Raw genomic sequence first — 56545 nt, forward strand, 5'->3', positions numbered from 1 at the left:
CTGCGCGATGTGCAAGCGAACCCCCGCGCTGCGCGCGGGGGTTGCGCTCCCGCTCCGCGTGAGCGCTCCTGCCGGGCTGCGCCCGGCAGCCCACCGGCCTTACTGCGCAAGGCCGGTGACGCTCTGTCCGCTGCGCTCCCGGAGCGCAGGGCCCGCGGTTCCTCAAGGGCGGCTTACGCCGCGCTCCAGCCACCCCGGGGCGCTCCGCACCCCGCAGGCCGGCCCCGCTGCGCGGTGCGGCCAACGGGCCTGCGGCCCGGGCAGCGAGGAGAGGGGGTGGCTGCGGGGGGAGGGTCGCTCATTCATGCGGGTTTCAACATGCGGTATGCATCAGACTGATGCATCATGTACAATTGAAAGAAAGCGGTGAGGCCCGGAGGGGGACTCACCGTCCGTGACACTACTTACGGTTCCTTTTATTGCGCACAATTTCATGCATGACTTCCGCAATAGTAATTACAACGGTAAGAGTCCCTTGGTAGATGAATGGAACCCCCAAGTATAGCAGAACTAGCTCTGCGGTGAGGCGAACTGCAATAAACAAAATCCTAGACTTTGACATTTAATTATTCTCTTTCTTTGAGTTATCATGATTAGGGCCCTCCTGTTTGAGATCCCGAGCTTCGATGGGGCGAACTTCACCCCTCCCTTGCTTCTTACTCCAGTATAAGGGCAGGTCAGAGCATATGTCAATACTCTCTGTAAGCGTTTGTGGCTAAATGCAATTACCTCCCTGGCCTGTTGGTCCATCGGTTATTTACGCAAAGGGCAGAAATTTCCTGAGAGCCCCGGGGGGGCCTCTGTGCCTGATGCAGCATGTACGTTTGGGTGATTCGTCCCACCCCTCGGATACTTGTGTCAGCTACGGTCGCATTACGTGCAGATGGGTAGATTGTGGACATGGCTTTGGCTAGTTCGGTCGACCAGGAGCCGGCGTCAGTCGTGCTTCGCCCGCATCAGTCGCGACAGAAGATGCATTTCCATCGGTGGGTAGCAATTTCTGCAAGATCTCCCCTGCCCGCACAAGGGGCGCGGGGCACGATCGTGTCTGCAACCGGGTCTGGGAAGACGATCACAGCTGCCTCGTGCGCGCTGGACTGCTTTGCGAGCGGGCGGATCCTCGTCACCGTGCCGACCCTGGACCTGCTCGTTCAGACCGCCCAGGCGTGGCGCCTAGTGGGCCACCGGGCGCCGATGGTCGCGGTGTGCTCGCTGGAGAACGACTCCGTGCTGAACTCGTTGGGGGTACGGACCACAACCAACCCCATCCAGCTCGCCCTGTGGGCCGGGACGGGGCCGGTCGTCGTGTTCGCTACGTACGCCTCTCTCGTGGACCGTGAAGACATCGACGCACCAGAGGGCCAGCGAAAGGTTCGCGGGCCGCTGGAGGCCGCTCTGGCGGGCGGGGAGCGGCTCTACGGACAGCGCATGGCGGGCTTCGACCTCGCCATCGTGGACGAGGCCCACGGAACCGCCGGTGATCTTGGGCGTCCGTGGGCGGCGATCCACGACAACACCCGTATCCCTGCGGACTTCCGGCTCTACCTGACCGCCACCCCGCGCATCCTCGCCGCGCCCCGGCCGCAGAAGGACGCGGAGGGCCAGGAGGCGGAGATCGCGACCATGGCCGACGACCCGAACGGGACCTACGGCGCGTGGCTCGCGGAGCTCGGGCTCTCGGAGGCGATCGAGCGCGAGATCCTCGCCGGGTTCGAGATCGACGTCCTGGAGATCCGTGACCCCTCCCCCGTCGTCGGGGAGTCCGAAGAGGCGCGGCGCGGCCGGCGCCTGGCGCTGCTGCAGACCGCGCTCCTGGAGCACGCGGCGAAGTGGAACCTCAAGACCGTCATGACGTTCCACCAGAAGGTGGAGGAGGCCGCCGCTTTCGCGGAGAAGCTGCCGGAGACGGCTGCCGAGCTGTACAGGAACGACGCCACCGATGAGGACCTGGCCGCCGCGGACAGGCTGCCGGAGTCCTTCATCGACGCGGAGTTCTACGAGCTGGAGGCCGGCCGCCACGTCCCGCCGGACCGGGTGTGGTCGGCGTGGCTGTGCGGGGACCACCTCGTGACCGAGCGGCGCGAGGTCATCAGGCAGTTCGCCAACGGCATCGACGCGGCCGGGCGCCGGGTCCACCGCGCCTTCCTCGCCAGCGTTCGCGTGCTCGGAGAGGGCGTGGACATCACCGGCGAGCGCGGAGTCGAGGCCGTCTGCTTCGCCGACACCCGCGGCTCACAGGTGGAGATCGTGCAGAACATCGGCCGCGCGCTGCGGCTCAACAAGGACGGCTCCACGAAGGTGGCCAGGATCATCGTGCCGGTGTTCCTGGAACCCGGCGAAGATCCCACCGACATGGTCGCCAGCGCCTCTTTCCGCCCTCTCGTAGCCGTCTTGCAAGGCCTGCGCAGTCATGATGAACGACTCGTCGAGCAGCTCGCCTCCCGCGCCCTCACCAGCGGCAAGCGCAAGGTCCACGTGCAGCGGGACGAAGACGGGCGGATCGTCGGGGCCGGCGGCGAGGGCGACGGCGAGGACCAGGACCAGGACGACACCGACGCCGCTGCCGAGTCGGCCTTGCTCCATTTCTCCTCTCCCCGGGACGCGGCGACCATCGCGACCTTCCTGCGCACCCGGGTCTACCGGCCAGAGTCGCTGGTGTGGCTGGAGGGCTACCAGGCCCTGCTCCGGTGGCGGAAGGAGCACGGAATCACCGGCCTGTACGCCGTCCCCTACGACACCGAGGTCGAAGTCGGCGTCACCAAGGACTTCCCCCTCGGGCGGTGGGTGCGCCAGCAGCGCAAGGCGCTGCGGGCCGGGGAGCTGGAGGAGCGGCGCAAGCTACTGCTTGACGCGCCGGAAGCCGGGATGCTCTGGGAACCCGGCGAGGAAGCGTGGGAGGCCAAGCTCGCCGCGCTCCGGTCCTACCGGCGGGCCACCGGACACCTCGCACCACGCCAGGACGCGGTATGGGCCGACCCGACCGGCGATCGCCCTGTGCCCATCGGGCAGCACATGGCCAACCTGCGCCGCAAAGGCGCCAAGAACGGGCTGGGCAAGAACCCGGAGCGGGCCGCCGTACGCGCAGCACAGCTCACAGAGATCGACCCGGACTGGAACTGCCCCTGGCCGCTGAACTGGCAACGCCACTACCGCGTCCTCGCTGACCTCGTCGACGCCGACGGCCACCTCCCCGACATCGCACCCGGCGTCACCTACGACGGCGACGACATCGGACGATGGCTCCAGCAACAAAAGCAGCCGACTACCTGGGCGCAGCTGTCCGCCGAGCAGCAGGAGCGGCTGTCCACGTTGGGCGTGCAGCCGCTTGAAGCGCCATCTGCTGCCCCGGCGGTCACCGGTGGGACGAAGGACCTGGGCAAGGCGCAGCAGGCGTTCCAGCGAGGCCTGGCGGCCCTCGCCCAGTGGGTCGAGCGGGAAGGCGCCGGCCGTCCTGTACCCCGCAAGGCGGTAGAGACCTTGCCCGACGGGACCGACGTCAAGCTCGGCGTCTGGTACAGCAACACCAAAGCCAGACGGGACAAGCTGACGTCGGAGCAGCTGGTCGCGCTGCGGGAGCTGGGCGTGCAGTGGGCAGCGCCGGTCACGATCCCTCGCGTGGCATCGGAGAGCGAGACGAGGACAGCGCGCACGGGGCATCTGTCTTAGAAGGGCCCGTTTGTGCGGCAGTCGTCAGCCAGTGCGCGGTGGCTGGTGAGGCGGTGGGGTGCGGGTTGGCGTTATGGGGGAGCGGCCCCGCGTCACGTGCGAAGGGGACACGGGGCCGCCAGCCGGGACCGTCCTGTCAGAAGCCCGGCCTGTCACTAGGACCGTACGTGACATGCGGGTTCGGCGCCCCTGGGAGCCGACTGTGCTGCTGCGGCGGCCGATGGCATCGCAGGCCGCCCAGCGGACCATGAACCCCTGAGTCCGGGCGGCAGCTGCTGGCGAGGGAGGGGATGCGCTGGCCGCGTCCCCTCCCTCGTTCATCCGGATGCTGGTGGTCAGACGCGCATGTAGAGCGCCAGCACGGCGTGGCCGACGGTGGCCGTCTCCTTGGCGTCCGTCCAGCTAGCGGCCTGGTCGCGCACGCTGCTCCGCACCAGATACGACGACCACGCATGCCCAGGCGCTCTCGGGGCACCAGCACATCAACAGCACGGCTCCCCCTGCCGAGCGAACCGGCCCCGCCGCCCATCCCCCCGGGCGCGGGGCCGCCCCCGTTTCACCGGACCATTACCTACCCGGTGACATGAACTGACCGCCGGTTCCTCAAGGAACCGGCAGCAGAAGCCGGTGCCAGGTTTCCTCCCTGACCGTCTGGCTCTCCGAAGCTGCCCCTGTCCGCTTGCTCGCGGTCATTGGAGCGCCGACCGGCATTGCTCATGCAGCTCACGGGATACTTCCCACATGCTGCTCATCCGTGACATCACCCGGTCCGACTACTCGACGGTTGAAGAGCTGCTGCATGCGAACGATCTGGGAAGCGGCAGGCCCTACGAGCGGGACGGCCTCGACGTCGTCGTGGCTGAGCTCCACGGATCCGTCATCGGAGTCGCCGAGTTCAAGCTGCGCTGTAACTTCGGACACGACGAAGGCCGGGAAGCGCATCCTGGCGAGCAGACCTTCATCCTGACCCTGGCCGTCAAGGACACTGCTCGCCGCAGCGGAGTCGGCCGGGCGCTGCTCGTTGAGATCGCTCGCCGCAGTCAGGAAACCGGCAGCAGCTTCTTGGCCCTGGTCCCCCAGGAAGGCGAGAATGCAACCCGCCGACAGGCGTTCTTCCGGGCATGCGGGCTCACGCTCTATGGACCCGACACACCGGGGGCAGCATGGGGCTGCCCGCTGTCAAAGTTGCTCAACGCCGACGCCACCAGCCTCGGCACTTAACGATCCTGCTTCCTTCCTCAGGGTCAGGTCAGGCGGAGTTCACGACGGTGCCGTTGAAGCGTGCGGCGCACTCGCCTGCGCGAACGCTGACTTCATCGAGTCACGGCTGGAGCTTCTGGAGTCCGGTGAGGGCATCGCTCGATGCGCAGGGCGACGGCAGCATGGCACAGGTCACGGAGTCCGCTGGCTCCAGTGCCTACTGCATGAGTGACGCGCGCACGAACGTTGGAGCGACATTCATGGTGTCCTGTTTCCGCAGTTCAGTTCTGCTTGTCAGACCCTCCCCGTAGCGTTGTACGTCCTACTCGTGTCGGCTGCGGGGAGCACCAGTGGATGACGACCTTCAGATCGACAGCGACGAATACCTTTTCCGTAATCCCGTCTACTACGAACCGGCCGGCCGCAACCTCGACCTGGACCGCCCCGACCTCGGCGTCCCGCAAGGCCAGGACCTCTTGGTCGTGCTCCTGCGCATGCGAGGACGTGTCCCCGTCGAACGGCGTGGACTCATCTGCCCCGACTGCAGGTCCCTCCGCGGTCGGCGCGTCCCCATGTATCTCGTCCAGCGTGACGGCGTATGGCTTGCCTCCCACTACAGGAAACCTGGGGAGAAGCCCATCAGCCACGAGTCCGACGAGCACCTCGCTCGCAAGGAACGCGTCGCGAAGGACTCCGAAGATCATGGCTTCCACGCCGACATCGAGTCGCAGACCGCCGACGGGCACGCGCGCCTCGATGTACGGATCAACGGCGCCAACGGCATTGTCCTGGGCTACGAGCCTCAGCTGAGCGCTCAGACAGCCCGCGGAATGCGTGCACGGGAGGGGTTCCGGCGCCGCGGCGGTATTCAGTCGGTCTGGGACTTCGCCGACCCCGACCACGCTGGCATCGGCACCGTTCCTTACGTCCGCACGCCCAACCTGCCGGCCTCCGTCATCCGCGTGCAGAAGAACCCCATCGCGGTCCAGGACGGCAACTTCGTCCTGGAGGAGGGCCAGTGCAGCCAGACCGGCACACTCACCCGATGCCCGGAGAAGCCCTACGACCCGGAGAACCCCACCGACGCCGGATACTGCGGGGGCTGGCACCGCGTCCTCATGCCCGCCCATCAGTCGAGCACCTTCACAGGGGAAGGCGGCCTGACCCTCACCCGGTTCATCGTGGAAGCTGCGGCCGGTGAGCGGATCCCGTTCCAGCGGGGCGGCCACCACGGTTGGCTCCCGGCACAGCAATGGCAGCAGTACCTCGAGGCGAACGGGCCTGTCCTGGACGACAAGGAGCGCCAGCCATCCGTACGGCAGGGGGACCGGCGCGACAGGTGCACCGAGGACCGTCCGGCTTCAGAGGTGCGGGGTGAACCAAGGCAGAGGCGTGGCAGCCGCGCGATCGTCCTTGAGTCCCGCCCCCGGGAAACGGAGGCTGCCAGGGTTCCGGTCGACGCGTCGGGTCAAGTGATCCCGCTTTGCCGCTTCGGCTGCGGTCAGCCTGCGAGCCTTCCAGGACCGGAAGGGTTCCCTGAGCACTTCTCGTGCCGCAGGAAGCATGAGACGTGAATAGATCTCTGGCGCCCGGTTGGCCGGCGCCGGGAGACCAACTAGCCTCAGGCTGCGTTGTCGGTGGTTGGGGCGGTCTGCTGGAACAGTCCCTGCTTCGTTCCCCTGAGTGTCGAGTGGCGACGGCCGGGGGAGCCGTGCGGTCAAAGCACCGCAACGCCTTGACGACGAGTATGTCGGCGGCCGGAACGGATGGACAGCGGCGTCCGGACACATTGGGTTCTGCCTCGTGCCGCTGTGATGCCCTGTCCGGGCGTTTGTGGCTGCTGAGCTGCGTGTTTCATGACACAGCCTGGTGTTTCATCGACGCTATTTCGAGCGTTTTGCCCGGACAGAATGAAACGGCGGGCTGCGCCCGTTGGACTTACCCCGTACGCGCCCGGAACCATGACAGGAAGTCGCTCAACTTCACTGGGCTGGAAACCAGTTGAGGTACGTACAGGGCGGCTTGTCGAGTGGCGAACCGGTAGTGGAGTCCATCTGTGTCCAAAGCAAGAGAGGCCGCCAACAGCGCGGCACGTCCCTCTCGTTCCGAATCGAGTGCCGTACCCACGGCAGCAGCTCTTCTCGTGATGGCCGTGGTTCTGGTTGTTGCCGGCCTCGTATGGTCCGGCATGCCCTTGGAGAGCGTCGTTACCGTGGTCACGGTGGGCGCTGGCCTGGGCCTCTGGGTCGTCCGGGAGTTGATTGCCGCGTCTCGATCGGGCCGCCGCTGATGAGAACGGCGTCGTTCGGGGAAGGGCCCCAGATGCCGCCTTCCCTGGTGCAGCGAGCTCTTCGCACAAAGTCCTCTGGCACCGGACAGGCGGACGCCTATGCTGTGCTGGGAGCTCACCTGAAGCAGCAGCGGCAACTGGCCCGCCTGTCGCTGCGTGCAGTGGCGGCACGGCTCGAGGGCCGGCCAGGATGCTCGGCGGCCTCACTGTGCCGGGCAGAGCAAGGCCGCAGTTTGGTCCGGTGGGAGACCGTGGCGGGTTTCCTGACCGCGTGTGGTGCGGACGTGGGGGCCGCCAGGAAGTTGTGGTTCGAGGCCTCGCTGACCACGAAGAAGCAGTCCCGTCCTGTGAGGGGAGGCACCTGTGTCACGCGTCCGGGACTGGACCCGCGGCTCGTCGGGACCCCGGCGGCGCTGATCGAGGGCATGCGGCTGCTGCGCATCAACCGGGGCAGTCCCACCTTGCGGACGCTAGAGCGGCGGGCGCGGCGTGAGCTGGGTTGTCGGCTGGCGCGCAGCACGCTTTCGGATGTCCTGCGTGGCAGCCATCTGCCGTCGGAGGCGTTCTTCCGGACGTATCTCCTGGCGCTGGGACTCAGCCCGTTGGAGGCTCAGCCGTGGCTGTCCGCGTGGTCACGTGTGCACATGATGAGCGGAGGGGCTGACCGGCCAAGGCTTGCGCCCGGGGCCGCGGATCTGTTGCACCAGGCCCGTCAAGGGATACGGAAGGCTCGCACAGGGACACCTAATGAACGTTTCGCCACAGCGCATCTAGCGGCATTGCGTACGGCCGCAGCCATCTTGGCGACACGGAGCCGTCCCGAGCCGACGCGTATGCGGGCGCGCATTCGCAGCGCCTGGGAAGTCCTGCCAGACGTTGCTCCTGAACTCAGCTCTTGGGCTGAGCTGTTCGGCGCGCAGGCCGAGCGAAGAGCTCGCGCTGAGGCAGGCATCCCAGGAGCAGTGTCCTCACAGGATGCGCAGGACATGGTGAGAGATGCCGGCATGTTCCTCCGCCTGGTGGAACGCATGCTGGTGCTCCCCACCAGAGCCAACCTTGCCGACAGGACCGCCTGATCTGGCCGGCCCCGCGCGCGGTCCCGCCGTCGCGCGCGGGGCCCGCGCGGCGTTCCAATCCCTCGCAGGCTGCGCCGCCGATCTGCTCCCGGCGCGGGCAGTGGACGAGACGATCACGCCTACCTCATACAGCACGCCTGACAGGAAAACCGCGATGACCGAGCCCATAGATGCCATCCCCACGACCTATGCCGGCACCCGCTTCCGGTCCCGTCTCGAAGCCGACTGGGCCGTCACGCTCGACGGCCTCGGCATCGTGTGGGAGTACGAGCCGGAGTTAATCGCCCTTCCCTCCGGCACCCAGTACCTACCGGACTTCTGGCTTCCTGAGGTAGGGACCTGGCTGGAGGTGAAGGGACCGCACACACCCCGGCGGGAGAAGGCAACAGAACTCGGCAAGGCCCGCGCCTGCCAATGCACCGGCTCATGCAGCTGCCGGTGGCCCTGCGGAGAACTGGTCTTGCTGGGCTGGCCCTCACACCGCAGTCCCAATCAGCCCGGCTACCGGGCCCGCTACGGCCACGCATGGTGGGGCGCGGCATACGGTCCGAGCGCCTACCTCGTCGAGTGCCCGTCGTGCGCCCGTGCCCACTGGGTCACCCTGCGCAGGCCATGGCGGTGCCGTGGATGCCGCGCCAGCCTCGGCGCAGCGCCCCGCTTCTACAGCCCAGCAGAACAGCTGATCCGATTCGGCGAGGGCGACTCCCTCGCCTCGGCTCGCTTCGACGAGGGCATGCGCCGGCTCGTGCAGGAAGAGGAGGTCGCTGAAACCGGGGATGACGACGACTGGTAACACCCTCTCCTGTCCGCCGGAACGAGGCCGGTCGCGGGGTCAGGTGCACCGGGAGCATACAGGCCTCAGGTGGCGCCACCGGCAGGCGATCGAGGCGCTGCGCCAGCAGGTCCCGGCGTGCGTCCACGGCCGGCCAGACACTGCGCCCGGCATCCTGGGCTAAGGGAGCACGCTACGAGGGTCTGCGTCCTGGCCACGCTCCCGACACCCCCACCGCCCGCCCGAATCGCCAGCATCGCGACCCGCCCCCAGAACATCGTCAACTCCGGCCTTGTACACCCGCACGACCGCCGTCCCAGGAGCGGCTCGCCGGCCTTGAGCAGCTCGAGCACCTGACCACAGTCCAGTTCAAGCAGACGGCTCGTCCAAGCGCCGCCGCATACGCCCGACCACTGAAGCTGAACCCTGCGCAGCGCAGATGACACGACCTGATCACTCAACCACCTAACTGACAAAGCCGCAGGCCAGACCCCTTACCCAGCAGCGCTCACAATCACTGCAGCCACTGGCACTCCCCCACCCATTGCCGTACCACAAACTGATCAGTGCAGGCCAGACCACCAACTACTGATCAGAAAAACCGCTCCTGGACAGCTGCCCTGCGGGAGCTAGGCATGGAGTGGGTGTAGACAGCGGAGGTCGCCTCCTGGCACCTCTGACGAGGGCCCAATGTCAGAGGTGCCAGGGACACTGGTCGCAAGCCTCAGTGCCGCCTGAGGCGTCGGCTTCCTGGACCGAAGGATTGGCACATGCTCACTGAAGCTCTCATGGCCGTGGCCGGAGCCGGCGGTACCGCCGTCGTCCAAGCCGCTGGCACCGACGCATGGACCGGTCTGCGGCAACGCGTAGCCCGTCTCCTGGGGCGTGGCGACACTCAGCGCGAGCGGGCGGAGCTGGAGCGCCTGGACCGCACTGCGCAGGCTCTGGAGGAGGCCGGCACCACAGGCGAGACGGAGCGGGCGAGGCTGCGCCAAGAGGCATCGTGGCAGACACGTTTCGAGTCGCTCCTGGAGACCTTGAGGACCCCGAGCAGGAGCAGGTCGCAGCCGAACTTCAGGCGCTGGTGGCCGAGCAGCAGGAGTTCGCGGCTCGCCAGGGCGTGATCGGCAACGTCTTCCACGGCCCTGCCGCTCTGCAGGTCGGAAACCACAACCAGCAGGAGAACCGCTTCCACATCGCGAGCTACCTGCCCGCTCCCGTGGGCCCCCGGGTCCTCGTCAAGGTCTCCTACTCCATCCCGGTCTATGACTTGCCCGACGGCAGTCAGGACCTGGGGGACGATTTCGTCAGCGTGGAGGCGGTCAACACCGGAGACCAGCCGATTGCCATCACTAGTTGGGGGTATCGAGCTTCCCGGTGACCGGCGCATGTTCGTCACGCGAGGCGAGAGCTGGGCCACCCAGTTGCCCCACGTACTTGCCCTCGGCGCCCCTCCTGCACAGTTCTTGGTCCGAGTCGATGAGTTGCGGCGGGTAGAGCGGGAGCAGCGCATTCCGTACGCGCAGATGCGGCCTTACGTGAAGCTAGCCGACGGGACCGTCGTCCACGCCGACCGCAGCGTGCCGTTGGCCTGACGGGCGAAAGTCGATGAGGGGTGGGCAGCCGGTCCATACTCCGTGCAACGACCGGCCCACCGCAGGTCAGCCGACTGCGACCACAGCCTTGCCCCGCCGGACGTCCGGCCGTCCGGCCGTCCCAGCGAAGACGAGACGGCTCACGGACGGTGGAAATTCGAGATCTTCCCGCTTCCTTCACCCTACGGTTCTGGGATGGACAAGGAAGAGATCCGTGACGACCTAGTGAGTTCGGCTCAGCGTTGGGCCCGGACATCCATCGACGCGTACCTGCAAGAGCCTCCGGACCAGGACTTCGCCGTCCATCACATGGCAGTAGCCGTCGAACATCTGGCCAAGGCGTGCCTAGCCTCCATCACCCTCACGTTGCTGGCCGACATCAAGCCCTCTCTAGAGGATCTGCTGCTACTCGGCGGCCAGGAAGACAAAGTGGAGGCAGGTCGGGCCGGTCTCCGAACCGTCAGTGGCGCGGGGGTCGTAATGAGGCTCACGAAACTGGGAAAGGGCGAGGTGCCACAGCAACTTGCGGCCCTGAGGGACGCACGCAACGGCGTCACTCACATGGGGTGGGGAAGGCCGTCCAGCGAATGCCGGGAACTGCTGGCAGCCGGTGCGAAGTACATCGATTCCCTGTTGCCCGAACTGTCGAAGGAACCGGCCTGGTTCTGGGACAAGCACTACGAGACGTGCAAGAGCCTCGTGGTGGAGACGACGTCCGAGCTGACAGTGCGCTACACCGCCAAGATTCAGCAGGCTAAGGAAACCTTCGCGACCAAGACCGACGGCTTGTCTGCAAGCGAGAAGACGGCGCTGGTTGCCAGTCAATCGGCAGCACCACTGCCCAGCCGATGGCTCCTGCACGTACCCACGACGTGCCCGGCCTGCGAAAATCCTGCGTTCATCAGCGGGCGAGACAAGAGCGGGGACTATGGGGACATCTGGTTCTTCCCGCGCTACTTCGGGTGTCGGAACTGTGACCTCACACTGACCGGACCCGAACTGGACCTCGCGGACATGAGAGCACATTCACTGCGCACCGAAGAAGAGGTGGATGACGACTGGGAACCCGACTTCGACTGATCCAGCGACGCTGATCACGTCGTCTACGGCCTGGTGTCCCCTGCCCCGGTGCTGAGGCACGGGACACCCGGAGCAGCTACGGGCTGCTGTCCGGTGTGCGGCCCAGAAGCGTTCGGAAGAAGTCGGTGAGCACGTGTCGGGCGCGCTCACGGTCGCGCAGTTCGTCGTGGCCGAACCGGAACACCTCGTATCCGCGGAACTTCAGGTCGCGGTCACCGGCCATGGTGGCGGCGTACTTTGCGCTGTCGGGTACGGCTCCTCCGTCGCGCGTGTAGTGCTGCATGCCGTCGACTTCCAGCACCACGCGGCGGTTCCCGGGCAGCAGCATGAGGAAGTCCATGCGGAGGTTCTGCATGGCACGCTCCCCGCGCTCGCGGATGGTTTTGGGGTCCCAGTGCACCCAGATCTCCGGCAGGAGCGCGGGTACATCGGGCAGTTGGCCCTTGTACAGGTTGTGGTAAAGCCAGAACAGGTTCTTCTGGCCTGCGGATTCACGTGGCAGGGAAGCCTGCATGCGGTCATAGAGGGTGCGGCTGGCCGTCTCCGTGTCCGCGATGCTGCGACTTTCCTGCCACCAGCACAGCAGGTCGCTCCACAGGAGCCCGTTCTTGCCTACCGGGTGGTTGTAGACCAGGATCTTGTCGGCTTGTTCGGCGATCTCGATGTCGTTGTCGAGGGCGCTGGTGAAGCGGATGTCCGGCTTCCCCTGGGTGGCAAATATGAGGTTGCGCGGCCGGCGGGCAGTGCCGCGACCGAGCTTGCGCAGGTGGAACTGGGGGTATCCGTCCGTCTCCCCTTCTTGACGAAGCTGTGCGCCGACAGGCTGCAGATGACGGTCGGCCAGATCAACGAAGCGACGCTGTGCCTGCTCGTCAGGAAGAACTTCCGAGGAGGCCAGGCCCTCGAGGAAGCGACCGAATCGAGGATGCGGGGCTTCGAAGGCTCTGAGCTGCTCGAAGAGGTCCTCGGTCGACCAGTCGTCTGGAAACCTGATCACGTGGCGCTGGATGTCGGAGCGCAGGGTGCCACGGTGGGGCCCCCACACGTTGAACTCGTCCTCTCCGAGATCCCACAGGCTGCCCAGTAGGGTCAGAAATCGGTCCGGGTACTTGAGGTGATCGGAGAGGTCGAGCTCCTTGGCCAACTCTCGCCGCGTACGGCCGGGTATTTCTACGTAGTCGCCACCGAGCCACACAACGTCCTGCAGTTCCATCTGCTGGGGAGCTATGAGCGGCTCGCTGTCGAGAACTGCCTGAGCCACATGAGGCAGTCGGTCGTCCGGGCAGGCCCCAAGGCTCGCGGTCAAGCGCTCATGCTTGGTCGCTTGGTCTTTGGGCGGAGGCGAGGGCAAGCCGAGCCGCTCGCACAGCGCTGGCAGATCCTCATGCCCATATCGCTGGTACAGCGTGATGCACACGCCTTCGATCAGGCTCCGCAACCGCTGAAGGTCCATCTGCTCAGCCATCCCACGATGATGAGCCAGGTCACGCTTCGGATTCCAGACGTGGCCACACTGCACCGTGCACGAGTTGCCCTTCGAGGCGGCGACGGGCGTGGTCTACCACTCGCAGCGGTGGCGCAACTGCCGAGCGGCCTGGATGAGGTCTTCCGTACGCGGGTGGTGCGGGACCTCGAACCAGTCCGGGGCGAGGACGACGGCCGGGGTGTTGCCGTAGTAGTGGGCACCCCAGCCCGTGTGCAGGGTCAGTCCCAGCCCGTGGCGGGCGACTCGTGCGTCTGCTTCACCAAGCTCGCGCAGCGGGACGTCGTAGGGGTACCAGACGTAGGCCACCATGCGGTCGCCCATCCACCACGAGTCCTCGTGGTCCACCTTCAGCTTCCCGCCGAACGACGGCATGTCCGGGGTGAGGGAGCATTCGGCCCACCGGTGGCCGTCGAAGTCGCGCTCGGACTTGCCGAAGTTCGGGTGGCACTTCGGGAGCTTCCCGCGCGGCTTGCGGCGCTCCAGGTTGTCCTGGTGGATCAGATGGCAGGCCTGGCGGAACGTGCGGCCGTGGTAGCGGCTGGTGGTGATGCCGTGCTCCTTCTCAAGGATCTCCACCAGCGCGTCGCGGATGTCGTGGTACGGGAACCGCTCCGGTTTCCGCCGTCTGCTCGATGCCATGTCCGCTCTCCTTCTCGCCGTCACCCGGTCAACGTCACAGGCGGGGACCTCGCATCGGAGGCAGCAGGAGGCATCACCCGGTCGGCCGCGCCGGGCAGGCATCGCGGCGAAGCGGACAGGCTGTTCCTCGAGCACATGTGGTCGACGTCCGCGTACCCAGCGGTCGCCTCAGCGCGCCGTCGGCAGTGGCGGTTCGGCCTGTGTGCGGCCGCAGTTGGCTGGTCAGACGCTGGGCGGGGAGATGGGGGGCTGCCACACTCAGCCGGTTCAACTGATCACTGCGCGGCCGTGGCGCCGTGCACAGAAGCCCAGGGGATCCCTTGCCGAGTTCAGTCACCTTCCGCGGCGGCCACTACCGTCAAACAGGCTCCCAGCCGTCTTTCATCCCGTTGCTGCTCCTCTTGGCTGTCGTGGTCGTGGGTATCGGCAACAGCGTTGGCGCGGCACCGCGATGGCTGTGGATTCTGATAGGCGTCGTGGTGACCGCAGTGGCGGGCGTAGCGATCTACCTGCTGATCAAGCAGATCCGTCGGGAGGATCTCCAGTCACAGGCGGCTGAAGAGGCGGCGGAGCGGCAGAAGGAGATCGACGCGCAGAAACTTGCTGACCTCAAGACCGTCACGCCCCTGGCCACGCTCCTGGAACTCAACCAGTCCCAGATCGACGAATACCACCGCATCGCCACCGACCAGGCCGACCGGTCCTTCCGGTCCTCACAACGGGCCATGGCGTTGGGCCTGCTGGTGATTGTGGGCTGCTTCGCTGCCGGCTTGTACTTCGGCAACGGCTAGACCAAGGTCTTCGTCGCCGCCATTGCGGGCGTGGCCGCGGCGCTCTCTGCCTTCCTCAACCGCACCTATCTGCAGATGTACGGACAGACGTTGAGCCAGCTCAACCGCTACTTCGAGCAGCCGGTCCTGACTGGCTACTACCTGACCGCGGAGCGCCTGGCCCAAAACCTGGGTGAGGATCCCGAGAGTGAGATGCGCCGCCGCATCATCGACCAGGTCCTGGAAGCGAGCGCCCGGATGAACAATGGCGCCTCCGGAGAAGAACCACCGCCCCCGGCCAAGCGGCAGGCGAAGAAGAAGCGGGCCGCGGCAACCGAGTAAGGCCACATCCGGCTCCGCTCGCCGGGCGATGCGCAGTCACTCGGGTGGCGGGCAGTGCCGGTGGAAGGGATGGGAGGTGACCTGGACGCTGCCGGAGCCGATGCTGACCACCCCCGTCTCCGTGCCCGATCTGCGGCCTGGCTGTGCTGCGGAGCCGAAGTGGGACGGATTTCGGGCTCTCGTCTCCGTCGACGCGGGCCGGGTGGCCTTGCGCTCGAGGCGCGGCACCGAGATGGGGCCGTCGTTTCCGGAGATTGTGGGCGAGACCGTGCAGCTGCCGGACGCGACCGCGCTGGACGGTGAGCTGGTCGTATGGGACGCCGCGGGCCGCCTCGCGTTCGAGCGGTTGCAGAACCGGCTTGCCCGACGTGGTGCCGGGGCGGCCCGGGCGGCGGAGGAGTGGCCGGCCCACTTCGTTGCGTTCGATCTGCTGCGGCTGGCCGGGACGGACACGACCTCCTGGCCGTACCGGCGGCGCAGGGCCGCACTGGAATCGGTGTTTGTCGCCCGTCGGCTGTCGGCGCCGTGGGCGCTGTGTCCGTCGACCACCGAGGCCGACGTCGTGCGTGAGTGGCTGACGTGGGCGTCGGTCGGGATGGAGGGCGTGGTCTTCAAAAGGCTCGACGGCGCCTACAAGCCGTCGGTGAGGGGGTGGGAGAAATACAAGGTCCGCGAGACCAGCGAGGCGATCGTCGGCGCGGTCACCGGCTCCCTGGCAGCTCCCCGCACGCTGCTGCTCGGCAGGTACGACACCGAAGGCCGCCTTCAGTACGTCGGCCGCACCACCACCCTCGCCCGGGTGGCAGGTGCTGCGGTCGCCGGCCTGCTCGCTCGAGGACGGCGCGGTCATCCGTGGACAGGATGGTCTTTCTCCGCCGGGTGGGGCAGCCAGGAAAAGCTGAACGTCACCCTGGTGGAACCCGAGCTGGTGGTGGAAGTCGGCGTCGACGTCGCCCGCGACGCATCCGGCCGGTGGCGGCATCCCGCACGCTGGCACCGCGCCCGCCCCGACCTCTCCCCCGCCGACGTCCCCCGCCTAACGCCGCCGCGTTGACGGCGGCACGGCGCGGCGGCCCCGGCGACGCGCAACGCCAGTGAGGGCGCCCGATCCACGGCTGCGTCCGCGCCGCCCATCCTGCCCCTCCCACTCCTCAACTCCAGCCAGGGCATGGGCGAAGGGGGTCGCAACGGGGATGTCAGCGGCCCGACCACGCCGTACGCCAGTGCTGACCTAGGCGAACTCCAAGGCGCTGTGGAGGCAGGCGCAACCCCTACCGCAACTCCTAGCGCACCACTGGGCGCAACCTCTACCGCAACTCCTAGCGCAACGCGGCGTCTTGCAAGGCGAAGCCGCAGCCCGGGCGGCGGGGGGGTGCGGTTGGTCAGCTCGTGCGCTCGGAGGGCGTGAACATGTGTGCCGCTGCCAGGGACGTACGGATCTTGGCGGCTTGCTTAAGGTCCGCGAGGACGTCGACCAGGGGCAGGGTCTCAGGGTCCGGTCCACCGACATGGCCGTTGGGATTCCACAGGATCCCGCCCCTCAGCCACCGGGCCGTCGACGCTCCCCTAGTACAGGATGCGAACCCGCTCGATGCCACGCCCTTGTCTCACCGATGGCGTTGTCAGATCGCGAAACCAAGCAGCGCCCCGGACCAGGAAGTCCGGGGCGCTGCTGCGGGATGCTCGGGAGGCCCTACGGCTCAACGTACGCGACGATCGTGATCGATCCCGGGGCCGTCACGTAGTAGATCACCCGCGCGCCGTCGATCTCGTCGACGTAAGCGCGCAGCAGGGTGCTGGGCACTTCGGTGCCGAGCGCGGGGTCGACGCTGATCGCGACGATGGCCCGGTCTGAGGGTGCGCGCCCTGTAAATCAGCGAGTTGGACGCGCTCCGGCTGCTCTCTGCTACGGGTCGTATCTCAGCGATGTATCCATGGCCACGATCGAGTGGGCAGCTTCCCGAGTCTCAGCAAAAGACCTGAACACGGTACGCACGCCAGTCGCTGGGCAGCGACGCCTCAGTCCATGCTGGTACATCGACAGTCTTGTAGCCTCCCGGCCCGTTCGTCAGGAAAATCCTGAAGGAGTTGCCGTGTGCCTTGGCGTAGTTGTAGTAGTCGTTGAGGCCGCTTACTCCGCACCCTTCGATGTTCCAGACGTTCCCATCGGTGTGGTAGACACAGGCCCTCCCGTCGTCGCACTTGTACGTCCAGTACTGAACCTGGGCTTCGGTTGCGGAAGCACTGCTCGGGACAACTGCGAGGACGGTGGCTCCCAGAGCGACCGCCATGGCCGTGCGGGTTGCAACCCTCTTGATCGACTGCATTCAGATTTCTCCTAGGGACATCGTGCGAGGAGTTTGCGGAGCATTTGATGGCTCTTGCCCGTGAGCAAGACGGCGGCTGAGTTAGTGCTCGGGTGACCGAGCAAGCCTTTACTAGGTGTTTTTCAACATCTGCCCGGGCCGTCACCGGTCGTGTCCGGGTACGGCGTGTGCGGGTGACCAGGGTGCAGGCAAGAACCAGTAGAGACCGAGTCAGTATGTGATCGCAGAATGTCGCAGTCCAACGTTTCGATATTCCTCGAAAAGGTGAGCGAGTTGGGCGCCCTCCTGCTATAAGCGGCGCGCCTGCCCGGAGCTGGCTCGCTGGCGCGTGTCGATGAGCTTGCCGGCCTGTCACCCGACGCTGACGTCAGCACTCTCCGTTGTGAGGGTCATGGGCTCTTGCTAGGGCCCACGTCGGGGGCCTGTGCTGGTAGCTGATAGCACTCGGGCCAACGCGGAGAAACGCCGACGCGGAACGGCGGCTTCTGCACCACTGGCAACACACCGCCTCTGACCTGCGGCATCGAGGTTGAAAAACACCTACTTAGTCAGCCGGTCGGCGACGTTCTGGGCGTGGCGGACGATGTCGTCGTCTGTGTCGTGGTCGCCGATCAGCGGGCCGTGTTCGCGGTCGGTGCCGAGCGTGTGGGCACCCCAGGCGTGGAAGAGGATGTCGTCCATGTCGCTCATCGCGCCGGCGACCGCTTCCAGGATCTCGCCTCGCTGGCGGTACCAGTCATCGGGGAGGTCCGTGAGCGGCCCGTACGCGGCGGCCAGGTCCTGCCAATGGCGCAGCTGCCCGACGACCGGGCACGGCGGGAGGTGATGGCGCTGGTGGAGGTCGCGCGGATGGACCCGCGGGCCTGGCCCGATGTCCGCGATCCGGGCTCGGTGGAGGAGATCCGGGAGGCGTTCGGGCGGCGGTGCTGGATCCAGTTCATGCCGCACGCCGGCGCGATCGAGGTCCGTGACATCGGGTGGGCGGGCTGAGCTCAGAGCTGGCCCAGCACCACCGCGAGCGCGCCGTACGGGAACTACGCGACGTCATGGTCGGCTGTCAACTACCGCTTCCACAGCGGGCGGGCGAGCCCGGTCCCGGCGCAGTGGGAGCAGCGGCCCGAGCGGGCAGTTCCCGGCGTGCCGATGGTGTCGGCGGCGTCCAGCAGGAGTCGGGTGAGGCCGGTCAGGTGGTCCTTGTGCAGGGCGAGGTCGTGGCGCCTGCCCACCATGATGTCCAGGGCCACGTCGGGGCTGAGGGTCCGGGCGTCCCAGCTGATGCCGCGCGTGGCGGTGGAGATCATGTCGTGCAGGTCGCTGGTGGTCTGCGTCCCCGTCAGCTGTATCCGCGACGCGAGGACGACGTCCGGTGCCTGGACGAAGGACAGGACACCCGCTGGCAGGGCGAACGGCTCGAGGCCGACGACAGGGTCGCTGTGCGTACTTCGCAGCCGGGCCAGCGCGTTCCACATGTAGGTGCCTGGGCCGTACGGCCAGGCAGCCGCGGCGGCGATGTCCTCGTGGTGCTTGTCCCGCTTGTTGCGCCTGATGCTCACGGGTCTCCTCAGCTGGTAATTGCGTCGACGTCTCTTGGTACGCCGTGGCCGGGGCGCAGTTCGCGCCATGGCCCTCGCCTTCCCGCCGGGTGGCGCGGGGACTTCGGGAACCGTCCCGTCGGGCGCCCCGCGGCCGCGCCAGCTGGGCTGGGCAGGTGAATGAGGGGACCCGTGGCGCACCTGGACTGCCGGGCAGCCGGTTGTGGGCTCAGCGGACCAACCGGCCCGTGTACGGGGCCACGTCTGCGAGGCACATCATGGGACGTCAAAAGCAGCACAAGCCGCGCCGCCCACGGGGCGAGAGCGGCCAGCCGACCACGGAGTGGTTCGGCACCGCATTTCACTCCACCAGGGGAATGCAGCACCTGGACGTTCGCCAGTCCGGCAACGGCGTCCTGATCACCTCATCCCCTGCCGAGATCGACGGCGTCGCGGCTTGTTGGCCGCTACGTCTGCGCAACGACGACGACGGCCAGGGGCTGAACGAGGTGGCCGCGGCCTTCGCTGCCGGGCGAGGCCACGTCTTCGGTGTGACCGAGGGGCCCAGCTACAGGACCGTCCTCGCGTTCCTGCCCGACCACCCCGAGGAAGGCGTCGGCACGCTGGCCCGGGTCCGCACCCCCGAGGACCCGGAAGGCGACGTCGTCTTCGAGCGGTCCGCGGAACGGCCGATGGGCCTGTGGGCGGAAGCCGGGGAGAATCTCCGCCGGATCGTCCCGCTGCTCAGCCCCGACGCGCCGCCGGCGGACGAAGAGGACTGCCAGCTGTGCCCCGGCTGCTACCGGCCTGTCTACGAGAGCTCCACCTCGCACACCCTCATCGGTGCCGGTCCGATGCCAGTGATCGGGCTGTGCAGGCTGTGCGCCGAAGGCTCCACGCTGCGTTCGCTGCGCCAGGCCGACGTACCCGTCGACCCGCAGCAGCGCGCCGTCCTGGAGACGGTGGCCGCTGCCCTGGTGTAGCCGAGTCGCCCCCGGGCGAGCCCCTCGCTCGCAGGGCCTCGCCGGGTGTCACGCGCGGCGTCAGCGGCTGACGGGCTCCGGGTAGCGCTCGCGGCGCCGGTCCGGGTCGTCGACGCCGATCTCGTACCAGGGCTCGCCCCGCTGGAGCCGGGGCAGGGTGTTCACCCACACCGCGATGGCGATGCCTTTCACGTCGTCGGCGAGCGCTTGGAGGCGGTTGTCGAGCAGGTGCTCCTCCTTGCCCGCCAGGACGACGTGCAGCCGCGGGAAGGTCTGGGAGCGGGTGTAGCGGTGACGCTGCCAGAAGGGGAAGGTGCGGCCGATCGTGCCGCGGGCGCCTTCCCAGACGGGGTGCCCGGCGTAGCGCTCATAGTCCCAGACCTCCTTGGCGAGGCGGGCCTGGGACATGGTGCCGTTGTCGAGCTCGAAGAGGCGCACCTCGCTGGTCTTGGTCGGCCATGCGAGGACGGCGTCGGTGTTGAAGCTCAGGCCGGTCTCCTTGATGGCGTGGTTGACCTCCACCTGCCAGTCAGTCAGATGCTTGCGGCCGCCGAAGGCCAGGATCATGTCCGTCACCGCGACGCCGTGCGGACCGAACCCGGCGAGAACGGCCTTCGCGCCGGTGCCGGCCTTTGGTCGGGGAGGCAGCTCGTTGCCGTCGGCCAGAGCCTTCTGCCCCGCCGGGGTCAGGTTCCAGATCGGGTGCTTGCCGTCCTTGCCGTTCGTCTCCGCCAGCCCGCGCTCCACCAGCTTGTTCATCGCCCTGCGCACGTACGACCGGCCGTCGGCGTCTTCCTTTGTGATCACCTGAGCCATCTGCCGGACCGTGGCTATCCGCACGCACCCCAGCATCCGCAGCGCATCGGCACGCACCTTGGCCGCAGGGGTGGACTTCTTCCCCTTCGCTGGCGTCTCAGGGGAAGGGAGAGAGGTGTCAGCGTGCCGGGCGGTCCCCTGGCGGGCGGTGTGAGCTGCGGTGATCGGCACGACGTTGGAATCGTTCGCGGCACCGTTCACGGCACTGGCTTCCAAGCCGGCCGAAGGCAGCTCAGCACCCCTTGTCCAGGTCAGGCGCGGCTCCGGCTCGGGCTGCCGGGCGCTGCTGGCGTAGGTCATGACGAAGCTCCTCACGCAATGGCGCGGGGGTCAGGATGGAAGTCCCCCGTCACTTGCTAGAGGTGTGGCGAAAGCCGACGGTGTGACGCTCCACTGAGCGCCGTTACCGAGCCGTGATCATCAGGCGGGCGCGGCTGTTCAGTGACATCGAACTTGGACACCTTGCCACCGAATTTGGACCGACGAGTGGGTGACCAGCCTCGGGCCGTCAGCGCGCCAGTCTGAGGCGTGCCGTCTCTGCGGCATGGGAGGCGGCTTCGATCAGCCCGAGTTCGCCGGCGAGCGTCGAGACGAACGCATCAACGGCCTCGATGGCGCGGCCCTCTATGGTATCGGGCTCGGCGAAGTATGCCGCGAACTCCCCGGCGCCGATGGCCGCCATGGCAGGCCGACGAGCCTGGTAATCGGCCCACGCCGGTCTGAAGGCGGCGCGCACCCGGTCGAGCTCGGCCTCGTCGACCTGCTCCTGCTTGAGGAGGCTGATCGCCTGCTGGCGGGCCTTCCACATAGCGATGTGGTGCTGGACGGAGACGGGCCCGTACGGGCCGGGACGGGCTCGCTCGATCCTCGGTATGCCGGGCTGGACTGGCCAGGGCGAGTACAGCTCCGTAAGGACCGCGGTCAGCCTGTTGATGTCGATCCGCCCGGTCCGCTCGCCTTCCTCAAGGACGAACTGGGCGGCGCGCCGTTGCTTGTGGGTGGCTGAGGGATGGGCAAGTTGCTCAACGATGGCGCGGACGTTCTCACGGCGCCGGACGGCGGTCGTCTGTCCGGTGGCGCGCGCGTGGGTACGCCAGGCCCGGCGCGCCTGCGGGGTGAGCACGATCGTGTCGTCGATCAGCCACAAGTACAGCACGACGCGGATCAGCGACCGTTGCGGGATACGCCCCAGCGAAGAACGCTCTCGAGCTTCGAGCAGCTTGGTGAACAACTCACGTTGCTCCGGGGGAAAGACCCTCGGATCGCTGCCATGCGCGCTGGTCTTGCGCGGCTCCGGATTGGCGAGCAACCCTTCCTCAACCCAAGAAGTCACCATCCTGGGACTGGCTTTCATCACGCCCAGAGCGTGCGCGTCGGCCACCAGGTCGGCCGAAGTCCCTTCGACCCACGTGGTGGCCCGATTCCCGTTCATGGCACGGAACTTACATCGAGATTCGAGCCTCGGGAGCTGCATTCAAGGGACGCCAGCCATAAGGCTGGGGCCAGCAGAAACTGCGCCCCGCACCGAATCCCTGCCAGGACGCCCGGTGCGGGGGCAGCCGACCTATCCCCTGATCGGAGACCGTCATGTCCCACCGTACGCACCGGCCCGTCCTGAAGCGGCGACATGCCCGCCGTCGTCTTGTCCAGGGCCTCGGGCAGACGGCGTTCTACGCCGCTTCCGCCACGTTGGCCGGCGGGCTGGTCCGCGAGCTGCTCCACCTGGTCCACACGTCCGTCTCTTCGTGCTGACCTGGGCGCCGGGGAGATGCCACACCCTTATGGCGCGGCGTCTCCCCGGCGCCAGCCACGAGTAGAAGTCTGCAGCCTCGAGTTGAAAAGACCGTGGTTCAGCGGAGGTGTAGGGAGCGACGCGCGGACCAGGCGGCCGTCGACCCGAGTGAGACGGCAAGCGAAGTCCGGAGCCCCGGCCGCGGGGGCATCACGCCACGTGGCGGGACCGAGATTCCTCCCCCGCCCAAGTGGGCCTGATGTCGCAGGTAGCGGAACTGGACAAGGGGCGACGCGAGCGCCGACCGGCCGAGTCCCCTCACCGCCGGTGCGCCTCTCTGTCGTGTAGTGCGCACCACCCGCAGCGCGCCGCACTGCCCGACACGGTGCGCTCCATCGGCATCGCCGCACCGCACCGGGCGGGCGCCGCCGCAAGGCAAACTCCTCTATCACATGCCCCCTTGACCGCGACCTGATCGCGAGGCGAAACCGGCGATGTCAAGGGAAAACGTCTCGGTAGCAGAGCTGGACAAGGGGGTGCAGCGGAGCCGGACAAGGGGGTCGCGCGCGTCCGGCCGCACCCGGACAAGGGTCGGCGGCAGACGCACCGGTACGGAGCACGGGTATGGCGCACCGGCGCGCGAGAGCGCCGGGCATCGTCGCACTGGTGCGGTGCCGGGTGCGCTGGCGAGTCATCGCGGTGCGCACCACGGTGGAGTTCACCGTCGTCCCGGCCACTCGGTGGAGTCCATCGGGTGGAGCCCGCTGAGTGGAGCCCACTCGATGTTCTGCATCCGGTGGCGATGCGCGATATCGGATGGACTCCGCTCAGTGGACGATGCCCGGCATCGTCACCACAGCCAGGCGTTGGAGTGCCGCACCCGGGACAGGGCGCGGGCATCCCGGCGCGCGGCCGCGCTCCCGATCCGGCTTTGCCGGGAGCGGGGCCGGCGCGAGTTCCCGGCGGCGAGGCGGCGCTTGGCGGCTTCCTGGAGTCGCTTGCGCTGCTTGCGCAGCTCCGCCTTCTTCACCGTCTTCGACTTCGGCTTCCGGGGCCGCTTCCAGATTGGGTGCCACCCCACGGGCTCATCGGAGTCCGGCTCCTGGTCCTCCTCGAGGGCGGCGGCCATCTGCTCGCGGGCGGCTCGGGCGCGGGCAAGTGCGTCGTCGGGGTCGGGGCGTTCGTTCGGGGTGTTCACGTGACTCCTCCGGTCCGGCCCGGCGTGTGCTGGGCGCCGGTCTGCTGGGTGTGCGACGGCGGGATGGCCGCCGGGGCGGGCTGTGGACGCGGGCCGTGGGCGGCTTCGCGTGCCCGTCGGCTGTCCTGGAGCGTGGCCGCCAGCTCCGCGGCGGCGGCTTCGAGGGTCTGGCGGCTCTGCTCCACCGCGTCGACGTCGACACCGGTCTCCGGCTCCAGGAGGCGGCCGCCCTTCCGGCCGGCATGGAGCGGCCGCGGGCGCGACCTCGAGGCGGCGGGCACCGCGATGGCGTACGGACGGGGGCGGCTGCCCAGGCGCTCCGCACGGCGCGCTGCATGGACCCGGGCGGCCAGGGCCCCGGCGGCGAGACGAGCTCGCTCGTACGGCGGAGCGGTCCGCTTGCGGGTCAGCGGGCGCAGCACGCCCTGATCCTCGGTATCGCCCGGGTACAGGGCGCGCAGGTCGGCCGTCATTCTTCGGCCGCGCCCTATTGGGCGGGTGTAGTCGTCGACGGCCGCCTGCACGATCCGTTCGTCCAGACCGGGTTTGTGGGGGCGGCCGCGCAAGGCGTAGGCGAGGTGGCGTCTGGCTTCGGCGAGCAGGTGGTGGCGGGCGAAAGCGCCACGCATGACGTAGACCACGGCGACGGTGTCCACGGCGGCCAGGACGACGTCGATCACCGGCCGCACCCGCGCCCACACCGCCGCGGCCGCCGCCAGCGCCCGCTCCGCCAGCCGGTAGACGGTGCAGGCGCCGAACGCCCGGATCGCCGAGGCCCGCCAACGCGTCCGCAGCACCGTCAGCGACAGCAGCTCGGTGCGCTTGGGCGGGCGGGTCTGGTCGGCGGCCTGGCAGGCCAGCGCGTAGCCGGCCCGCTCCCCCGGCTCGTGCCCGTGCTTCTCTTCGTACTTGGCCTCGAGGACGGGCAGCGCGTCCTCGATCTGCTGGCGGCGGGTCGACTGCCAGCCGATGAGCCGCTGGTCGATCCCTGCGATCTCCATGACGGGCCGACGGCCGGGCGTCACCTTGCGTGGCTCCCACGCCCATCCGAGCCGGGCGGACACCTCCTCCATGAAGTAGAGGACGTAGAGGGTGTCGGCCGCGACTATGTGGGTCATCAGCGAGTCCGCCGACAGGTTGCCCCACGTCCCCTTATCGTCCGGCCGCCGGGCACGGATCGACACCACCGCGTGATCGTGGAGCAGTGGCTTCGACTCTGCAGCTCTCGACTCGTAGTGCCGGAATACCGCGACGATCAGCCCATCCCTGATCGGCTTGCGAATCTTGCCGCCGCTCCTCCAGCGGATCTCCGCAATCGAATCCTCAAACCACGCCAGCGTCTTGTCCCTGGCGATGTCCTGGCACAGCTCCAGCACCACGCGGGTCTCGTCATCCCCGAGTGCCCACGCGATGTGCGCCGTCGACGGCGCCCGGAATACCAGGTCCATAGCCAGCCAAGGCGTCCGCTCCTTGGCCTTCTCGGTCTTCGGTGAGCGGTTGTGCTCGATGGGCCTGCCCAGCACTGTCGCCCGCCGGGCCTGCACCGGGCTCTTGCCCAGCGCCAGGAGCTCGCGCTCGATCTGGTCGGCGTCCGGGTGCCGGCCCTCCCCCAGGAGCAGTTCGGCCTGCCGCTCGGTCACCACGTCCCCGACCGTCAGGCCGAGCGCGGCCAGGCCCCGGCCCTTCCACACGCCGGGCGGGACACCAGCTTCATCCTGGGCTGCACGCAGCGGCGTACCCGCAGCACGGTGGCCGTCACCGACCATCACCCCACGGAAGAGGTAGCGCACCCCGGCCCCCGGGCGAACTGACGACATGCTGATCATCGACCCATAGGACCCCTGCGCTGACCTGCGCAGAAGCGTGATCCGGGGTCGGTCCCGCCGGGCGGGAGGGCATCGACAGATTTTTACCGGAGCGCCCGCCAGGCGGGCCGTCGGGCCAGCCCGAGACGGTAAGCCGCCGGTGTGTGCACTCTCCCGCCCATGAAGATCACCAGGTACGGAGAACCCTGGCCCCCCATGCCGCACGCCGCTGCTCCTGGACATGCTCCAGGTGCGCTCCGCACAGTCCGACATACCCACCGCCGAGCGCGTCATCGGGCGGCGATGCCCCGGCTGCCAGACAACCCGGCACAAGGAGTGGATGGAGGCGATGCAAAGCCGCTACGGCAACGTATGACGGCGTCGTGCGAATGCTGCGGCCCACGACCAGGGAGGTCGTGGGCCGCAGATACGCTCAGCCCTTCAGAGCAAGCATCGGGTTTGGTCGTAGCGGTGGGAGTAGACGGCGGTGCCAGGAGCCGGTCAATCTCCTTAGCCGCGTTCACGGGCGTGGGCACCCCGTGACTGATATCGCCGGCAACCATCGGCGAGGTTCACGATTCCCACATGGTGTGACGCTGCGCACAGTAAGCGGCGAATTTTCGCAACAAGGTCACGGGGGGCGGCCTGTCCTGCACTACATCTCGTCAGAACACTTCAGCTTCCCACCAGTTGGGGGGCCCGAGCGAAAGAGCCAGTCTTGGACGCGATAGTGGTGTCGCCCCTGGTCGCAGGAGTGATCGCTTGTGGTGGGCGCGCGCTGTATCTGTGGCTCCGGGGGCGGACTGAACTCCAGATCGCCCAGTTGAATGATCGCGGCCTGACGCGTCGTGTGCAGGTGCTCCCGCCGGGCAGTCGGGTGATCGAGCAGCGCGCCGACCGCAGCGAAGTGGTTATCGAGGTGGGCCACCGTGGTGGGCGAGGCAAACATGAGTGATCCTGCCCAGCCACGGAAGCTACCGACAGCTCTGGCACAGCAGGGGCAGCTGGTAGACGCCCGGTACCGACCTCAGATACCGACGGATTCGTCGGCGCGCAGCGAGTTCGCCGGCTTCTACGAGAAGACGATGCCCCGCCTGGTGGTGTTCGTGATGCGACACGGAGCTGACCTCCATGAGGCCAGGGAGGCCGCGCAGGCCGCCTTCGTCCAGGCGTGGGAGCGTTGGGAGAGCATCGAGTACCCGAATGCCTGGCTGCGGACTGTGGCCTTTCGACAGTTGGTGCGCTTGCGTGAGCGGCGCGAGGACGCCTTGCAGGATACGGACGAGCCGCCTGGCGGGGTATGTCCCGTCGAGCGGGTCGAGCTCGGAGCGCAGGAGGAGTTCGTCCTGCGGGTGCTTGCAGGCCTTCCGCTGCAGCAGCGACGAGCCTTCGCCTGGATCTATGACGGCTTCACTCCGCAGGAGGCCGCTAAAGCATTGCAAACAAGCCCAGAGGCTGTCCGCCAGAACTTGGCACGCGCTCGCAAGAGTCTCAAACAAGCCTGGGAGAAACTGAGGGAGGACCACCAGTGAGCGAGGCGGCACCGCACCCGGAGACCACTACCGGCGACGAGGCTGCGTTCGATGCCTGGCTCGCCGCCGCCAACAGCGCCCTGCACGACACGGTTGAGGCCGCGATCGACCTCGACGCCGGCCGTGCCCAAATCTTCGCGACATCCGTCAGCGCAGAGACCGTGCCGCTGGTGGAAGAGGACACAGAGCAGTGGACTCACCTGGAGGCTGTGCTGCGGGAAGCAGCTGACAGCATCGCCCACTGGGTCGCACTCACGGGTCCACATACTCTGTACCAGCAGCTCACCAAAGCCCTCTCCACCACACGAACCATGACGGTCGTCGGCCGCGCTCTGCTGCCCAATGACCTGAGTGGGCCTTGGGGACTTGCAGCGGACTTCCTCACCCAAAGCCATCTGGCGCTCACCCAGCTAAGAGGCGGGCTCGCACACCGCACCATCGAGCGGCACGAGGCCTTGGCACTGCACGCCCATGCCTACGGCAGCGTGGCCACCTTCCAGGCAGCGCTCCAGCACACCCTCGCCACCACACCTCCACGGTCCAAAGCCCACATGGTCATGTCCCGTCTGCTGGCTACAACGGAGATGCTGCTCCTGCTTCTCCAGTGGAATCGCAACAGCATCGAGCACTTCTTCAATGACAGCGGCTCCACTGCCAACGTCCCATCTGCCACCCATCGGTGATCCATCCGTGTCGGAAACCGCTGTCTCCGGCTCGGGCGTGCGGCTTCCACGTCGTGTGTGCTCTGGTATCAGCCGTGCAGCGTCATCCGATCGGGTTGTGCGAGCTATGAAGAGGGGGGTCTGGTGATGTCTGCTCTTATGATGTGGGCAAGCCGGTGTGCGAAGCCCCGGTGGCTCCGCCCGTCGCTCCCGGCGTGACGGTGAGGAGCAGCAGAGGGTGTGGGGCGCCCGCTTCGCTACCGAACGATCATGTGCGCGAGTCCTTGCGACTGTCTGCTGGCCGGGCAGCGATGGGGGACGTCGGCATGTCACATTCAGTACGGCGCTCTGCGGGGCGCCGCCGAAGGCTGTACACGGGTGAAGCCTCCGGGGCTGCGGCACTCGGAGTGAGCCGGAACGGCCATGGCATCGGGTTGGACGACTGCACCACGGTGCAGCGCCGCCTTCGATTCCTGCTTGCGTTGGGGGTCTTCAACCAGGGTCTTTCCCAAGCGGGTGCCGGAGCTTGGGCGGTGGCTGGGATCACGTGCTACGACCTGATTCTGTCGCCGCGTTTCGATCACCTGGTGATCGTCTGCCGTACGCCCTATAACGCGGTCTGCTGGCTAGTCCCTGACGGAAGGCCAGTCAGTCGCATCCCTGGTCTCCGCGTCGGCGAACGGATCGGTGGGACGTACCTGCTGCGTCATCTTGCTTGCGGGGCCAGCATGTCGGTGACGGCGCAGGCTAGTACGCGTCCGGACTCCTCTGATCTGTCCGGCCACCGGCGCAGTCGCCTGTGGTCCACCCACACGCCAGTGACAGATTCGGAGTGGGATGTGCTCGAGTCGCTGCCGCCGGCAACACCCACTGCGGAGACGCTGCTGGCTGGACTGCTGGTGCGTCTGTGTCTGCGGGACCCAGCTGGAAGGTGGGCGGTCGGACAGTTCTTCGAAGACGCGTTGGAGCGACCGCAGCGTGGCGTCCCTCGTCATGGGTTTCGTCGGCTATGGGGAGCAGGAGACCGATGGGAGTTGGAGTGGTGTTCCTACCCAATCCCGGAGGACTTGGTCCAGGCCCTCGTGGATCGCGTCGCGGGGATCCCGGGGGCAAGCGCGACTTCTGTCCGCGGGGGGTGGGACATCCGACTTGAGGACTCTGTGCTCGCGTTGCGCCCAATCGCCGGATAGGACCGTCCAAGTCGGCGGTGTTGCTTGCCAACCAACAGGTGGTGAGTAAGGTAACCGCATGACCGCACCGTACAGCCCCGATGACCGGGAAAAGGTAGTAGCTAAGCTGCCTGCCGCGCTACGGCAGGAACTCAAGGTCCGCGCAGCCGAGTTGGGTGTGGACATCAAGGACGCCGTCACCGAGGGCGTCCAGGCCTGGCGGACGGATGGCTCATCCCACGCACAGGTCGACACCTCAGGCGGCGCGTCGTTCTCCACCTACCTGCCCACCGGGCTGTACGGCCAGTTCAAGGACGTCTGCAAGGACCGCGACATCGCGTTCAACCAGGGTCTTGCTCAGGCAATCCGTTTGTGGCTGAACAGCCACCCCTCACCTCGCCGCGTCCCCCGCACGACCGGCGCCCGCCGTCTGATCTTCGGCAACCAGAAAGGCGGTGTCGGTAAGACCGCGACGTCCGCCGGCGTCGCCGAAGCACTCGCCGAAGCCGGACAGCGTGTCCTGCTCATCGACTTCGATCCCCAGTGCCACCTGACGAAGCAGCTCGGCTACCCGATGCTCGACATCGATGACCCGAGCCTGGCCAAGCACATGCTGGGCGAGGGCAAGGGCAAGCTGCGGGACCTGCTCGTGCCGATAGAGGAAGGAAGCTTCGGCGGCCGCTTGTTCCTGCTGCCCGGATGCAAGGACGCCTTCCTCCTGGACGCCAAGCTGGCCACCACGCGGCACGTGCGGATCAAGGAGATCGCTCTGGAGAAGGCCTTGGAACCGCTGGAGAAGGAGTTCGACTACATCGTCATCGACTGCCCGCCCAGCTTGGGCTACTCCATGGACACGGCCCTGTACTACGGCCGTACCCGCGATGGCGAGGAGCCCGACACCTCAGGAGTCGTGATCCCCGTTCTGGCCGAGGACTCCTCCGCTGACGCCTACGACATGCTCTTCGATCAGATCGAAGACCTGACCTCCGACCTCGAGATCGAAATCAGCAAGCTCGGATTCATCGTCAACATGTACGACAGCCGCAAGGGCTACATCGCGACGTCTTCCCTCGACAGCTGGAAGGCGATCGGAGACCCACCCGTTCTCGGCGTCATCCCCGAACGCAAGGAACAACGGGAAGCAGCCCGCCTCAAGCAGCCCCTGCTGACCTCCGCGCCAGACTGCGAGCAGTCCGAAGTCATGCGCACGATCGCCCTGGCGGTGAACGCATGAAGGCCGCCGACCGTCTTGGCACCGGCTCCTCCTTCGGGAACGTGCCCCGTGGCCGCAGCCAACGAGGCCGGGCGAAAGCCATCACTCAGGGCGACATCCCGGCATACGAACTCGTGCGCCTGCAGCTCACCGATGTCTCCCCCACACCACTCAACCCTCGCCGCAACTTTGGCACTCCTGAGGAACTGACCCGATTCGGCGAAGAGCTCCGCGCTGCGCAGCTCGCCGCCTGCGTGGCCGTTTCCCGCGACGTCTACCTGAACCTGTGGCCTGACCACGCGCGCCATATCGGCGACTCCAAGCACGTCCTCGTCAACGGAGAGCGCCGCTACCGCGGTGCCTGCCAGGTCGGTCTGGACGCGCTGGATTTCGTCGTGCGTGACGAACTGGCAGCCTCACGCGAGACGTTCATAAACCACCTCCTCAAGGAGAACCTGGACCGCGCTGACTTCGACATCATCGAGCGGGCCCGCGGTATCAGCGAGCTCGTTGCGGTGTGTGCAGAGGAGTCGGAGCGCGGAGCCCGTGCCCGCGCTGCGGAGCACTTGGGCAAGGACCGGTCCTGGATCACGCATCAGCTGTCGCTGCTGGAACTGCCCGAGGCCATTCAGGCGATGCTCAGCTCGGGTGATCTCCCAGAACGGGATGGACGTCTCCTTGTCCGGCAGCTCAAGGAGAACCCCGAGCTCACAGAAGCGGACCTTCTGCAGTTCCTCAAGGACCAGAAGGCGGCACGCTCGGCCGAGAAGGAAGCCGAGCGCGCCTTGCTGGCTGCGGCCCGCAGCCAGACGCAGAATCCCGCTGAGCCTGGGGAAGCCGGTGCCGTTGATGCCTCCGGCGGCAGGCCAGCACCAGTAGACAGCAGCGACTCGACAGAACCGGCCTCCCCCGTGGCCGACAGGGCTAGCGGGACCGGCGACAGAACGCCTCGTACCACGACACGTGGCACGGCGGCCGTCGCCACACCTCAGTCGGCTAAGAGCACGGACCAGCAGTCGACCGTCCTGCCGGCACAGAACTCGGAAGGGGCGCCCACCCTCCAGTCCCGGCCCGCCGTGATCGAGGTCAGGGATATCGAGCAGGTCGCCGAAGCCCTGGCGGAGCATCTGTCCACGGAGGACCTGACGGCACTGACTGAACTCTTGTTGGAACGACTCTCCAGCACCAAGGTCCAGGCCTGAGCCAGCCCAGCCGTATGTGCCAGGGGGCGGATGTTGTACGCGTACAACATCCGCCCTCTGCCGTGTCACAGGCCCGGGCCGACAGCGAGGGAGGCACTGCCTTCCTATGGGCGTCTCGTACAGGGAGACGCCCAGGGCAGATGCGCTTCTCACTATGAGGCGGGCGTACCGCGGAATGAGTCGCTGCGGTGCTTGTGCCTTTGATCGGTCGCGACCTGTGCCGTACGCGTGCTGCGGCTGCTCCCTGCGCGAGATGCCCGAGACGCATCATCGTGTGCTGGGTCGTGTCGCCTGCGGCGCCACTCGCAGTGCCGGTGCCGGTGCCGGTGCCGGTGCCGAATGTTGTACGCGTACAACATGGCGGAAGTTGCCGTCGGCGGGCCGAACTACGACGGCATGGTTGAGGTGGATCGCTTCGAAGCGTCGTCGGAGCAGTGTTGTACGCGTACAACATCGCGGAACCCGCTCGCTGTGGCGCTGGATGTTGTACGCGTACAACATTCGGTGTCCGAAAAGCATGCCTATGAGCCGACAGCAGGTCGCCGTCAGGGCCTACAGAGCGCAAAAAAAGGGGCTGTGCCCGCCGCTGATCGCGGTGGGCACAGCCCCTCGTTTTCATGGTGGTGCGTGTCAGGCCGCCCAGCTCGCGGGTGCGCCTTCTCATCAGGGTTGGGGATGCCGACGGCGGCCACCAGGGCGGCCGGATGTCGCATGGCGGTGATCGGGACCGCGCCGGGTTCGGTGCTGGGTGCCCAGACCATCCGCCAGGTGTCGTCCCACTCGCATCCGCAGCCGTGATCCGGGTGCTTGTGGCGACGGTTTCGGGCTGACCATTGACCACTGAAACGGCAATCAGGCACGGCCGTGGTGTTGGTCGGGAGTGACCGCAGGCGCTGGAGAGAGAAGATTCAGGACTCTGCGTGCTGTAGGAGCCTCCGGGCGATGCCGGTGATCAGCACCATGCGGAAGCGTGCCTCATCAGCGCTGGATCTGCCAGGGTGAGCGCCTTCGGGGTGCGAGATGTCCCAAGCCCCTTGCAGGAGGCGGCCCCAACTCTCCGGCACGACCTTCTTCTGATCGACCATCCAGTTGACGGCGGCGCCGCCCTTTTGGGTTCCCAAGTAGCCATGCTGATGGGCGACCCGGAGGATCAACTCTTCAAGCATGGGCCGGAGCGCGCCATTGCTCGCCTCGTAGTTGTGGTGGTTGAAGTTGTCGATCGCCTGCTTGTAGTGGTTGAGGGCGACGTCGTAGCCGGCGGTGTCGAGCTGGGCCTCCAGTGCAGTGATCTCCTGGGCCATCTCCGCGCCTGGGGCTTCGGTCGGGCGGATGTGATAGACGATGGGCCCCTGGTCGATCTCGATCCTGCCGAACAGGCCGTCAGGCTTCCGGATTGTCGGGTCTTCCCACTGCAGGTCGTAGCCGTCCGCGAGGAGTGCGTCCCTGAGTTGGAACAAGAGGCCTTCCGGGCCGTGCGTGTCAGGGTGTCGGAAGTCGCCGGTCAGCTCCTTGGCGAACGCCAGTAGCCCCCGGTGTGCGTCCTTGTCACCCTTCTGGGCTGCCTTCCGAGCGTTCATCAAGGTCAGCTGGACCAGCCTCTCCTTGGAGGAGTCCTCCGTGATGAATCGGTCCAGATCAGCGGCGAGGAGGCCGGTGATGATGGCGCTCTTTAGCCGCATGACAGCGATCTTGGTGAGGACAGCCAGGGTTGGGCTCGACAGGGTCTGCATGAATGGACATCCTCGGTGAGTAAGGGGCTGTTCGTCGCGTCGTTTTGCGAGACGTCACCGCTGTGCGAATTGAGTTGCAAGGCCGTCGGCTCGAGGGAGCGGTGTCCAGCCTGGTGACGCCTCGGGCAGCCTCTAGGTCCGTCAGTAGCTTCGTGTTCTCAAGAGTGAGCCGCATGATCTCGGCGGCGGCGATGGCCAAGTGCTGGGTAAGCTCCCGGTTCCGCCGCTGTAGCTTCGCGTTTCGGGCGATGAGGGTGTCGCGCGGGTCGGCCGGCCCGGCTCCGTCGGGGTCGGCGCCGAGCGCTTGGTGTGGGCCCGTTGGACAAGGTCCGGAAAGTGGCGCCGGAAGGTGGTATTGCTCATTGAGAACCGGCGGGCGAGTGCGAGGACGCTGGGGCGGCGGCCGTTGTCGTCCGCTTGCCCCAGGGTTTGCAGTTGACCGTTGACCACTTCCTCAGCTGGTTGCCGGCCGCTTGGAGGGGATGGGGGTCAGGCGAGCGACGCCCGAGGCGGCTTCAAGTTCTTCTCTCAGCTTCTGGTTCTCCAGGGTGATGCGCTGGATGTGGCAGGCGGCGAGTGTGAGGGTCTCGGTGAGCTCGCGGTTGTGACGCTTGAGCTTGGCGTTTCGGGCGACGAGCCTGTCGTAGCGGGTCGGTTCGCTTGGGGCTCCTGGCGTCGGCGGTGCTGACCGGAGGGCGGCGATCTCCTGCGCGATGTCGGGGAAGTGGCGGCGAAAGGTCGTGTTGCTCATGCCGAACTTGCTGGCCAGAGCCAGGACACTCGGCTGGGTGCCGTTGTCGCCCGCTCGCTGGCGGAGTTCTTCCAGGGCTGCCCGGACTCGGGATTCGGAGGGGGAGTCGACGCGGCGGGTCATGCGGTCTCCGGGGTGGTGGTGTTGCGGCTGAGGAACGTCGTGATCTCGGTCCGTCGTGACTCGAGGCGGTGCTGCATGAGGGGCGGCAGCGGCGGCCGTGCCGCCAGGCGCTGGTCGATGCGGTCGAGTTCTGACCGCCAGGCTTGGGTGTTGCTGCTGGTCAGAGCGACGTTCCGGCAGGCGAGGGGCTGGCATTCGCCGTGATCGGGCAGACCTTCGGAGCGGCCTCTGCGGGCTCGTTCGCAGAGTGCCTTGCTGTGGTCGTGGACGCAGGTGATGTAGGTGCCTCACAACCAAACCCGGGCTCGAAGTTGTCCTGCGTAGCCCAGACCGAGCCCCTGTGGACCGTCGAAGGCGCCCATAACAGAACCGAGGCCCGCACGGATCTCGCCGTACGAGCCTCGGATAGAGCGGCTCCTACTTCGCGGCGGCCGGTACCACCGTCGCCTTCCTCGGCCGTCCGACGCTGCGCCGTGCGATCAGGCCAAGCTCGGTGAACGTGGCGTCGCTGTCGAGCGCGTGGAGGTCGGGGTGCTTCGTGGCGATGTGCCGCAGGACGGTTTTGATCGCCATCTCGTAGTTCGAGCGGGTCGCACCCGATGCGCCAGCGCGCCAACACAGTGCACGGTCGTCGTAAGCGGTCTTGGCGAGCGTGCCCTCGAAGAAGACGTGCACGGAGTACTCCTCGATACCGGCCTTCTTGTCCTCGGGAATGGTTCGAAGGGCGTCGCGCTGCCAGGGAAGCTCGGCGAGGGCGTCGACCACCTTGCGCGGATCGACCCCGGCAATGCGGGCCGCTGCGATGACGTTCGCGATGACGTGCAGGCCGGCCGTCGCCGAGTGGAGGTATCGCTTACGGAACTCGGGGACGGTCAGGGTGTTCTTGGACAGCTCACGCCAGCCTGGGATGCGCTCGAACGCGAGGTCGAGGAGCTCCACAACCTCGGCACCGACGGCGGTGAGGGCCTCGTTGCCGGTCAGCCCAGTGGCGGTCACTCGCTTGCGGATGACCGCCGCGAGGTGCTTCTCGCGGTCCTTGGGTGTGCGGTCACGGACACCGACACCTGCGATGGCGGATGCGGCCGAGCGCACCCCGGCGGCCTTGTAGAGGCCGGCGAAGTTCGGGTCACGCCTCTTGTGGGCGGAGTCGGGGAGGTAGCCGACCCGGCCAGCGCACAGCCGCGCGTTCCTGATGACGTACTGGCCAAGGCGGTTGCTCGCGTTCTCCTTGTCCATGACGGCGATCAGCGATGGGTCGATGGGCTTGGTCGAGCCCATCTTCACGAACAGCGTCGCGAGGATGTCAGGATCGCCCTCCAGGAGCAGCGTGATCTCCGTGGCGGACTGCTCCAAGTACCGGCGGACCACCAAGGCGTCGCCTTCCTCGGCGTCCTTCACAAGCTTCCATACCCGATCGAGGGCGAACTCCCGGTGCTGTCCGTCGACGGACCAGACGACTGGCGCGCCCTCGCGAACGGTGATCCTGGCCAGGGACACCCCGGGCATGACCTCCTGAATGATCTCGATCTCCACGAACTCCTCGTCCGGCTCCATGCCGACCACTAGCGTCCCCAGGTAGGGGCGCGAGGTGGTCCGGATGCCGTCAGCGATCTTCTTGACCTGCTCCTCGTAGACGCCGCGCTGACCAGGGCGACCATCGTCATCGAGGTCGTAGTCCTCGCGCTTGAGTAGGTTGCCGAAGGTCCAGTTCTCGGCGAGCGACTTCGTCGGCTCGGACCACGCGATCTTCCGCAACTCACCGGCCTGGGACAGGAAGCCGATCCGCTCGAAGCGGATCGGCGGCTTCTCGCCCTTAAGAGCGGCACGCAGCCGCTTGCTGTCGGGCAAGGTGGTCGTGCTCAAGGCACTAACCTCGTCTCTGCGGACCTACGGGCCCGCGCACGGGTCCGGCCCGGCGGCACGCTTGTCCAGAGCTCCCAGCCGCCGGGCCGGAGCTGTCTGTGGTGTCCACCACGCTAGCTGGAGCGCGCAATAATTAAAAACCCGTCAGGAAATGTGCCTGGCCTATTTTTCCGGAGGAGCGCGCGAGCGGGTCCCGCAGTCGCCACGGTCGCGAGCCGACCTCCGAGCCGACTGAACCGTGGGAGCGCAGATAGATCATGGTGCTCAGCAAGGAGGTGTGCCGGAGCCGCTGGCGGACCCGTGTCTCCCGAAAGGCAGCGATGGACCGCGTTGCATCTGTTCAAGGCTGATGATTGCAAGGCGTGCCGCAGAAGGTTGGCGTGAGCTGGAGGACCAGGCCAGCGCGCCACTAGTTGGCGGTGGTGAACATGTCCTTCCATACCGAGGGGCCGTTGGTCAGCGTTTGACGCGGTTACGGATGGCGAGGATGGCCAGACCGAGCAGGAGGGGTTCCGTGAGGCGGGAGGTCATCTCGGTGTAGGTGCCGGCGGTGGTCAGTTCTTGGCCGGAGGAGCGGAAGACCACCGAGTTGATCACCGTGCGCAGGGCCTTCTCGAACCGGTCGGTGGTCAGGCGTCCGACAAGCGGGCCGGTGGGGTTGGCTGGGTCGGGGGTGTCGGTCACCAGCGTGATCGTCCGTCCGGCCCGCACCTGGCGTCCGGTGGTGGTCGGCTTAGGGCTGTCGATCGGGATGCCCCACAGCATCATGACGAAGATTGTGATGGTCATCGTCACGGCCAGCCAGACCAGAGCGCGGGTGGCACGCAGCCCGTAGCCGGAGACGGCCCAGTACACCGTCAGCAGGACGCGTTCGGACCAGGTGGTACCGGGGCTGTTGTCGTGGCGGCGCATCTCGCACTCGCCGTAGTAGAAGTCGTCGGCCCCCGGTTCGTTCTTGGCGTCCTCCAGGGCCTTGCGCAGCTGCCGATAGACCGCAGCAAGAGTCTCCGGGCCCGAGGTGCGCTCCAGATCCGGGTGGTTCGAACCCGGCTCCCACTCGCGCTTCGAGGGTCGCTGCCCAAGTGCAGGCCGGCCTGCAGTGGCGGCGCGCCAGTAGTGCTCCTCGGCCAGAGTCCGCCGCCGGGACCACCCTTTGGGTGGGCTGGCGAAGATGGTGCGTCCCTCCAGGCGGAGCTGATCCAGGTGCACCGCGCCAGCGAACCGGCACCCGGACAGGTCCGTGTCGGTCAGCGACAGGTGCGCCAGGTCCACTCCAGCGACGTCACGCACCCGCACGCCTGGGTCCCAGCCCGCCAACAATCCCTCCAAGCAATCTCCCCGCCAGTTGGTAAACGGCGCAGGCTCGGCAACCAGGGTCATCGGATGCTCTAGCAGCGCCCCGGCCAGATCAACCTCCGCATGGCGTAGCCGCAACGCGGCCGTTGACACCCACTGTGTCCGCCGCAGAAGCAACTTTCGCGCGGCGATCTCCACCGTCACAGGCGAACCGAAAACCGCGCCATCCAGGTCCACCGTGCTGCCGCACACCAGCGGCCCCAGTCGCTCGGCCGTCTCGAACTGGGCTGCGTCGAACTGGAGATCGCCAGCCGAGGTCATCCCTTGGAATATGACGCCGCGGGTAAAAGTCGCCCAGCCGAACGACGCGCCATTGGTGAAGGTTACGTTGTCGAATGCCGCGAAGCCCGTGAAGGTTACCCACCGCAACACAGCTTGGCGCTCGAACACCGTGCTGGAGAACAACGCTCCGTCAGCGAAGGTCACCTTGTCGAACCAGGCGTCACTCTTGAAGGTCACGCCGGTGAACCAGGCATCACCCGCGAAAGCCGCTCCGTTGAACATGACGGGGTCGGCGAAAGTCGCCTCATCGAACCGGGCATTGCCAATTTCTGGTCGGCCGGTGTCCGGAGCGCGCAGGGCGTTGAGCAATCGATGCAGCAAGGGGCCGGTGAAGACGGTGCCGCGGTGGTCGATGTCGGCGCCAGGGACAAGGCCTGCGCCGTACCGCCTTCGCTGACGCTGAGAGAGGTGGGCCAGGCACGCCCTGTTGCCCGGAACCTGGATGCCTCGGCAGCCCACCGGATCCTGCGCACTGGCGCCGCGGCCGCAGTGCAGCCAATCTGGCGGGGTGCTGGGCGGGCGGTCCGGGAGCGCAGACGTCATGCCCCAAGGATGGTTCAGCAATCGGTGTTTTTGTCGCTTTTAACCCGGTAAGTAGAGAGATTCGTCGAAAGCGCGGACGTTCAAGGTGAAACTTCATATCTCACCTCCGGACCCGCGCACCGAGCGATCCGCGTTTCAACAGGTCAGCGTTTTCGTCGGTTCCTCCAGATATCGCGGTCACTGACCGAGCGCACACAAGGGTGCGGGTGCCGTAAGAAGACGCCGTGAGTGAGGACGGCGCGCGGGATGCGGGGGATGTGACCGAGGGGTCGTCGCCTGGGTACAGGTGGAGGTTGCGCCAGCCGTGGATCCGGGCCATGTATGCGGCGGCGGCCTCGATGATGTCGGCCCACCGCTGGTGTCCGAGGGCGACGAAGCCGATCGGGTAGAGGTGATCGTCGGTGGGGTCGTCGATCCCGGTGACGTATACGCCGCGATGGACGATGAAGCCGTTCTCCATCGCGTCCTTGCCGGGAGTCCAGAGCTGCTCGGTGGGGTGCGTGGTGCCGTCGTCACCCTCGCTGATCTCGATCTCGTACAGGCCTTTGGTCGTCATGCGCTCGCTTCGATGCTGGCGCCGGCCGTCTTGAGGACGCGTGGCAGATGGACGTGCAGGTGCTCGACTACGACCTCGCGGCCGCGGGCGCGGAGTTCGCGGGCCAGGAGTTCGGTGAGCCCGGCTGCCCTTTGCCGGACTAAGAAACGATCAAGGTTTGTGCGCTCGCGCCAGGACGTTGCAGCTGCCGCATGGACGGTGTCAGCCCGGCACCCGAGGTGCCGACTCGCCCCATCACCATCCCTGCGATCATTTGGTCGTGAGTTACGACCTTGCTGTGTGGGACGGTGAGCGGCCGCTCGATGACGATGCGGCGGGCTCGGCCTTCGATGAGATGTACGAGCGCTACCTCGAATCGGAGGACGTCGCTGTGCCGCCCTCCCCGCGCATCAAGGCCTATGTGAACGCCTTGATCGAGCGCTATCCGGAGGATGACCGTGACAGTCCATGGGCGTCCCCTCCGGTCATCGACGAAGCGTCGGGACCGATCGTGTACCTACTCATGTCCTACAGCAGGGCCGAAGAAGTCTCCGAGTACGCCGCTTCGCTGGCACGCGAGTACGAGCTGATCTGCTTTGACCCGCAAGGCGAAACTCTGCGGTCATGAGCGTTCCGCGAAGGTCTGCGCGTAGCAGTTGTCGCAGCCGGGGCTGATCTTGGTGCAGCCGGTGACCGGGTTCCAGGTGCTGTCAGTCCACTCGATCGTCGTACGGTCAGCCACGGCCGGCTTCCCCTTCGACGGTGGGGTGGGTGTAGCGGATGGGCTTGCCGAGGCGGCGCGCGTAGTCGATCTCGCGGCGGGTGCTCTCGCCGATGTAGCCGTCCGGGTTGACGATGAGGACTTCGTCGGCGAGGTCGATCTTGCGGTGGTGCAGGGTGTCGAGCTGCGCCTTGAGCCGGTCGGCTTGGACGGGGTCCTGCCACAGCGGGTGGGGCTGCTTCAAGTTGCAACCGGGGGGGGAGGACGATGCGGCCGGCTGCGGTCTCGTAGAGGTTGGCTTCGGCTAGGGCGTCCCAGTACCGGGTTGATCCGCACAGCGCGACGATCGGCGGCCGACCGGGAGTGGTGGTGGCGACGGTCTGACGGGGCACAGCGGAATTCCTTTCGCAGGAAGTGGCGGGAGCGGGGCGGCCGGAACGGGTGTCGACGGCCGCCCCTGCAGGTATGGGGGGTGCGAGTCAGCGGGCGGCGAGAGCCGCGCGGTGCTCCTGGCGGTGGTCGACGGCCGCGGGCTCGGCGAGGACCTTGACGTGGTGCGGGCCGCCGACGTCGCCGTGCTCGGAGCAGACGACGGCGAACTGGGTCCGTCCGGGGCAGCCGGAGGCGGGGTCGCGGGGCCGGCCGGAGGGCTTCACTGCGTGATCGCAGGGGCTGTTGTCGGCGTGCCTGGGCTCCACGTGCACGGTGATACGGGCCATGAACGAGCTCCTCCTTGTTGGAGACGAGAGAGCGCCGCGCCCGACCGGGAGGCGGGCGCGGCGCTGAGGGGTGGACTATCAGTCGGTGCTGGGGGTGCTGGTGACTACGAGGAACTGGTCGGTGCGCAGGTCCATCACGACCTGGGCGTGAGTGCCCTGGGCGCGTTGGGCTGCGGCGTATTCTTCGGCCGGCCAGGAGCCGCGGGGGCCTCCCGCGGGGAACTGCTCCAGGACGGTGCGCTGGGGCTGGGTGAACATGGCGGCTGTGTCCCTTCGGGTGCTGCGGGCGGTCACTGGTCGGTGTCCTCGGGGGCGGGGATGTCGCCGAACATGTCGTCCATCGCCTGGGTGACGGCGGCCCGGTGTTCGGGCCGGGTGGCGTTGAGGACCTTGTTGGTGAGGTCGGTCAGGTTGATGTCCTCGAACAGCTCGTTCAGGTCCGCGACGGTCCTCGGGTCCAGGAGGACGCTGTCGGGGCGTTCGCTGTCCATGTCCATGAAGCAGTTCATGGCGTCGATGCAGTCGGCGAGTCGGTGGGCTATGGCCGGGGTGACGTCGAAGCCGTGGCAGTGCTCCAGGCCTGAACCGAGGGCACCGGTCGGGCTGATGTGGAGGCGGATGCTCTGCCCCGGGCCGGGGCCATCCTGTGCGCAGCTGGTGGGGGCTTCGGCGAGAGCCGCGATCGCCTTGTTGCGGTCGGCGTCCGCGTCCATGACGGTCGCCGTGTCCCCTGCATCGTCATCGTCGTCCACGTTCAGCACCGGTGCTGCCCAGAGCACTTCGAGGCTTTCGGCGTGCAGCTGAATGATGCCGTCGGCTGTGACCGGGAGCGTCAGGTGGCCGACGACGCGCAGCAGGTCACCGGGCTGCCGCTCGGTGAGCATCTCGTGGGCGATCTCCGGTTCCATGGTCGTGCAGGGGATGACCGCCTCATCGACCAGATGGTCGGTGCTGGCGGAGCAGGTCAGCCGCCAGGAGACGGTGCCGACACGGTCGCCCGGCTCGGCTTCGGCGGCGAGGTAGCCGTCCAGGGTGAGGGGGATGGCGTCCATCAGTGTGCCTCCGCCAGGGTCTCGGTGGTGCGAGGGGAGCGGGGTCGGGTGGTGCGCTGCGCGAGCACCAGGAGCTCGGCGTTGCGCCGCTGCTGCGCGGGGGTGAGCGGGCGGGCCTTCGCGGCACCGTGGCGGTGCCAGAGCGGCGAGGCCGGCGGCTCGGGATAGGCAAGGGCATGGTCGACGTCGCGTTCGGTGTGACGCATGGAGGTCCTCCAGGTGGAGGTCAGGTGTGGTCGCTTTGGCCGGCGGTCTTGGGCTTCGGCGTGAGGTCGGAGGCGAACCGCCCGAGGCGGCGGGCCTCGCTGGGATGGGCGGTGAGCCAGTCCTCGGCGCAGGCCTTGTGCACGGCCTCGCCGGCGTGAGAGCGCATGGGCGTGGGCTTGTCGCACAGCACGCAGGGCAGGTCCTGCCAGCGGTCGAAGTGCCGGCCATCGCGCCAGACAAGGAGTTCATTGGGCGCCGGAATCAGACCCGGCTCGAACGGCTGCTCCTCCTTCTTCGTACGTCCCCGGCGGGTCACGGCCGGAACTGGGGCAGTTGCTGGAAGACGCGGTCCAGCAGGTCCGGCTCGGGCTGCCAGGGCCCGAACTGCCCGCGCGCGGGAACCGGTAGCGGCAGCTCCTGGACGTCGGCGAGGACCAGGTGCCAGACGTCGCCTGGGTGTGCCCACGGCGAGCAGGGCGGCGCCCCTTCGGGGTCCTGGTGGGAGTCGGTGATCCGGGCGATGCCGACAACGGCGCCGGTGACCAGCTCACGGCCATGGATCGCGCGGGCGACCAGCGGCATGCGCAGGGCAGGCCGGTCGATGGTCTTGCTTGTGTGCAGCAGCACCCAGCCAGTCCGCCACCGCGCGGGCCGGTTCTCCACCGTTTTAGCCCCGGCCAGGATGGCGGCCGCGTACGGCTGGCGGATGCTGATGCCGCGGATCCAGTCGCCCTCGGGCAGCGTCACGGCGCTCATGCGGCTCGCCCCCACACCGCCGTGCCCGGACGTCCGGCCCGGCGGCCGTTGATGGACGGCATCGTGGCGTGCTGCCGCGTGGCGAAGACCGCCCGGCCCGAGTGCTTACCGTCGTAGAGGGCCGCGTCGGCAGCCCTCTGCAAAACGCTCAGATCGTCGGAGCCGACCGAGGCCGGGGCCGCTGCACCGACCGAGGCGGCGATGTTGACGGTGCGGCCATCGTCCAGGGTGACCGGCGTGTGCAGCATGCGGACCAGCTGCTCCAGGCGCTGCGCGCGGCGGCCGGCCTTCAGCTCCAGGACCACGGCGAACTCATCGCCACCGAGCCTGCCGACGGACGCGCGCGGTCCCGCCCACGCGGTGAGCCGGGCCCCGAACGCCGCGAGGACAGCGTCCCCAGCCGGGTGCCCCATCGAGTCGTTGATCTGCTTGAAGTGGTCGGCGTCGACCATGACCAGCACCGCGTCGTCGCCGTGGCGGGCCAGGAGCCGGCGGGCGCGGGCGGTGTAGGCGTCGCGGCGCAGCAGGCCCGTCAGCGGGTCCTTGTCCTTGTCGGCGAGCTGCTTGAGCAGCACCGTCACGTTGACGACCCAGCCGGTCAACGGCACGGCTGCGGCGGTGATCAGAAGGGTGCGCGGGCCGAACCGGCCCGTCGTGTGCAGGACTGAGTCCATACTGAGGATTCCCCTCTCGTCTCGTGCGGGTTGGGTGAACCCGGGGCAGCCGTCAAGCGGCCAAGCAAGTGCGGCTGTCCCGGGGCGGAGCTACAGCTCGTGGGTGGTTGTGGAGTTGAGCCAGCTGTACGGGCTCCTCCAGGGGCTGGCCGTCGCGGCGGGCCAGTCGAGCTCCCAGCCGGGCCGGTATCCGCAGGCCGACCAGCCGTCCGGCCGGTCGTGGGGGATCTCGCGTCCGGCTTCCGCCGCGGCGCGGGCTGCGTCGTAGACCTCGTGGGCGGCCTTCACCGCGGCGGCGCGGCTGTCGGCCCAGCCGGTGAAGACGTGCACGCCTTCCAGGCCGGGCGTCCGGGTGCTCCGTATGGGGACGTCGACCTCGAAGTACGGGGGCTGGGTCATGACGTCCGCTCCTCTCGTCATCGTGGTTGAGGGACCACCGCGACCGCCCCGGCCTCCCTCGCACGGGGAAGACCGGGACAGCACGGAACGTCCGTCACGCCGATGAGGGCGCGTTAGAGATCGAGGTGGATCGTGATCGGGCGCCGGTGGTCACCGGTACTGGTGTGGACGGTGCGTCGGTGCGCGGTGAGGCCGGCGGCCCCGCCCTGGATCGGCAGGTGGCAGTCCGGGCAGCCGTGCCACCACTCATCTGCGGCCGGGAGGTCGGCCGGGGTGAGCGGGTGCGGGTGCGGTCCGTCGGCGGCGCGGCTCACGCGACTGTGTCCACGTGCTGCGGCGCTTCCATGTCGGGGTCGGCGTCGCCGACGTTGCCGTGGATCGTGCAGGTGATGTCCGCGTCCTGGTCCCGGCCGCCGGTCAGGACCTCCCACAGACCAGTGACGTCGAAGACCGGCAGCCACGCCTCGCCCTCGCACTCCTCGTCGAAGGGACAGGGCACCAACACCTCGAAACCGCCCCCTTCACCGTCGATGTGCGTGCGCCAGGCAAGGGTGAGGTACTGCTGGCCGAGGCGGATCTCCGCGACCCGGTCACGGCCCGCCAGAGTCGAGCTGTCCTTCCAGCGCCACAGCGGCAGGATCTCCGGGCCGAAATGGCGGCGGGGCAGGAACAGGTCGCCCAGGCCGTCGCTGCCGCCCGTGCCCAGCTCCCGCACCCGGATGTCGCTGATCTGGCTGAGGAATGGCTCCAGCCGGTACAGGGAGTCGGAGAAGACGACGCCGTCGAACCCCTCGGAGCGCAGGCCCGGGTGGGACGCGACCATGGCGCGGTGCTGGTCGGTGACGACACGCGCGGGTACGGCCCGGCCGATGGGCCTGCCGTCCTGCCGCTCGATGCACACCGACAGCGGGGTGGCCACGAGGACCGCGACGACCGGCATGCCGTGCTTCTTCGCCGCGTCGACCAGCACCGCCCGGTCCCGGGCGTAGACGGAGGTGGCGTCCACGACGGTGGTCAGGCCGCGGGCCAGCCTGCGGTGCACGATCAGCATCATCGCGTCGACCGCGTCGGCGGTGGCGTCCTGGTCGCCGCAGTCGTCGGACATGACACCCCTAAACGCGTCGAGGCTGACGACCTGGCTCGGCAACCAGGTACTGGCGAGCGTCGACTTGCCGGCGCCGGACGGGCCGATCAGGACCAGCAGCGCACGCTCGGGCAGGTCCGGGTAGAGGGAAACGGTCATGTAAATCTCCTTGCAGGTGAGGGGTGCTCGGCAGCTCGGATGGGGCGCAGCCCGGCGCGGGCGATGAGCAGGGCAGGGGGTGCGAGTCGGGTCAGTCCGAGCAGGGCAGCGAAGACGGCGGGACGCTGAACGTGCATGCTGAAGTTCTCCTGTATCTCGATGAGAGTGAGGGAGCGGGATGGCCGGCCCTTAGCCGATGCGCGGCCACCCCGCGCGCCCGACCCCCGGCCATAGCGGCCGGGGGCCGGGTCGTGTCACCACAGGGATTCGCCCGCACCGGCCGCGATCACCTCATTGAGGCGATGTCGCATCCGGCATCCGCTCGATGGCCGGGTCAGGCATGCTGGAGAGGTCTACATCGCGTGACGGGGCGATGCAGGCACTTAAAGGCGCCGCGCCCTTGGTCTTCCGGCCCGGGCGCGGCGTTCCCGTGTCGTGGGTCTGGCTCCGGGGCGGCCGGGCCGCACTCCAGCAGCCGTCCCGGACCCGTCAGTTGCTGCTGCCCGTAGGAGCGGTAGTGGTGCAGCGGGCGGCGTCGGCGAGCAGCACGGTCAGCTCGTGTCCGTGACGGGCTGCGTCCTCCAGGCGCTCGATGAGCTCTGCCGACAGACCGCTGTTGTGGGCGCCGATCAGGAGGGCTTCCAGGTACACGACGTCGGCCAGGATGCGGCGCCGGACAGCCAGGACGCCCGGCTGCACGTGGGACGCGTCCACTGTCTTGGCGGTCGCCAGCTGCACGTGGTCGGCGGCCACGCTGTAGGCGGTCTCGCTCTGCTCGGTGAGTACCGCCTCCACCTCGGTGGTGGTGTCGCAGGCGCGGCGCCAGCCGACACGGTCGGCGACGGCTTGGATGAGGGAGCGGCGGGCGAGGGGCACGGTGCCTCCAGAAAGGGCCAGTCGTCCGGTCTCGGCTGACCGGACGCACACCACACGGCCCCGTTCGCCGCCTCGCCCGGGAGCGGCGCGGCGACGGGGGCGCACGGAGAGCGTCCGGTCAGGTAGCGACGGCGGAGGAGGAGGCGACCCGCGCGGCGGCAGCCGCGAGGATGTCGGCGTGGTCGAAGGCGAGGTCGGGGAGCTCGTCCAGGGGCCACCATCGGGCGGCCGCGGCGTCGTCCCCGGCCGTCGGCGCGACGGGCGCGGGCAGGATGGCGATGTAGGCGACGCTGACGTACCGGCCGCGCGGGTCACGGCCGGGAGCATCGAAGGCACCCACCTGCTGCAGGTCCGCGACCTGGACGGAGATGCCGGTCTCTTCCTTGAGTTCGCGTGCGGCGGCGGCGATGCTGGTCTCTCCGGCGTCTACGTGACCGCCGGGCAGCGCCCACCAGCCCTCGTAGGGGCCCCAGCCCCGTTCGATCAGCAGCACGTGGTCGGCAGCGATCAGGACGACGTCGGCGGTGTAGCGGATCGCCTCGCGGGCGGTGGTGGCAGTCATAGGGGTGGTCCTCTCGGGTCGGGTTAGGCGGCCAGCAGGTGTGTGGCCGGGGGAGCGATGTAGGTAGCGGGGTCGGCCGGGGTGCCGTCGAAGCACTCCAAGCACGAACCCAGGGTTTTGAGGGGGAGGCAGTGGAAGTAGCGCCGGCGGCAGGTGCCGCAGGTCTGGCGTGCGGCCATGGCCCGGTCGAGCGCCCACTCCTGGGGCAGCGTCGGCACCCGCTTCGGCCGGGCCAGGCGCAGGTCATACAGGTACGCCCGGGTGCGATGAGTGCAGGACCGCCACGGCCGGGTCCGGCACTGCGCGCACCGCAGGATCGCCACGGGCCCGTAACCGCCGGGGCTCACCTCTCGCGCACGCAGCTGGCGGCGCGTGACCAGGTGGTCGGGGCAGGCGCCGCGGTCGTACTCGGGCAGGCCCTGCGCCCCGCGCGGCAGCAGCTTGTCCTGCTGTGAGCAGGGCCGGGGGCGCTGTCGCATCACCTGCTCCAGATGCCAGGGAGCCGGGCGGGACGGTACGGGTAGCGGGGGCCGGGCCGCTGCGGGCGCGGGCGGCCGATCCGGCGGCGCGGGCGGGGGATGAGCACGAGCGATCTCCTCCAGTCGTCGGTGGACAGTGCTGCGCCCCGCCGACGTGATGCGGGTGTCGACGGGGCGCGAAGTGAGGGTGGGTGGCCGGGCGGCCTGTCCCGTTCTCGCCCGGCCCCGGCGTGTGGGGGCGGGCGAGGACCGGGCAGGTCGTCAGGTCTTCAGCGGGTGCGGATCAGCGCTGGAGGGGCTGGATGTTGCCGGGTTCGTCGTCCAGGTCGTCATGGACGGGGGCGGGCTGCGGCGGGACATGGACCTCGGGGCGGATGTCGATGTGGGGCTGGAAGGCCATGTGGATGACTGGGCGCAGACTCAAGCCGCGTAGGGCGAGGACGGAGGTGATGGTCCAGGCGAGGACGGCGATCCCGGTGGCGACGGTCCGGCTGTCGGCGGGGGATGCGGACCACACCATGGCGACGCTTGCCATTGCCCAGAGGCTGTAGGTGATGCGGGCGCCGGTGCTGTGGAAGAAGCCGCCAATCAGGCCGAACAGCCCCACGGCATGCCAGAAGGCGTAGACGGCGGATCCGCTGACGGCGAGGCCAGCGGAGTGCTGGGCGATGTAGGAGCGAACCGGGGTGTCGATCACTGCCCAGAACCTGTTGGAGGTCTCGGACGCCGCTTGCGTCTGCGGGGTCGCGGAGGCGATCTGGTGGGCTACGGCGGAGACGATGTCGCCGGCCGCGTCCAGCGCGATGATGAACGCGCAGACGCTGGCGAGGCTGAGCGCCTCCTTGATCCAGTTGGCCATCCCGTGCCAGCCCGCGAAGTGCGCGTGCCGGACGTCCTCCCACCGTTCGTACAGCAAGCCGCCCTGCTTCCAGGACGCGTCCCACGCCTCGCGCAGCCCGGCGAGACGCTGCGCAGAGCGCGGCCGGTTTTCCTCGTCGGGCGGCGGGGGTGTCTGGCTGAGGAGGTCGAGGAAGCTCGGGTCGTTCTGGCCGTTGATGGGCTGGCCGTTGACGGGCTTGTCGTGGGATTGCATGGCGGGGCGACTCCCTTGCTCGGGTGGGTGTGGTGGGCGGTGGTGCGCAGGCCGGACGGCCTGGCTCGCACCCGGGCCGCGAAGGGTTCGGGTGCGAGGCAGGTGGTCCGGAGGCTGGGGTTCAGAGGCCGCGGGCGTCGGCGAGGCGGGCGGCGTGGTCGACCATGCGGATCGGGGCGCGGCCCGTGCCGTGCGCGTCGTTGAAGGACGGCACGGAAGGGACGTCGTCGCCGAACGTCCGGCGGATCGCGTCCAGGAGCACGGCGGCCGCACTGGCTTCCAGGCCACGGTCGCCGTGGGCCTCGATTCGGATGGCTCCGAGCATGCAGCGGGCGCCGTCTGCGTCAACCAGGGCACCGGAGCACCAGCCGCCGGTGAGGAGCCGGTGGTGGGCGCGCTGCAGAAGTGCCGCGACCGGCGTCGGGTATAGGTCCGGCAGCGGGGCAGGCCCGGCGTCGACGGGGCCGGTGATGACATCGGCCAGGGCGATGGGCTCGAGGTCGATGTGCGCGGTGTTGACCTCGTAGGCGACGGCCGCTTCGTCCAGGCGCGCGGTCATCTCCGCGTTGACGAGGGCGAGGCGTTCCTCGAGGGTCAGTTCCGCCGGCGGCGCGGAGGTCGGCGCGGGGTGGTCTGTGGCGGGGGAGAGCGAGGCATGGGACATCAGGACTCCAGGCAGCGGACGCCGAAGAGCGCCGCCCAGGTTGGTGTTCGGCGGCGCCCTTCGAACGTTGAGCAGCAGGTGAGTTGAGGCTGGCGGGTGGGTAGTCACCGCACCTGCGCCCCGGGCATCCTCGAACCATCGGGCTCGGAAAGGGGATCTGGTGGAGTTCGTCTTCGATTGCGGATGGTGCGGGGGCGACAACTACTTCGTGGGCAAGCAGGTCGGCTTCTGGGTCGACAAGTGGGAGATTCCCTCGGAGTGGGACTGCCGCTTCTGCGACGGGCTCAACTACACGCCCGACCCGCCGTGGACCGAGGCGTAGTCAGAGGCTGGAGATCACTTCGGCGAGCGAGACCAGGCCGCTGTTGATGACCGGGGCCAGGCCGGTGGCGGCGAGGGTGAAGCCGAACAGCGTGCAGGCCAGCATGGAGCCGACGCGGACATAGCCGCCCTTGAGCAGGACGAACACGATGATGCCCAGCAGCACGGCGGCGGAAATCGAAAGGGCCACGACGGTTAGTGCTCCTTCGTCAGGTGGGGCCGGCCGCGCTCGGGCAGGCCAGCCCTGGGATGGACGGGGTGAGGAGCAGTCAGGCGTCGTTGAGGCTCTTGATGGCCTCCAGCGCCTGGCGGGGTGAGGTGACCTGCTCGGAGCGGCTGCCGGAACTGCGCTTGCCGCCGCCCTTGCCGCCTCCGCCTCCCCCGCCGCCGCGGCGGCGGGCACGGCCGTCGCCGTCGTCGTCCTCGTCGGACTCGGGCCAGAACTCACCGGGCCTCGGCTCGGGCTCGTTCCAGTCGAACCACAGGCCGCGCTTGTCCAACTCCGCGATCTCGTGGTCGGTGAGTCCGTTGACCTCGTCGGGGAACAGCTCGGACAGGTCGGTATCGAAGTCGGCGTACAGCGACCGCATGAGCACGGCGCGGCCGTTGTCGAGGACGATGACCGCGACGCCGCCCGTGCTGACGCCGTTCTCCGGGTCGGCCTCGCCGCGCATGGCCCGCTCGATCGCGGAACCTTCGCTGCGGGAGTAGCGGGCCGGGATGGTCGGCACGTTGTAGGCGTTTTCCATGGTGCCCTCCGCCGCTTTGCGGGTGGCGCCGGGCGAACCCATGTTGAAGATGACGGGCCTGGAGTTCTGGCGCAGGTTGTCCTTCATCTCGGTGGAGAAGCCGTTGTGCGCGAAGGGCGACTGGCCGGCCGGGTTGAAGCCGATGCCGTACTTCAGGCCGGTGACTGTGAGGTCCTCGCCGTCCTTCTGGATGAACTCGCCATACAGGGCGTCCTGGGCGGCGGTCATGAACTCATCCGCGTACACGTTGAGCTGCCGATAGGGGCAACGCGTGTCGCCTGGCTTGTAGTCGTGCGGCTGGCCGTCGTGCGGCCAGGGCATCTCCGCGCGGATCTCGCACAGCGCTTTGGCCGCCCGCAGCGAGCGGGCCATCCACAGGGCGTTGGATCCCTGCCGGTCGATGTAGCGGCCGAGGACGGTGGTCTTCTCGTCCTTGCGGACGGTGCCCAGCCACACCACCTGCCCGTTCAGGGACTGGGCGGCCATGTGGATCGCGAAGAACTGCGTCTTGCCGGACCGGCTGACTCCGAGGGTGAGGCCGTGGGCGGGGGCGTTCTTGTCGTGCTGGTACACCATCGTCTTCACCGGCTGGCCGGTGATGGTGAACCCGCACACGTACATGCCCTTGGCGTCCGGGGTGAGCAGCTCGCGGGTGGCGGGGAAGATCTGCGACAGCGGTGGCTTATCGAACGCGCTGATCAGGAACTCAGCTCCGTCGATGAGGACGAACACGCAGGAGTCGTCCTCGGGCAGGTTCAGCGCACGGCAGACCTTGGGCAGGTCGATGCGCGGCGACTCGGTGGCATCGCTCATCCTGGCCCGGTAGAAGGTCACCCCGCGCTCGGTGTCGCGGGTGGTGTGCACCAGCTCGGAGCCGGGGGCGCCGCCCCTGGGGCCGGCAACCCGGTCGATCCAGCGCTCCTGGTCGGTGGGCTGGGTGCGGCGCCGGGCGTTGGCCTCCGGGGTGATGAGAGCCTCCATCCAGCCGGGTCCGCCCTGGCGGCCGGGCTGGATGGCGACGTCCGCGAGGCTGACATCGGCCGCAGACACGCCGAACGCGGCTCCGACGACCTCGGGGGAGAGACCGGTGATCGGCCGCCCGGTCTCCGAGGCGCGCAGCAGCAGGGTGAGGTCGTGGCGCATGGCGGTGTGCCGGGTGGCCTTGACGACGTGGGTGCGGGCAGGCATCCCGGCGCGTTCCCACAGCATCCGCGCGTCGCGGGTGAGCTGGTCGGTTCCGTCGTCCGGCTGCGCCACGGTCGGCTCCACGGCGCGGGCGGGCGCGGGCCGCGGGGCGGGGGCGGCGAGCGCGGGGCGGTGACGGCGGCGGGTGTGCCAGGAGAACGGCAGCACGAAGGAGCCGGCCGCCGCCCATCCGGCGGCGAGCAGTCCGTCCAGCCAGTAGGGGCCGAAGCCGGTGGTGTGTCCGGCGGCGACGTCGACGGCGGCGGCCAGGACCAGCGGGGACCAGCGCAGGATCTTGCGTCCGGCGCCGGGCTCATCGCTCTTGGCGGCCAGGAACCAGGCGCCGATCCCGGCGGCGCCGGCCAGCTGCACGACCTGGTTAACGGGGCTGTCGGGGTAGACGTTCGGGGCCACGGCCAGCACAGGCGCGGCGAGGGTGTAGGCGAGGCGTTCGAGCGTGACACTGCGCGGCGTGGTCACCGAATCTCCTTCGGGAAACGGGACGGGCGGCCCCGCGGTGTGTCGCGGAGCCGCCCGTGGCGGGGTGGGTTGGGGTGGGGGAGTGGGTCAGCGATTGAAGAACCCGGGCTTGGGGGTCTTCTCGCGCCGGTTGGAGCGGATTTCGTCCAGCGCCCCGTAGAGCTTGGAGTGGGTACGCCGGGTCTGGTGGGTGAGGTCGGCGGTCTCCTGGGCGGTGTCGCTCAGCTTCTTGACCTGCACGGCCGCGCCCCCGAGGGCGACGCTGACGTTGCTGGTCAGCTCCACGAACTTCGCGTCGAGTCCGGCGGTGCCGATGTCGCGGGCCACGTCCTGGGCGCGCTGGGCGTTGGCCTTGACGCTGCGCACCAGCGCCTCCAGCTCGAGGCCGGCGTCGTCCAGCGCGCTGGCGAGCGTCTTGAGCTTGGCCTGGACGGCCTTGTACCGGTTGTCGTCGTCGGCCGGGACGGGCACCGGTCTGGCGCCGCTGGGTGCGAGATCGCTGCTCATCAGCTGCTTCCTCCCTGCTTCTTAGTCGTGGTGGGCGGCGGCCGACGCGTACGTCAGGCCCGCGTCTTCCTTGGCGGCCATGTCCTGGCCGTAGATGCGGGCGACCATCGCGGCCGCGAGCTTGGCGGCCTCCAGGGCGAGACCGCACTCGGAGGCGCACCGTTCGGCCTGCTGCCTCATCCGGGCGGCTGCGTCGGCCAGGTCCGAGATCAGTTCGGTGACCTCGGTGGCGATGTTGTGGTCGCCGATCAGGTCGGCGGACATGTCCCGCAGGGCGTCGGCGACCTTGTCGAGCGCGTCCGCGAGGGCTTCGGCCTTCTCCTGGTCGGAGGCGGCCTGGATGGCGATGTTCGCCATCTCCATCAAGAACTCGTCGAACGTGATGTCCGTGCGGTGCTGGGCGGCCAAGTTGCCCTGCCCTGACGGCCTGCTGACCTCCGCGCTCACGCTGCTCCCTTCGGTGCTGGTGGGTCGGCTGCTGGTGGCCGTTCGGCCGACCTCGGGCTGATCCCTCTGATCGGGTGTGTCGGCCGGGTCCGGCCGGCTGGTGCCGGGGCGCTTGATGACCCCCCGCCGGACGCGCGGTTGCCTGGGCGCGCGGGGCAGGCCGGGACGGCGAGCGGCATACCAGCCGAACGGGTCGGCTTCGTCTTCGACGATCACCGCGTCCTGGATGTCCTCGCCGGTGTCCGGCTTTGGGGTGGGACGGTTCGGGCGGCCGTCGGCCCATTCCACCGTCGGGTCGGGATCCTTCACCCCGTCCCATGCCCAGCCGCGTCGCCGCCCGGCACGACCGGTGCGGCCCCGCCGACCGGCCCTGCCGGTTCCGCTGCCGGTGCGCCGACGCCGGAACCGGCGCCGCTTCTTCGAGTCGTCAGACGGCCCGTCACCGGCCTTGGAGTCCTTGCCCGGCTCATCGGACGCCGGGGCGTCCTTTGTGGCGCTGGAGGCCCCGTCAGGGCCCTCCTTGGCGTCCTTCTCGCCCTTGCCGTCGGCGCCCTTGGCCTTGGAGTCCTTGTCCTTGGTCAGGCTCACCTTCTCCGCGCCGGCCTTGCCGTCCGCGCCGCCCTTGGCGTCCTTCGCGTCGGCGCGGCGCTTGTCGAAGCGGCGCTTGGCTTCCTCCGCGACGGCCTGGCCTAACTTGGTGCGGCCCGAGTCGGCCGACGCCGCGGCTTCCCGCTTCGCCTTCCGCGCCTCGCCCCGCTCCTGCCGCTTCGCGCGGCGGGCCTCCCAGTTCTGCTGCCGGTTGGCGCGGGCCTGGTCGCGGTCCTTGGACCGGTCAGCGACGCCGGCGGCGTGCCCGGCGCTGCGCCTCTCCTGCCGCGCGGCCTGCCGGGCCCCGGCGCGCTCCTGGCGGCCGCGGGCCCGCTCAGCGCGGGCGCTGGACGCCGGGCCTTGGCCGCTGCCGTCGCCCTTCGAGCCGCCACGGCCGGAGCCGCCAGAGCCCGTCTGGGAGCCTTTCGATCCCCCGGACGACCCGTTGCGCCCGGAACCGCCTGTACGGCCGCCAGAGCCCGCCTGAGAGCCTTTCGTACCGCCCTTGCCGCCTGCGCTGCCCCCGGCTGATCCGGACCCCGAACGCCCGGCGCTGCCGCCGGAGTTGGTGCCACGCGCCCCGGGCCCCTTGGAGCCGGGACCCGAGTTGTTGCGGGACGGACCGCCGCCGCTGCCGCCCCCGCCGCGCGAGGACCCGCCGCCACCGCCGGCCTTCGAGCGGCCCTTGTCCGTCCCCAGGCCGGAGCTGGGCGACTTCATGCGGTCGGCGTCGGCCTTTGACCGCGCCGCCGCTTTGTCGCCCTTGGCTTTCATCATCGCGGCGTGGAGCTTTCCGTTCTGCTCCATCATCGCGACTTCCTGCGCGGTGCGGCCCTCCAGCAGCGCAGCCTTCCGCGTTATTTCAGCCTCACGGAAAGGCGCTTCGCTTTCGTGATTGGCCCGCGCCCTTTCCAGCCGGAATTCGAGCCAATCACCGAGACGGTCAGCGAGTGAACGAGGCTGGGCGTATTCGCCTTCCTCGTATTCGCCTTCTTCTTCTCCGGTTTCCGGGGCTGTAATTCCGTCGGAACGCAGCGCTGCCGCCGGGTCCGGAGCAGCCGGAATCGGCGGCAGTTCCATCGTGGTCTCCTCCGGGCTCTCCGGGGGATCCTCCGGAAAGTCTTCCGGCGGTGGAATGGTGTCGATGAAATCCGGGATCGGCGGCAGCGTGTAGGTGGAATCACCGCTCCACGGGCCGTGGACCAGGGTTCCACCGCTCGCGTCGTCGGACTCGTCGGACACGGTGCACCTCCCTCCAGGGGGACTTGACAGACAGTGGGGTCTCGTGTGCACGCGTGTGCACGTGCACGTGTGCACGCTTTACGCGCGCGAGGCCCCGCCGGAGCCCGGCGGGGCCTTCGTGGGTGACGCTCAGTTACGCGGGCCGTGCTGCTTCAGGACGGTGTCCGCGTACTGCATGAGGTGGTCGAACAGCCGCGGGTCGCCCGCCTGCCGCTTCTCCAGCACCAGCTTGAAGAGGCGGCAGACCAGCGTGAATGCGGTGAGGACATCACCGCGACCGGCTTTGACTTCTCTCGTGATTTCGGACCGAGTAACGCGGAGCCAGAATTCCATCCGGCCTGTTTCTCCGCGACGTTCGATCGCCTTGCGCTCTTCTTCCTGCAGCCAGCCGTTCCGCCCTTGAATGGAGCGTTCGATGCTGCTGAGGGGGCGCGTCACGCCGACTCCCTGTTACCCAGGTCGTAAATCGACGTGGGAACACTATAGCCGGAACTCGGGCTCTGCGCATCCTGCTGCGCCTGGTTGGGCGCGGCCTGGAGCTGCTGCGGGTTCTTCTTACGCTGCCTTTCCAGCTCTTTTTCCTTCCTTTCCTTGGCCGTATTCACAACGGCCTCGTCGTGGGCGCGGCGCTTATAGGCGCTCTTTTCCAGGCCCGCGGTCAGGTCGTTCAGGTCCTTGAGAACACTCCCGAGGGCCTTTTCGACGGGCATCGCGCGCAGCCGGGCGTGGTACCAGCGGTCGCCCTCCACGTGCGTGTCGCGCAGGTACACGCGGGTCTCGATCGCGAGGGTCTCCAGGTTCTTGCCGATGTCCAGCAGGACGCGCCGAACGTCGGCCAGGTACCGGGCGGTTGCCTCCGGGCTCTGCGCGATGTCGCGCAGAGGTGCGTAATTCGGGTCGTTTTCGCTGTTCACGGCGGGGATTCCCTCCTGGTGTACTTGTGGGGCTGTCGACTTGCTTCCGGCAGTCGCGGCGAGGGCCAGCCCACTTCCGATGGGCTGGCCCTCACTGGTGTGTGCCGGACGGCGGATCAGCGCAGGTGCTTGTCCGCGTCCTCGGGGCGCAGCAGGCCGGCCTCCTTGAGCAGCCGGACTGCGCGGGACTGGTTGACGCTGAGCTTGGTGCGGACCTGGTAGAGGGTGACGAAGCCGTCCTCGTCGCGCGGCAGGTTCTGTACGAGCGGCAGGAGTTCGGCGTCCGTCCGTACAGGCGTACCGGGACGGTCCGTACCCGCCGTACCGCTGGTTCCGGTTGCAGGAGAGGACGCGGCACCCGTACCTGTACGGGCCTCCGGAACACCGTCACTGCCGGACTGTGTACGGACGCTGACCGTGCCGGTACGAGCCTGTACGGCCGCGCTGGCCGTACCGGTACGCCCCGCAGTCGCTGTACCTGTACGCCGCGCCCCGTCGGGAGCGGTGTGTACGCCGTCTGTACGGTCACTGTACGGCCTGGTCAGCGCTGCTTCGGGCCCGTCATCGTGCGGCGGGTGCGAGGCGGGGTGTACAGGGTCCGTACCGTTCCGTCCGGTGCCCATTTCCTCCGGCCGGACCGCGCTGCGAGCGGTGTACAGGTCGTCGTTTGCGGCCCCTGTACGGCTGGACGGCATGCCGTCCGTTGCGTCGGTACGCCGGTGCGTACCTGTACGGGCGGGCGTTCCGTTTCCGCTGTCCGTACCGGTACGGCCGACCGCAGCAGCCGTGCTGCCGTGCCCGTTCGTACCGTCGTCGTGCATGAGCGTGTGGACGCGCCAGATGACCGCCACGAAGATCAGCACGACGAACGTGGTCAGCTGCCACGGTGCCGACTGGCCGCCCTCCTTGACGATGTGGGCCTGCTCGGACAGGTGGTACGTCACGTTCGCCGACGCCATCAGCAGCAGCGCGTAGGGGATGTCCTTTTTGGCGCGGAACGCGGTGACGCAGTAGACGTCGATGCTGACCGGCAGGAGCGGGGCGACGTACTGGTTGATGCCGACCATGCGGGCCAGCTCGTACTCGCCAGAGGCGGCGAGACCGACGCCAGCGGCGAGCGCGATCCAGGGGGCGGTCTTCCATGCCTTGCGGCTGAGGTTCTGGTGCCAGCCGCGGAAGCGGGAGTTGGCCCGCTTCGCCTCCCGGGCCTCCTCGAGCAGCCGGCGGGCGCGGGCCTCATCGGCCTGCGCCCGGTCGGTGATGCCCTTGGCCTTGCGCTGCGCTTCCGTGGTGATGCGGTCGGCCTCCTTCTGGGCTGCCTCTCGCAGCTGCACCGCGACGGTCTTGGCTTCCTCCCGCAGCCGTTCGCGCTGCTTGTCGCACGCGGCCTTGAGCCCGGCGAGCTCGTCAGCGAGGGCCTGGCGCTTGGTCGCGGCCTCCGTGTCGAACTGGTCGGTGAGCTCGCGCAGCTTCTCGCGCAGCTCGGTGCGGGCCTGCTCCGCCTCGGTGTGCGCGGCGGCGACGTGCTGGTCGGCCTCGCGGCGCCGGTCGTCGGCGGCCTTGACCGCGTCCGCGTACAGCGCCTCTGCCTCCGCGCGACGGCCGTCGTACTGCTCAGCCGCTGTCGCCGCGAGCTGGGCGAACCGCTCGCGGGCCTGGTCAATCTCCCGCTGCGCCGCGGCCACCAGTTCGTCGGCCTGCTCCTGGGCGCGGGCGAGGATCTGCCCGGCCTCGGTGCGGCGCTGGTCGACCAGGGCGCTGATCTCGGTGAGGTCGGCCTCCGCCAGGCGCCGCAGCTCGGCAACCGCCTTGGCGGTCGCCTCACGGTCGGTGGCGGCCAGCTCAGTAAGGTCGGCGACCTGCGCGCGGGCCTCCTTGACGAGGGTCTCCGCTCGGTCGCGCGCGTCGGCCAGGAGCCGGTCGGCCTCGTCGCGCGCCGCCTCCAGGTCGTTCTTCGCCGCCGCGCGCTGCGCGGTGGCCTCCTGGTCGGCGTCGGCGGTGATGCTCGCGGCGCGGCCCTGCGCCTCGGTCATTAGCGCGGTGACCTGCTCGTGCGTGTCGGTGATGGTGCGCGCGGCCGCCGTCTCGGCTTCCGCCTGGAGGGCGGCTCCGTGCTCGCGCGCGGTGTCGATGATGTCGGCGGCCCGGTCCCGGGCGTCCGCGACACGGGCCAGCGCCTCGAAGTCCCTCTCCGTCTCCATCGTTCCGGCCGGGGCCGGGGGAGCTTCGGGGGTGGTGGAGGCGGTGGGCTGCGGAGCCGGACGGGACGTCGCCGCCGGCTTTTTGCGGGCGGTGGGCCTCTTGTTGCGGGTTCGAGTGGCGGCCACGCCGCCTCCTTCCAGGTCGATGCCGCCCCGGACGGGGCGGCGGTTCACGGTGGTTCGGTCAGTCGTGCTG

The 56545-nt window shown here is 68.4% G+C and carries 56 protein-coding genes and 3 pseudogenes (1 of these 59 cut by a window edge); 20 read left to right on the plus strand and 39 right to left on the minus strand.

Annotated elements, in window-relative coordinates; translation table 11 throughout:
- Positions 1-900 precede the first annotated feature (900 nt).
- From E4U92_RS34600 to E4U92_RS34630, 8 genes and pseudogenes are all read left to right on the plus strand, one after another.
- Positions 901-3666: a DEAD/DEAH box helicase gene (locus tag E4U92_RS34600; protein ID WP_422070808.1), complete on the plus strand. Its 2766-nt coding sequence runs from the start codon at positions 901-903 to the stop codon at positions 3664-3666.
- A gap of 741 nt (positions 3667-4407) precedes the next feature.
- A complete protein-coding gene (locus E4U92_RS34605) occupies positions 4408-4887 on the plus strand; it encodes a GNAT family N-acetyltransferase (protein ID WP_137304420.1) in 480 nt (159 codons plus the stop codon).
- Between the two features lie 329 nt (positions 4888-5216).
- Positions 5217-6440 (plus strand): hypothetical protein, encoded by a 1224-nt coding sequence (locus tag E4U92_RS34610; protein ID WP_137304421.1) that lies wholly within the window; start codon positions 5217-5219, stop codon positions 6438-6440.
- A gap of 748 nt (positions 6441-7188) precedes the next feature.
- Positions 7189-7437 (plus strand): annotated as a pseudogene (locus E4U92_RS37295) (helix-turn-helix domain-containing protein); the annotation flags it as partial.
- 363 nt (positions 7438-7800) lie between these two features.
- Positions 7801-8196: pseudogene (locus E4U92_RS36950) on the plus strand (SAV_6107 family HEPN domain-containing protein); the annotation flags it as partial.
- 190 nt (positions 8197-8386) lie between these two features.
- Positions 8387-9025: a PDDEXK family nuclease gene (locus E4U92_RS34620; protein WP_137304423.1), complete on the plus strand. Its 639-nt coding sequence runs from the start codon at positions 8387-8389 to the stop codon at positions 9023-9025.
- Positions 9026-10007: 982 nt separating this feature from the next.
- Positions 10008-10385: a hypothetical protein gene (locus tag E4U92_RS34625; protein WP_137304424.1), complete on the plus strand. Its 378-nt coding sequence runs from the start codon at positions 10008-10010 to the stop codon at positions 10383-10385.
- A gap of 409 nt (positions 10386-10794) precedes the next feature.
- Positions 10795-11679, plus strand: a complete 885-nt coding sequence (locus tag E4U92_RS34630; RefSeq protein WP_137304425.1) for a hypothetical protein — start codon at positions 10795-10797, stop codon at positions 11677-11679.
- Positions 11680-11755: 76 nt separating this feature from the next.
- On the opposite strand, the gene E4U92_RS34635 is transcribed toward E4U92_RS34630, so the two are convergent.
- Positions 11756-13144, minus strand: coding sequence for an AbiJ-related protein (locus tag E4U92_RS34635; protein ID WP_137304426.1), 1389 nt, complete (start codon positions 13142-13144; stop codon positions 11756-11758).
- Positions 13145-13237: 93 nt separating this feature from the next.
- A complete protein-coding gene (locus E4U92_RS34640) occupies positions 13238-13804 on the minus strand; it encodes a hypothetical protein (protein WP_137304427.1) in 567 nt (188 codons plus the stop codon).
- A 320-nt stretch (positions 13805-14124) separates the two neighbouring features.
- On the opposite strand from E4U92_RS34640, the gene E4U92_RS34645 reads away from it, so the two are divergent.
- The 3 genes from E4U92_RS34645 to E4U92_RS34655 all read left to right on the plus strand — a co-directional run bounded on the left by E4U92_RS34645 (position 14125) and on the right by E4U92_RS34655 (position 15970).
- Positions 14125-14595: a hypothetical protein gene (locus E4U92_RS34645; RefSeq protein WP_206666494.1), complete on the plus strand. Its 471-nt coding sequence runs from the start codon at positions 14125-14127 to the stop codon at positions 14593-14595.
- A gap of 30 nt (positions 14596-14625) precedes the next feature.
- A complete protein-coding gene (locus E4U92_RS34650; RefSeq protein WP_137304429.1) occupies positions 14626-14916 on the plus strand; it encodes a hypothetical protein in 291 nt (96 codons plus the stop codon).
- A 76-nt stretch (positions 14917-14992) separates the two neighbouring features.
- Entirely contained in the window at positions 14993-15970 is a 978-nt protein-coding gene (locus E4U92_RS34655) for an ATP-dependent DNA ligase (protein ID WP_137304430.1), read from the plus strand.
- Between the two features lie 913 nt (positions 15971-16883).
- Here E4U92_RS34655 and E4U92_RS34660 read toward each other — a convergent pair.
- Together E4U92_RS34660 and E4U92_RS36135 are read right to left on the minus strand one after the other, a co-directional pair.
- Positions 16884-17243 (minus strand): hypothetical protein, encoded by a 360-nt coding sequence (locus E4U92_RS34660; RefSeq protein ID WP_137304431.1) that lies wholly within the window; start codon positions 17241-17243, stop codon positions 16884-16886.
- 540 nt (positions 17244-17783) lie between these two features.
- Entirely contained in the window at positions 17784-17933 is a 150-nt protein-coding gene (locus tag E4U92_RS36135) for a hypothetical protein (protein ID WP_190046426.1), read from the minus strand.
- Between the two features lie 96 nt (positions 17934-18029).
- Here E4U92_RS36135 and E4U92_RS34665 point away from each other — a divergent pair, with 96 nt between their 5' ends.
- Positions 18030-18233 carry a hypothetical protein gene (locus tag E4U92_RS34665; protein WP_137304432.1) on the plus strand — a complete coding sequence of 68 codons (204 nt, stop codon included), beginning with the start codon at positions 18030-18032 and terminating at the stop codon, positions 18231-18233.
- A gap of 71 nt (positions 18234-18304) precedes the next feature.
- On the opposite strand, the gene E4U92_RS34670 is transcribed toward E4U92_RS34665, so the two are convergent.
- Entirely contained in the window at positions 18305-18796 is a 492-nt protein-coding gene (locus tag E4U92_RS34670) for a hypothetical protein (RefSeq protein WP_137304433.1), read from the minus strand.
- Positions 18797-19152: 356 nt separating this feature from the next.
- Between E4U92_RS34670 and E4U92_RS34675 the strand changes: the two genes are divergently transcribed.
- Positions 19153-19758, plus strand: coding sequence for a hypothetical protein (locus E4U92_RS34675; protein ID WP_229863456.1), 606 nt, complete (start codon positions 19153-19155; stop codon positions 19756-19758).
- Between the two features lie 60 nt (positions 19759-19818).
- On the opposite strand, the gene E4U92_RS34680 is transcribed toward E4U92_RS34675, so the two are convergent.
- The 4 genes from E4U92_RS34680 to mobF all read right to left on the minus strand — a co-directional run bounded on the left by E4U92_RS34680 (position 19819) and on the right by mobF (position 25330).
- Complete coding sequence (locus tag E4U92_RS34680) at positions 19819-20874, minus strand: replication-relaxation family protein (protein WP_229863460.1); 1056 nt, start codon at positions 20872-20874, stop codon at positions 19819-19821.
- Positions 20875-21082: 208 nt separating this feature from the next.
- Positions 21083-22006, minus strand: a complete 924-nt coding sequence (locus E4U92_RS34685) for a hypothetical protein (RefSeq protein WP_137304435.1) — start codon at positions 22004-22006, stop codon at positions 21083-21085.
- A gap of 1150 nt (positions 22007-23156) precedes the next feature.
- Positions 23157-23504: a hypothetical protein gene (locus tag E4U92_RS34690; protein WP_137304436.1), complete on the minus strand. Its 348-nt coding sequence runs from the start codon at positions 23502-23504 to the stop codon at positions 23157-23159.
- Positions 23501-25330 (minus strand): MobF family relaxase, encoded by a 1830-nt coding sequence (gene mobF / locus E4U92_RS34695; protein ID WP_229863463.1) that lies wholly within the window; start codon positions 25328-25330, stop codon positions 23501-23503. Before mobF ends, E4U92_RS34690 begins: the two co-directional genes overlap by 4 nt.
- 697 nt (positions 25331-26027) lie before the next feature.
- On the opposite strand from mobF, the gene E4U92_RS34700 reads away from it, so the two are divergent.
- The 5 genes from E4U92_RS34700 (at position 26028) to E4U92_RS34720 (ending at position 31087) form a co-directional block, all read left to right on the plus strand.
- Entirely contained in the window at positions 26028-26264 is a 237-nt protein-coding gene (locus E4U92_RS34700; protein WP_137304437.1) for a hypothetical protein, read from the plus strand.
- A complete protein-coding gene (locus E4U92_RS34705; RefSeq protein WP_229863466.1) occupies positions 26239-26841 on the plus strand; it encodes an RNA polymerase sigma factor in 603 nt (200 codons plus the stop codon). The genes E4U92_RS34700 and E4U92_RS34705 overlap by 26 nt, the downstream gene beginning before the upstream one ends.
- Positions 26838-27524, plus strand: coding sequence for a hypothetical protein (locus E4U92_RS34710; protein ID WP_137304438.1), 687 nt, complete (start codon positions 26838-26840; stop codon positions 27522-27524). The genes E4U92_RS34705 and E4U92_RS34710 overlap by 4 nt, the downstream gene beginning before the upstream one ends.
- Positions 27525-28751: 1227 nt before the next feature.
- Complete coding sequence (locus tag E4U92_RS34715; RefSeq protein WP_137304439.1) at positions 28752-29906, plus strand: ParA family protein; 1155 nt, start codon at positions 28752-28754, stop codon at positions 29904-29906.
- Entirely contained in the window at positions 29903-31087 is a 1185-nt protein-coding gene (locus tag E4U92_RS34720) for a ParB/RepB/Spo0J family partition protein (protein WP_137304440.1), read from the plus strand. The genes E4U92_RS34715 and E4U92_RS34720 overlap by 4 nt, the downstream gene beginning before the upstream one ends.
- A gap of 908 nt (positions 31088-31995) precedes the next feature.
- Here E4U92_RS34720 and E4U92_RS34730 read toward each other — a convergent pair.
- The 5 genes from E4U92_RS34730 to E4U92_RS34750 form a co-directional block, all read right to left on the minus strand.
- A complete protein-coding gene (locus E4U92_RS34730) occupies positions 31996-32817 on the minus strand; it encodes a hypothetical protein (RefSeq protein ID WP_137304441.1) in 822 nt (273 codons plus the stop codon).
- A 454-nt stretch (positions 32818-33271) separates the two neighbouring features.
- Entirely contained in the window at positions 33272-33691 is a 420-nt protein-coding gene (locus E4U92_RS34735) for a hypothetical protein (RefSeq protein WP_137304442.1), read from the minus strand.
- 417 nt (positions 33692-34108) lie between these two features.
- Positions 34109-35554 (minus strand): DNA sulfur modification protein DndB, encoded by a 1446-nt coding sequence (locus E4U92_RS34740; protein ID WP_137304443.1) that lies wholly within the window; start codon positions 35552-35554, stop codon positions 34109-34111.
- A gap of 456 nt (positions 35555-36010) precedes the next feature.
- Positions 36011-37735, minus strand: coding sequence for a pentapeptide repeat-containing protein (locus E4U92_RS34745; protein ID WP_137304444.1), 1725 nt, complete (start codon positions 37733-37735; stop codon positions 36011-36013).
- Positions 37736-37835: 100 nt separating this feature from the next.
- Positions 37836-38291, minus strand: coding sequence for a hypothetical protein (locus tag E4U92_RS34750; protein ID WP_229863469.1), 456 nt, complete (start codon positions 38289-38291; stop codon positions 37836-37838).
- Positions 38292-38550: 259 nt separating this feature from the next.
- Here E4U92_RS34750 and E4U92_RS34755 point away from each other — a divergent pair, with 259 nt between their 5' ends.
- Positions 38551-38898 (plus strand): hypothetical protein, encoded by a 348-nt coding sequence (locus E4U92_RS34755; protein ID WP_137304445.1) that lies wholly within the window; start codon positions 38551-38553, stop codon positions 38896-38898.
- Here E4U92_RS34755 and E4U92_RS34760 read toward each other — a convergent pair.
- The 17 genes and pseudogenes from E4U92_RS34760 to E4U92_RS34840 form a co-directional block, all read right to left on the minus strand.
- The gene (locus E4U92_RS34760) at positions 38893-39012 is read right to left on the minus strand and encodes a DUF5131 family protein (RefSeq protein ID WP_137304446.1); all 120 of its coding nucleotides are present in this window, start codon (positions 39010-39012) and stop codon (positions 38893-38895) included. The genes E4U92_RS34755 and E4U92_RS34760 overlap by 6 nt on opposite strands.
- Positions 39005-39383: pseudogene (locus E4U92_RS34765) on the minus strand (hypothetical protein). Before E4U92_RS34765 ends, E4U92_RS34760 begins: the two are co-directional and overlap by 8 nt.
- Positions 39384-39470: 87 nt before the next feature.
- Complete coding sequence (locus E4U92_RS34770; protein ID WP_137304447.1) at positions 39471-39710, minus strand: hypothetical protein; 240 nt, start codon at positions 39708-39710, stop codon at positions 39471-39473.
- A 78-nt stretch (positions 39711-39788) separates the two neighbouring features.
- Positions 39789-39968 (minus strand): hypothetical protein, encoded by a 180-nt coding sequence (locus tag E4U92_RS34775; protein ID WP_137304448.1) that lies wholly within the window; start codon positions 39966-39968, stop codon positions 39789-39791.
- Between the two features lie 32 nt (positions 39969-40000).
- On the minus strand, positions 40001-40762 hold the full coding sequence (locus tag E4U92_RS34780) for a hypothetical protein (RefSeq protein ID WP_174864147.1): 762 nt from the start codon (positions 40760-40762) through the stop codon (positions 40001-40003).
- On the minus strand, positions 40762-40968 hold the full coding sequence (locus E4U92_RS34785) for a hypothetical protein (protein ID WP_137304449.1): 207 nt from the start codon (positions 40966-40968) through the stop codon (positions 40762-40764). The genes E4U92_RS34780 and E4U92_RS34785 overlap by 1 nt, the downstream gene beginning before the upstream one ends.
- Before the next feature lie 20 nt (positions 40969-40988).
- Positions 40989-41285: a hypothetical protein gene (locus tag E4U92_RS34790; RefSeq protein ID WP_229863472.1), complete on the minus strand. Its 297-nt coding sequence runs from the start codon at positions 41283-41285 to the stop codon at positions 40989-40991.
- On the minus strand, positions 41282-41725 hold the full coding sequence (locus E4U92_RS34795) for an ASCH domain-containing protein (RefSeq protein WP_137304450.1): 444 nt from the start codon (positions 41723-41725) through the stop codon (positions 41282-41284). The genes E4U92_RS34790 and E4U92_RS34795 overlap by 4 nt, the downstream gene beginning before the upstream one ends.
- A complete protein-coding gene (locus tag E4U92_RS34800) occupies positions 41722-42399 on the minus strand; it encodes a GGDEF domain-containing protein (protein ID WP_137304451.1) in 678 nt (225 codons plus the stop codon). The genes E4U92_RS34795 and E4U92_RS34800 overlap by 4 nt, the downstream gene beginning before the upstream one ends.
- Positions 42400-42489: 90 nt before the next feature.
- The gene (locus tag E4U92_RS34805; RefSeq protein ID WP_137304452.1) at positions 42490-42798 is read right to left on the minus strand and encodes a hypothetical protein; all 309 of its coding nucleotides are present in this window, start codon (positions 42796-42798) and stop codon (positions 42490-42492) included.
- Between the two features lie 113 nt (positions 42799-42911).
- Positions 42912-43112, minus strand: a complete 201-nt coding sequence (locus E4U92_RS34810) for a hypothetical protein (RefSeq protein ID WP_137304453.1) — start codon at positions 43110-43112, stop codon at positions 42912-42914.
- Positions 43109-44041, minus strand: a complete 933-nt coding sequence (locus tag E4U92_RS34815; RefSeq protein ID WP_137304454.1) for an ATP-binding protein — start codon at positions 44039-44041, stop codon at positions 43109-43111. Before E4U92_RS34815 ends, E4U92_RS34810 begins: the two co-directional genes overlap by 4 nt.
- A gap of 489 nt (positions 44042-44530) precedes the next feature.
- Positions 44531-44917, minus strand: coding sequence for a hypothetical protein (locus E4U92_RS34820; protein ID WP_137304455.1), 387 nt, complete (start codon positions 44915-44917; stop codon positions 44531-44533).
- 118 nt (positions 44918-45035) lie between these two features.
- Positions 45036-45479: an NUDIX domain-containing protein gene (locus tag E4U92_RS34825; protein ID WP_137304456.1), complete on the minus strand. Its 444-nt coding sequence runs from the start codon at positions 45477-45479 to the stop codon at positions 45036-45038.
- A 23-nt stretch (positions 45480-45502) separates the two neighbouring features.
- Positions 45503-45958, minus strand: a complete 456-nt coding sequence (locus tag E4U92_RS34830) for an RRQRL motif-containing zinc-binding protein (RefSeq protein ID WP_168725274.1) — start codon at positions 45956-45958, stop codon at positions 45503-45505.
- A gap of 283 nt (positions 45959-46241) precedes the next feature.
- Positions 46242-47051 carry a hypothetical protein gene (locus tag E4U92_RS34835; RefSeq protein WP_137304457.1) on the minus strand — a complete coding sequence of 270 codons (810 nt, stop codon included), beginning with the start codon at positions 47049-47051 and terminating at the stop codon, positions 46242-46244.
- A 121-nt stretch (positions 47052-47172) separates the two neighbouring features.
- Positions 47173-47715 carry a DUF6197 family protein gene (locus E4U92_RS34840; protein ID WP_137304458.1) on the minus strand — a complete coding sequence of 181 codons (543 nt, stop codon included), beginning with the start codon at positions 47713-47715 and terminating at the stop codon, positions 47173-47175.
- A 160-nt stretch (positions 47716-47875) separates the two neighbouring features.
- On the opposite strand from E4U92_RS34840, the gene E4U92_RS36140 reads away from it, so the two are divergent.
- On the plus strand, positions 47876-48037 hold the full coding sequence (locus E4U92_RS36140) for a hypothetical protein (protein ID WP_168725275.1): 162 nt from the start codon (positions 47876-47878) through the stop codon (positions 48035-48037).
- Here the strand turns inward: E4U92_RS36140 and E4U92_RS34845 are convergent, their stop codons facing one another.
- From E4U92_RS34845 to E4U92_RS34880, 8 genes are all read right to left on the minus strand, one after another.
- Positions 48038-48226, minus strand: a complete 189-nt coding sequence (locus tag E4U92_RS34845; RefSeq protein ID WP_137304459.1) for a hypothetical protein — start codon at positions 48224-48226, stop codon at positions 48038-48040. It lies immediately after the preceding gene.
- Between the two features lie 79 nt (positions 48227-48305).
- Positions 48306-50450, minus strand: coding sequence for a chromosome segregation protein ParM (locus tag E4U92_RS34850; protein WP_137304460.1), 2145 nt, complete (start codon positions 50448-50450; stop codon positions 48306-48308).
- An 87-nt stretch (positions 50451-50537) separates the two neighbouring features.
- Positions 50538-50957, minus strand: coding sequence for a conjugal transfer protein TraB (locus tag E4U92_RS34855; protein ID WP_137304461.1), 420 nt, complete (start codon positions 50955-50957; stop codon positions 50538-50540).
- 21 nt (positions 50958-50978) lie between these two features.
- Positions 50979-53234 (minus strand): ATP/GTP-binding protein, encoded by a 2256-nt coding sequence (locus E4U92_RS34860; protein WP_229863475.1) that lies wholly within the window; start codon positions 53232-53234, stop codon positions 50979-50981.
- Positions 53235-53363: 129 nt separating this feature from the next.
- Positions 53364-53672 carry a hypothetical protein gene (locus E4U92_RS34865; protein WP_137304462.1) on the minus strand — a complete coding sequence of 103 codons (309 nt, stop codon included), beginning with the start codon at positions 53670-53672 and terminating at the stop codon, positions 53364-53366.
- Positions 53669-54148 (minus strand): hypothetical protein, encoded by a 480-nt coding sequence (locus E4U92_RS34870; RefSeq protein ID WP_137304463.1) that lies wholly within the window; start codon positions 54146-54148, stop codon positions 53669-53671. Before E4U92_RS34870 ends, E4U92_RS34865 begins: the two co-directional genes overlap by 4 nt.
- A 116-nt stretch (positions 54149-54264) precedes the next feature.
- Positions 54265-56475: a coiled-coil domain-containing protein gene (locus E4U92_RS34875; RefSeq protein WP_137304464.1), complete on the minus strand. Its 2211-nt coding sequence runs from the start codon at positions 56473-56475 to the stop codon at positions 54265-54267.
- 58 nt (positions 56476-56533) lie between these two features.
- Positions 56534-56545: the 3' portion of a hypothetical protein gene (locus E4U92_RS34880; RefSeq protein WP_229863478.1), read on the minus strand. Its footprint extends 354 nt past the window's final position; the window shows 12 of its 366 coding nt (coding positions 355-366); the start codon falls outside the window, past its right edge — the gene reads right to left on this strand; it ends in the stop codon at positions 56534-56536.

It is taken from the genome of Streptomyces galbus (genome assembly GCF_005280195.1).
GTDB lineage: Bacteria > Actinomycetota > Actinomycetes > Streptomycetales > Streptomycetaceae > Streptomyces > Streptomyces galbus.

Bases quoted from the DNA above. Each gene is read 5' to 3' on its own strand.
- E4U92_RS34635 (WP_137304426.1), bottom strand. From the start codon at position 13,144: ATGGCTGAGCAGATGGACCTTCAGCGGTTGCGGAGCCTGATCGAAGGC.
- E4U92_RS34720 (WP_137304440.1), top strand. From the start codon at position 29,903: ATGAAGGCCGCCGACCGTCTTGGCACCGGCTCCTCCTTCGGGAACGTG.
- E4U92_RS34830 (WP_168725274.1), bottom strand. From the start codon at position 45,958: ATGCGACAGCGCCCCCGGCCCTGCTCACAGCAGGACAAGCTGCTGCCG.
- E4U92_RS34600 (WP_422070808.1), top strand. From the start codon at position 901: ATGGCTTTGGCTAGTTCGGTCGACCAGGAGCCGGCGTCAGTCGTGCTT.
- E4U92_RS34630 (WP_137304425.1), top strand. From the start codon at position 10,795: ATGGACAAGGAAGAGATCCGTGACGACCTAGTGAGTTCGGCTCAGCGT.
- E4U92_RS34770 (WP_137304447.1), bottom strand. From the start codon at position 39,710: ATGGCCCGTATCACCGTGCACGTGGAGCCCAGGCACGCCGACAACAGC.
- E4U92_RS34730 (WP_137304441.1), bottom strand. From the start codon at position 32,817: ATGCAGACCCTGTCGAGCCCAACCCTGGCTGTCCTCACCAAGATCGCT.
- E4U92_RS34775 (WP_137304448.1), bottom strand. From the start codon at position 39,968: ATGTTCACCCAGCCCCAGCGCACCGTCCTGGAGCAGTTCCCCGCGGGA.
- E4U92_RS34660 (WP_137304431.1), bottom strand. From the start codon at position 17,243: ATGCAGTCGATCAAGAGGGTTGCAACCCGCACGGCCATGGCGGTCGCT.
- E4U92_RS34825 (WP_137304456.1), bottom strand. From the start codon at position 45,479: ATGACTGCCACCACCGCCCGCGAGGCGATCCGCTACACCGCCGACGTC.
- E4U92_RS34780 (WP_174864147.1), bottom strand. From the start codon at position 40,762: ATGGACGCCATCCCCCTCACCCTGGACGGCTACCTCGCCGCCGAAGCC.
- E4U92_RS34750 (WP_229863469.1), bottom strand. From the start codon at position 38,291: ATGACGACCAAAGGCCTGTACGAGATCGAGATCAGCGAGGGTGACGAC.
- mobF (WP_229863463.1), bottom strand. From the start codon at position 25,330: ATGATCAGCATGTCGTCAGTTCGCCCGGGGGCCGGGGTGCGCTACCTC.
- E4U92_RS34855 (WP_137304461.1), bottom strand. From the start codon at position 50,957: ATGAGCAGCGATCTCGCACCCAGCGGCGCCAGACCGGTGCCCGTCCCG.
- E4U92_RS34785 (WP_137304449.1), bottom strand. From the start codon at position 40,968: ATGCGTCACACCGAACGCGACGTCGACCATGCCCTTGCCTATCCCGAG.
- E4U92_RS34605 (WP_137304420.1), top strand. From the start codon at position 4,408: ATGCTGCTCATCCGTGACATCACCCGGTCCGACTACTCGACGGTTGAA.
- E4U92_RS34735 (WP_137304442.1), bottom strand. From the start codon at position 33,691: ATGACCCGCCGCGTCGACTCCCCCTCCGAATCCCGAGTCCGGGCAGCC.
- E4U92_RS34835 (WP_137304457.1), bottom strand. From the start codon at position 47,051: ATGCAATCCCACGACAAGCCCGTCAACGGCCAGCCCATCAACGGCCAG.
- E4U92_RS34715 (WP_137304439.1), top strand. From the start codon at position 28,752: ATGACCGCACCGTACAGCCCCGATGACCGGGAAAAGGTAGTAGCTAAG.
- E4U92_RS34680 (WP_229863460.1), bottom strand. From the start codon at position 20,874: ATGACCTACGCCAGCAGCGCCCGGCAGCCCGAGCCGGAGCCGCGCCTG.
- E4U92_RS34640 (WP_137304427.1), bottom strand. From the start codon at position 13,804: ATGGCATCGAGCAGACGGCGGAAACCGGAGCGGTTCCCGTACCACGAC.
- E4U92_RS34665 (WP_137304432.1), top strand. From the start codon at position 18,030: ATGGCGCAGCTGCCCGACGACCGGGCACGGCGGGAGGTGATGGCGCTG.
- E4U92_RS34795 (WP_137304450.1), bottom strand. From the start codon at position 41,725: ATGAGCGCCGTGACGCTGCCCGAGGGCGACTGGATCCGCGGCATCAGC.
- E4U92_RS34620 (WP_137304423.1), top strand. From the start codon at position 8,387: ATGACCGAGCCCATAGATGCCATCCCCACGACCTATGCCGGCACCCGC.
- E4U92_RS34800 (WP_137304451.1), bottom strand. From the start codon at position 42,399: ATGGACTCAGTCCTGCACACGACGGGCCGGTTCGGCCCGCGCACCCTT.
- E4U92_RS34840 (WP_137304458.1), bottom strand. From the start codon at position 47,715: ATGTCCCATGCCTCGCTCTCCCCCGCCACAGACCACCCCGCGCCGACC.
- E4U92_RS34815 (WP_137304454.1), bottom strand. From the start codon at position 44,041: ATGACCGTTTCCCTCTACCCGGACCTGCCCGAGCGTGCGCTGCTGGTC.
- E4U92_RS36135 (WP_190046426.1), bottom strand. From the start codon at position 17,933: ATGAGCGACATGGACGACATCCTCTTCCACGCCTGGGGTGCCCACACG.
- E4U92_RS34805 (WP_137304452.1), bottom strand. From the start codon at position 42,798: ATGACCCAGCCCCCGTACTTCGAGGTCGACGTCCCCATACGGAGCACC.
- E4U92_RS34675 (WP_229863456.1), top strand. From the start codon at position 19,153: ATGCAGCACCTGGACGTTCGCCAGTCCGGCAACGGCGTCCTGATCACC.
- E4U92_RS34685 (WP_137304435.1), bottom strand. From the start codon at position 22,006: ATGAACGGGAATCGGGCCACCACGTGGGTCGAAGGGACTTCGGCCGAC.
- E4U92_RS34745 (WP_137304444.1), bottom strand. From the start codon at position 37,735: ATGACGTCTGCGCTCCCGGACCGCCCGCCCAGCACCCCGCCAGATTGG.